At 39.6% G+C, this 57671-nt stretch carries 46 protein-coding genes (1 of these 46 running past the window's edge); 22 read left to right on the top strand and 24 right to left on the bottom strand.

Annotated elements, in window-relative coordinates; genetic code table 11:
* On the bottom strand, positions 1–103 hold the start of the coding sequence (locus tag K2X50_06500) for a peptidyl-prolyl cis-trans isomerase (GenBank protein MBX9586892.1). 398 nt of this gene lie to the left of the window's left edge; 103 of the gene's 501 nt are visible here — the first part of the coding sequence; its start codon is at positions 101–103; its stop codon lies off the left edge, out of view.
* A 132-nt stretch (positions 104–235) separates the two neighbouring features.
* Positions 236–982 carry a hypothetical protein gene (locus K2X50_06495; GenBank protein MBX9586891.1) on the bottom strand — a complete coding sequence of 249 codons (747 nt, stop codon included), beginning with the start codon at positions 980–982 and terminating at the stop codon, positions 236–238.
* Between the two features lie 142 nt (positions 983–1124).
* Between K2X50_06495 and K2X50_06490 the strand changes: the two genes are divergently transcribed.
* From K2X50_06490 to K2X50_06475, 4 genes are all read left to right on the top strand, one after another.
* Positions 1125–3686: a PD-(D/E)XK nuclease family protein gene (locus K2X50_06490; protein MBX9586890.1), complete on the top strand. Its 2562-nt coding sequence runs from the start codon at positions 1125–1127 to the stop codon at positions 3684–3686.
* Positions 3687–3701: 15 nt separating this feature from the next.
* Positions 3702–7100 carry a UvrD-helicase domain-containing protein gene (locus K2X50_06485; GenBank protein MBX9586889.1) on the top strand — a complete coding sequence of 1133 codons (3399 nt, stop codon included), beginning with the start codon at positions 3702–3704 and terminating at the stop codon, positions 7098–7100.
* 78 nt (positions 7101–7178) lie between these two features.
* Positions 7179–9011 carry a hypothetical protein gene (locus K2X50_06480; protein MBX9586888.1) on the top strand — a complete coding sequence of 611 codons (1833 nt, stop codon included), beginning with the start codon at positions 7179–7181 and terminating at the stop codon, positions 9009–9011.
* A 97-nt stretch (positions 9012–9108) separates the two neighbouring features.
* Positions 9109–9999: a 5'-nucleotidase gene (locus K2X50_06475; GenBank protein MBX9586887.1), complete on the top strand. Its 891-nt coding sequence runs from the start codon at positions 9109–9111 to the stop codon at positions 9997–9999.
* A gap of 169 nt (positions 10000–10168) precedes the next feature.
* Here the strand turns inward: K2X50_06475 and K2X50_06470 are convergent, their stop codons facing one another.
* On the bottom strand, positions 10169–10861 hold the full coding sequence (locus tag K2X50_06470; protein ID MBX9586886.1) for a class I SAM-dependent methyltransferase: 693 nt from the start codon (positions 10859–10861) through the stop codon (positions 10169–10171).
* A gap of 116 nt (positions 10862–10977) precedes the next feature.
* Here K2X50_06470 and K2X50_06465 point away from each other — a divergent pair, with 116 nt between their 5' ends.
* Genes K2X50_06465 through K2X50_06450 form a run of 4 tightly spaced genes read left to right on the top strand, consistent with a single transcriptional unit; the run spans position 10978 to position 15760 of the window.
* The gene (locus K2X50_06465; protein ID MBX9586885.1) at positions 10978–12138 is read left to right on the top strand and encodes an isovaleryl-CoA dehydrogenase; all 1161 of its coding nucleotides are present in this window, start codon (positions 10978–10980) and stop codon (positions 12136–12138) included.
* Between the two features lie 14 nt (positions 12139–12152).
* Positions 12153–13322 (top strand): acetyl-CoA C-acyltransferase, encoded by a 1170-nt coding sequence (locus tag K2X50_06460; GenBank protein MBX9586884.1) that lies wholly within the window; start codon positions 12153–12155, stop codon positions 13320–13322.
* A gap of 16 nt (positions 13323–13338) precedes the next feature.
* Positions 13339–14946: a methylcrotonoyl-CoA carboxylase gene (locus K2X50_06455; protein MBX9586883.1), complete on the top strand. Its 1608-nt coding sequence runs from the start codon at positions 13339–13341 to the stop codon at positions 14944–14946.
* Positions 14947–14977: 31 nt separating this feature from the next.
* Positions 14978–15760 (top strand): enoyl-CoA hydratase/isomerase family protein, encoded by a 783-nt coding sequence (locus K2X50_06450; GenBank protein ID MBX9586882.1) that lies wholly within the window; start codon positions 14978–14980, stop codon positions 15758–15760.
* Here K2X50_06450 and K2X50_06445 read toward each other — a convergent pair.
* Genes K2X50_06445 through accD form a run of 5 tightly spaced genes read right to left on the bottom strand, consistent with a single transcriptional unit; the run spans position 15757 to position 19990 of the window.
* A complete protein-coding gene (locus K2X50_06445; protein MBX9586881.1) occupies positions 15757–16362 on the bottom strand; it encodes a tRNA-(ms[2]io[6]A)-hydroxylase in 606 nt (201 codons plus the stop codon). The genes K2X50_06450 and K2X50_06445 overlap by 4 nt on opposite strands.
* 20 nt (positions 16363–16382) lie before the next feature.
* A complete protein-coding gene (locus tag K2X50_06440) occupies positions 16383–16931 on the bottom strand; it encodes a CvpA family protein (protein MBX9586880.1) in 549 nt (182 codons plus the stop codon).
* Positions 16928–17803 (bottom strand): SPOR domain-containing protein, encoded by an 876-nt coding sequence (locus tag K2X50_06435; protein ID MBX9586879.1) that lies wholly within the window; start codon positions 17801–17803, stop codon positions 16928–16930. Before K2X50_06435 ends, K2X50_06440 begins: the two co-directional genes overlap by 4 nt.
* Positions 17804–17814: 11 nt before the next feature.
* On the bottom strand, positions 17815–19083 hold the full coding sequence (gene folC, locus K2X50_06430) for a bifunctional tetrahydrofolate synthase/dihydrofolate synthase (GenBank protein ID MBX9586878.1): 1269 nt from the start codon (positions 19081–19083) through the stop codon (positions 17815–17817).
* A 13-nt stretch (positions 19084–19096) separates the two neighbouring features.
* Positions 19097–19990 (bottom strand): acetyl-CoA carboxylase, carboxyltransferase subunit beta, encoded by an 894-nt coding sequence (gene accD, locus K2X50_06425; protein ID MBX9586877.1) that lies wholly within the window; start codon positions 19988–19990, stop codon positions 19097–19099.
* A 299-nt stretch (positions 19991–20289) separates the two neighbouring features.
* Between accD and K2X50_06420 the strand changes: the two genes are divergently transcribed.
* Positions 20290–22188, top strand: a complete 1899-nt coding sequence (locus tag K2X50_06420; protein MBX9586876.1) for a hypothetical protein — start codon at positions 20290–20292, stop codon at positions 22186–22188.
* A 13-nt stretch (positions 22189–22201) separates the two neighbouring features.
* Here the strand turns inward: K2X50_06420 and truA are convergent, their stop codons facing one another.
* The 3 genes from truA to K2X50_06405 all read right to left on the bottom strand — a co-directional run bounded on the left by truA (position 22202) and on the right by K2X50_06405 (position 24919).
* Positions 22202–22999, bottom strand: coding sequence for a tRNA pseudouridine(38-40) synthase TruA (gene truA, locus K2X50_06415; protein ID MBX9586875.1), 798 nt, complete (start codon positions 22997–22999; stop codon positions 22202–22204).
* Positions 22999–24375 carry a hypothetical protein gene (locus K2X50_06410; GenBank protein ID MBX9586874.1) on the bottom strand — a complete coding sequence of 459 codons (1377 nt, stop codon included), beginning with the start codon at positions 24373–24375 and terminating at the stop codon, positions 22999–23001. The genes truA and K2X50_06410 overlap by 1 nt, the downstream gene beginning before the upstream one ends.
* Before the next feature lie 151 nt (positions 24376–24526).
* Positions 24527–24919 (bottom strand): hypothetical protein, encoded by a 393-nt coding sequence (locus K2X50_06405; protein MBX9586873.1) that lies wholly within the window; start codon positions 24917–24919, stop codon positions 24527–24529.
* A 910-nt stretch (positions 24920–25829) separates the two neighbouring features.
* Here K2X50_06405 and K2X50_06400 point away from each other — a divergent pair.
* From K2X50_06400 to K2X50_06385, 4 genes are all read left to right on the top strand, one after another.
* Entirely contained in the window at positions 25830–26750 is a 921-nt protein-coding gene (locus K2X50_06400) for a lytic murein transglycosylase (GenBank protein ID MBX9586872.1), read from the top strand.
* A 132-nt stretch (positions 26751–26882) separates the two neighbouring features.
* Positions 26883–28457, top strand: a complete 1575-nt coding sequence (locus tag K2X50_06395) for a hypothetical protein (GenBank protein ID MBX9586871.1) — start codon at positions 26883–26885, stop codon at positions 28455–28457.
* Between the two features lie 128 nt (positions 28458–28585).
* Positions 28586–29440: a DUF5630 domain-containing protein gene (locus K2X50_06390; protein MBX9586870.1), complete on the top strand. Its 855-nt coding sequence runs from the start codon at positions 28586–28588 to the stop codon at positions 29438–29440.
* 148 nt (positions 29441–29588) lie between these two features.
* The gene (locus tag K2X50_06385; GenBank protein MBX9586869.1) at positions 29589–31436 is read left to right on the top strand and encodes a hypothetical protein; all 1848 of its coding nucleotides are present in this window, start codon (positions 29589–29591) and stop codon (positions 31434–31436) included.
* Positions 31437–31457: 21 nt separating this feature from the next.
* Here K2X50_06385 and K2X50_06380 read toward each other — a convergent pair whose 3' ends face one another.
* The 3 genes from K2X50_06380 to prmB form a co-directional block, all read right to left on the bottom strand.
* Positions 31458–32774 carry a hypothetical protein gene (locus K2X50_06380; GenBank protein ID MBX9586868.1) on the bottom strand — a complete coding sequence of 439 codons (1317 nt, stop codon included), beginning with the start codon at positions 32772–32774 and terminating at the stop codon, positions 31458–31460.
* 283 nt (positions 32775–33057) lie between these two features.
* Entirely contained in the window at positions 33058–34071 is a 1014-nt protein-coding gene (locus K2X50_06375) for an aspartate-semialdehyde dehydrogenase (protein MBX9586867.1), read from the bottom strand.
* A gap of 30 nt (positions 34072–34101) precedes the next feature.
* A complete protein-coding gene (gene prmB / locus K2X50_06370) occupies positions 34102–35010 on the bottom strand; it encodes a 50S ribosomal protein L3 N(5)-glutamine methyltransferase (protein MBX9586866.1) in 909 nt (302 codons plus the stop codon).
* 105 nt (positions 35011–35115) lie between these two features.
* Here prmB and K2X50_06365 point away from each other — a divergent pair, with 105 nt between their 5' ends.
* From K2X50_06365 to K2X50_06350, 4 genes are all read left to right on the top strand, one after another.
* Positions 35116–35700 carry a Smr/MutS family protein gene (locus K2X50_06365; GenBank protein MBX9586865.1) on the top strand — a complete coding sequence of 195 codons (585 nt, stop codon included), beginning with the start codon at positions 35116–35118 and terminating at the stop codon, positions 35698–35700.
* A gap of 102 nt (positions 35701–35802) precedes the next feature.
* On the top strand, positions 35803–36444 hold the full coding sequence (gene udk / locus K2X50_06360) for a uridine kinase (GenBank protein MBX9586864.1): 642 nt from the start codon (positions 35803–35805) through the stop codon (positions 36442–36444).
* Positions 36445–36524: 80 nt separating this feature from the next.
* Positions 36525–37733, top strand: coding sequence for a trans-2-enoyl-CoA reductase family protein (locus tag K2X50_06355; protein ID MBX9586863.1), 1209 nt, complete (start codon positions 36525–36527; stop codon positions 37731–37733).
* A gap of 142 nt (positions 37734–37875) precedes the next feature.
* On the top strand, positions 37876–38280 hold the full coding sequence (locus K2X50_06350) for a hypothetical protein (GenBank protein MBX9586862.1): 405 nt from the start codon (positions 37876–37878) through the stop codon (positions 38278–38280).
* 124 nt (positions 38281–38404) lie between these two features.
* On the opposite strand, the gene K2X50_06345 is transcribed toward K2X50_06350, so the two are convergent.
* From K2X50_06345 to K2X50_06325, 5 genes are all read right to left on the bottom strand, one after another.
* Complete coding sequence (locus tag K2X50_06345) at positions 38405–40408, bottom strand: ankyrin repeat domain-containing protein (GenBank protein MBX9586861.1); 2004 nt, start codon at positions 40406–40408, stop codon at positions 38405–38407.
* Between the two features lie 213 nt (positions 40409–40621).
* A complete protein-coding gene (locus K2X50_06340; protein ID MBX9586860.1) occupies positions 40622–41611 on the bottom strand; it encodes a threonylcarbamoyl-AMP synthase in 990 nt (329 codons plus the stop codon).
* 180 nt (positions 41612–41791) lie between these two features.
* Positions 41792–42652, bottom strand: coding sequence for a bifunctional DNA-formamidopyrimidine glycosylase/DNA-(apurinic or apyrimidinic site) lyase (mutM, locus tag K2X50_06335; GenBank protein MBX9586859.1), 861 nt, complete (start codon positions 42650–42652; stop codon positions 41792–41794).
* A gap of 135 nt (positions 42653–42787) precedes the next feature.
* Positions 42788–43222 carry a hypothetical protein gene (locus tag K2X50_06330; GenBank protein MBX9586858.1) on the bottom strand — a complete coding sequence of 145 codons (435 nt, stop codon included), beginning with the start codon at positions 43220–43222 and terminating at the stop codon, positions 42788–42790.
* Between the two features lie 378 nt (positions 43223–43600).
* Positions 43601–44014, bottom strand: a complete 414-nt coding sequence (locus tag K2X50_06325; protein ID MBX9586857.1) for a hypothetical protein — start codon at positions 44012–44014, stop codon at positions 43601–43603.
* Between the two features lie 170 nt (positions 44015–44184).
* On the opposite strand from K2X50_06325, the gene K2X50_06320 reads away from it, so the two are divergent.
* Entirely contained in the window at positions 44185–44589 is a 405-nt protein-coding gene (locus K2X50_06320) for a helix-turn-helix transcriptional regulator (GenBank protein ID MBX9586856.1), read from the top strand.
* A gap of 142 nt (positions 44590–44731) precedes the next feature.
* Here the strand turns inward: K2X50_06320 and K2X50_06315 are convergent, their stop codons facing one another.
* On the bottom strand, positions 44732–45775 hold the full coding sequence (locus tag K2X50_06315) for a hypothetical protein (protein MBX9586855.1): 1044 nt from the start codon (positions 45773–45775) through the stop codon (positions 44732–44734).
* A 180-nt stretch (positions 45776–45955) separates the two neighbouring features.
* Here K2X50_06315 and K2X50_06310 point away from each other — a divergent pair, with 180 nt between their 5' ends.
* The 4 genes from K2X50_06310 to K2X50_06295 all read left to right on the top strand — a co-directional run bounded on the left by K2X50_06310 (position 45956) and on the right by K2X50_06295 (position 49966).
* Positions 45956–46648 carry a phosphatase PAP2 family protein gene (locus tag K2X50_06310; GenBank protein ID MBX9586854.1) on the top strand — a complete coding sequence of 231 codons (693 nt, stop codon included), beginning with the start codon at positions 45956–45958 and terminating at the stop codon, positions 46646–46648.
* Between the two features lie 166 nt (positions 46649–46814).
* Positions 46815–47051, top strand: coding sequence for a type II toxin-antitoxin system prevent-host-death family antitoxin (locus K2X50_06305; protein MBX9586853.1), 237 nt, complete (start codon positions 46815–46817; stop codon positions 47049–47051).
* A complete protein-coding gene (locus K2X50_06300; protein ID MBX9586852.1) occupies positions 47048–47428 on the top strand; it encodes a type II toxin-antitoxin system VapC family toxin in 381 nt (126 codons plus the stop codon). Before K2X50_06305 ends, K2X50_06300 begins: the two co-directional genes overlap by 4 nt.
* Positions 47429–47788: 360 nt before the next feature.
* Positions 47789–49966 (top strand): hypothetical protein, encoded by a 2178-nt coding sequence (locus K2X50_06295; GenBank protein ID MBX9586851.1) that lies wholly within the window; start codon positions 47789–47791, stop codon positions 49964–49966.
* 81 nt (positions 49967–50047) lie between these two features.
* On the opposite strand, the gene ligA is transcribed toward K2X50_06295, so the two are convergent.
* The 4 genes from ligA to K2X50_06275 form a co-directional block, all read right to left on the bottom strand.
* On the bottom strand, positions 50048–52063 hold the full coding sequence (ligA, locus tag K2X50_06290; GenBank protein ID MBX9586850.1) for an NAD-dependent DNA ligase LigA: 2016 nt from the start codon (positions 52061–52063) through the stop codon (positions 50048–50050).
* Entirely contained in the window at positions 52053–53150 is a 1098-nt protein-coding gene (locus K2X50_06285) for a hypothetical protein (GenBank protein MBX9586849.1), read from the bottom strand. Before K2X50_06285 ends, ligA begins: the two co-directional genes overlap by 11 nt.
* Positions 53151–53171: 21 nt before the next feature.
* On the bottom strand, positions 53172–56693 hold the full coding sequence (gene smc / locus K2X50_06280; protein ID MBX9586848.1) for a chromosome segregation protein SMC: 3522 nt from the start codon (positions 56691–56693) through the stop codon (positions 53172–53174).
* 183 nt (positions 56694–56876) lie between these two features.
* Positions 56877–57566 carry an isoprenylcysteine carboxylmethyltransferase family protein gene (locus K2X50_06275; protein ID MBX9586847.1) on the bottom strand — a complete coding sequence of 230 codons (690 nt, stop codon included), beginning with the start codon at positions 57564–57566 and terminating at the stop codon, positions 56877–56879.
* Between the last annotated feature and the right edge of the window lie 105 nt (positions 57567–57671).

The following is a 57671-nucleotide window of genomic DNA, read 5'->3' as shown; positions in this document are numbered from 1 at the left end:
AGCCACTTTTGACGTAGTTTATGAAGTTTTCAGCAGTTTTAGGTGTGTTTTCCGTGTCCAGTTTGATGGCGATATCGCCATAATTGGTGTGTATAAGAATCATGTCGTATCCTTTTCAAGTCCTAATGTTACATGGTAACGCCATCGCTGCGATTGGTCAATATCCCCAGCGCCTCAGCATCTTTCGATTATGGATTTTTGGATATTTTGGTTACTCAATACAGTGTTGCTGATTTCAAAGAGTAAACTCACATTCCAGTATATCTGAGGTTTGGGCGTTATAATTTTTCAGGCTACGAATTAATGTTTCACGTAGTTTAGTTCTTAAACCAGAATCTTGGTTAAAACTGTCTTCTGGTATGGCTTTAATATTCAAAACTTTCAGTAGATTTGTATCGCGCAAAATAGCCCTAAGAACGGCACATTGAAAATTATTAGAGTCTAAAGAAGTTGGATAAACATTACCAAAAAAACTTTTTTGAGTTCGTGATAGTTCGTCAATGAAATATTTTACACCAGCTGTACGATTTTTTGAAAAAGTATTAAGTATATTCTCTAACAATTTATATCCTTGCTGATAACCCTCTAAAGTAGTATCGATGAGTGCTGAATGGATTGCGTAGCAAAGACATAACACGGGATCATTAAAATCAAACACCTCAGGATAATCGCGTTGGAGTTGAGCTCTTTGAGAAATAAGGTAAGCCTCCGCTTCAGTATAGGGGGCTTTAGGGTCAGTGGTACCTTTAAAAATCCACAATAACTCTGCGATAATTTTGTATTTATTTTGATTGGTTTTATCTTTGCACGTTTTAAAGGTATCTAAAACCGCCTGAAGTAAGATTTTTGGCTGATCAGATCTGTCGGGCGTTGTGGGTTGGTTGGGGTTTTCACGTCCAAGGAGTAGTTTTTGAACGTCAGGAATACTCAGCTCTCCAATAGCTTCAAGTAGCGTTTTTTTTTGTATAAGCGACTTTTTCATTGATCACTCTGTCTGTGTTGTTCCTTTAAACTACATTCTGCTCAACGGAGACCGTTGTTGACTCATAACGAGTGTGGTTATAGTGTAACACAATTAAAGCACTGTAGAACAGCCCACCGTTCACTTTATTAGGACTTAATGGATGACACTGGATCATCGTTTTTTAATGGAGATAACCCCTCAAGACCTGGTTATTACAGCGAATCGACGCCTAGCGACCCATTTGCTGCATCAGTTCGAACAGGCTCATTGTGGACAAAATAAGGCCTGGTTGACACCCGCGATTCTACCCCTATCAAACTGGTTAAGTAATCTTTGGGCCCATTTACGGAGGCCACAGCTATTGCTGGATTCGGTGACAAGGCTATGGATTTGGCAAGGTATTCTAAAAGAATTCACTAACGATGCTCCTTTATTGGACTACCAACGAGCAGCTGAGTTGGCACAGGAAGCCTGGCAATACACTCATCAATGGAGAATCCCCTATGCCATCTTAGAAAGTAGTGAATATGAAGAAGTGAAGGTTTTTTTACAGTGGGCACGTGAATTTCAAAAACGCTGTGAAGAGAATAATTGGTGTGATGAAACGCTGTTACCTGAGCTGCTATTAAATGCTCTACCCTCTTTACGCGATCAATGTCCTCAACGACTTTATTTGGTTGGATTTGATACTGTGCCTCCTTCAGTTCAAATTTTATTGGATGCACTATCTTCTACAACAAAAATTATTATTCCTCAGCAACCCATCTCACAAGCGACTACGAAGAAGATAGTTTTGAATGATCGTAAGACAGAATTTCATTTGTTAGCGCAGTGGGCAAAAAAAAATTGGCTTGAAAATCCGCAACTACAGTGTGGATGTATTGTTCCTGAATTGCTTTCCGATAGAATCAATGTGGAACGTGCTTTTTTCGAAGAGTTTAAGCATGATTTTAATAAGGCCGTTAATATATCCGGCGGTGATTCACTGTTGAGCTTTTCAATGGTACAGACACTGATAACATTGCTCGAGCTCGTGAGTGGTCAATCTTTACAATTGTCAAAACTAACGCCTCTGCTTTTATCGCCCTATTTACATGGTGCCATTGAAGAAAGAGATCAGCGTGCGATTTTAGATAGAGAATTACGAAGTTTTCATCATGAAGGATTCAAGCTGACAGAATTGGTAGGACTACTACAAAAAACAACTAGTTGTCCAAAATTATTTTCTTTATTTAATGTTGAATATTTGCGCGATAATTCCAGGCATCGATTTCCTAGTGAGTGGGCAAAGGTGATTAAAAATACCCTTACCCATTTTGGATGGCCAGGCGAACGCAATTTAAGCAGTATTGAATATCAGTGTGTGAACAGTTTTCAGCAAAAACTACAGTATTATGCAGGATTGGATGGGATTTTGAACACCCATTCTTTCCAACAAGCGATCGATGTTCTGCGCGATTTATTATCTAAAACACTCTTTCAGGGCCAATCAGATCATCATGCACCCATCCAAGTGCTAGGGTTATTAGAAGCCAGTGGATTATTTTTTGATAAGGTGTGGATTACTAGCATGAATGATGATACATGGCCACGGCCATCATCACCAAATCCATTTCTTCCTGTACAATTGCAACGTAAAGTAGGTGTGCCTCGTTCGAGCAGCACACATGAACTGGAATATGCACAACGGATAATGCAGCGATTATCTCATTCAACCTCTCATCTTATTGCCAGTTATTCTCTTCAAAAGACCGAGGAACAACGTGAATTATCACCTAGTCCACTGATTTTGAATTTTACTGAAACTTCTTTGACTCAACTTCAACTCGAACTCCCTACACTGCCTACCGTGAAGGCACTTTTAGAAAATTGGGTGGATGATATCGCACCACCTTTACAAGATTCAGAAAAAATAAGAGGGGGTGCGACCATTCTACAACGACAAGCGGAATGTCCCTTTAGAGCCTTTGCAGAAATTCGCTTAAAGGCACAGCCCTTTGAGGAAGTTGAACTAGGGTTATCACCTGCTGAACGAGGAAGTTTAGTCCATGAAGTCATGGCAGAAATATGGCGTGAATTAGGTAATAGCACAGAATTGCAACACATTAGCCAAGAAAATCTTAATGGTTTGATACAAAAAATTGTATCGAATATCGTGAATGAATTAAGCACACCACTACGCGATTTAGAAATGACCCGATTAACTAAACTGGTGCAACAATGGTTAACATTAGAAAAATCACGATCAGATTTCATCGTAACTGCGATTGAGGAACCTTTTAGCTTTTCCATAGGAAAATTAAATTTGCGACTACAGGTGGACCGCATTGATACTTTAAAAGATGGGTCTCATATCATCATTGATTACAAAACAGGAAGTCCTTCCCCACAAAGTTGGTTTGGTGAGCGTCCGGACGAACCTCAATTGCCTCTTTATGCTCTTCACGATTCTGAACGAATCAGAGGACTTGCGTTTGCACAAATTCGTGTCCAGAGTGTGAAATTTAATGGCATTACAGCAGAAGCGGGACAATTACCGAATATCAAAGCCTCCCCTATTCCCTGGGAAAAGCTTTTAAATGAATGGGAAATTAACTTAACAGCTTTAGCCAATGATTTTGCTATGGGTAAAGCAGTTGTTGATCCAAAAAAATATCCTACAACCTGCTTGTACTGTCATCTTGCATCAGTCTGCAGAATTAACGAAAAAGTGAGTGAATAATGGAGTTTTTAGACGATGGATTATAATATTATTGATGCCGATGAGCGCTCACAAGCCCTGGATGTAAAGCGTTCTTTTATTGTACAAGCGCCTGCGGGATCAGGAAAAACAGAATTATTGATACAACGAATATTATCATTATTAGCGTATGCCTGCGAAGAACCTGAGCATATTGTTTCTATCACTTTTACTCGTAAAGCCGCTGCCGAAATGCGTAAGCGTTTGTTATCGGCCTTAATGATTGCTCAAACTCAACCAGAGCCTGAGCAACCACATGCTTTAGTAACCTGGACATTAGCGCGTAAAGTTCTTGAAGTGGATGCTCAAAAAAAATGGCAACTATTACAAAATCCTAATCGTTTACGACTTCAAACAATTGATTCATTGTGCGCAAATATTGCACGAAGTGCGCCGTATTTATCCCAATTTGGTTCAGAACCTTCGGTATTTAGCGATCCTACTCCGTATTATCAACAAGCCGCTCGTGAGTTGATGAAACAATTATCGCAAGACTCAAGTTGGCAACCTGCGTTGGCCCGTTTATTACTGCATCTTGATAATGATTGGAATACCGTCCAAAAAATGTTGACCTCAATGTTAGGACGTCGAGATCAATGGTTAGCCCATTTATTGGAGCATAATGATTTAGAAAGTAAACGACATGCACTTGAGTTAAGCTTAGAGCATGTGATTACTGATACTCTAGAATTGAGTGTTGATTTGTTTCCTCAACATTGCCAATCTGAATTACTATTTTTATTACGATCTGCTGCAACAGTGCTTTCACAGATCGAAACTGAAAATCCATTTGAAACTTTCTTGGATCAAGCAGACTTCCCCGCTGCAAATGTAGATGATTTGTCTGCCTGGCAAACGATCGCCAATTTTTTATTGACTCAAACGGGAGACTGGCGGAAATCATTTACAACGGCTCAAGGGTTTTTAGCTCCTTCAGCAACAAAAATAGCGTCTGAAAAAGAGCAGCGTATCAGAGCCAAACAACGTTTAGAGGATTTGATCAGTGAACTAAAAAATCACGAGGAACTGCATCAACTATTGTTAGAAATACAGCAGCTACCTCCACCTAAGTATTCCGATGAACAATGGCAAATTTTATCCGATTTGGTCATCTTGCTGCCGATTTTAGCTGCACAATTGCAGTTGGTTTTTAGAGAACATCATGGTGTCGATTTTATTGAGGTGGCCACAAGAGCACGTCTGGCGTTAGGTTCTGCCGATAATCCTACAGAAATGGCGCTCAATTGGGATTATCGAATTCGACATTTATTAGTGGATGAATTTCAAGATACCTCTACACCCCAATTTCATTTAATCGAATTACTGACTGCTGGCTGGCAACCCAATGATGGTCGAACACTATTTTTAGTGGGTGATCCCATGCAATCAATTTATCGATTTAGGGAAGCTGAGGTAGGTTTATTTTTACGCGCTCAATTACAGGGAATTAATGATATAGCGTTGACACCTTTGCAACTCACGGTGAATTTTCGATCAAAACCTCAAATTATTGAGTGGATTAATTCTTCTTTTCAAACACTGTTTCCTGCTCAAGATGAAATGAGTGTTGGAGCCGTGACTTACGCTCCTTCTCATTCTCCAGAACAATCGGAAGAAGGTAATGTTGCTGTTCATCCATTAATTAATTCAAATACTGATGAAGAAGCTCAAAAAGTGGTTTCAATTATTGATAAAACACGTGAAGAAAACCCTGAATCCCGAGTCGCTATTTTAGTTCGAGCAAGACATCACGCTGCGGCAATTTTTGTTGCACTACAAAGAAAGGGTCTCCGATATCAGGCGCAAGATATGGAGAAAATGAGTCATCGTGCAGTCATTCAAGATTGTTTCGCGTTGACTAGAGCTCTACTCCATCCTGCCGATAGAATTGCGTGGTTGGCAGTTTTGCGTGCTCCGTGGTGTGGATTATCATTGGCCGATTTATTGGTGATCACACAAGCGGCTGGCTCAGGCGTTTTATGGTCTGTGATCGAACAGTTCGAAACGATTGAAAATTTTACTGAAGACGCCAAAACTCGTTTAACCCGTGTTGTACCCATTTTGCAACAAGCACTCTCACAACGAGGACGACTGACATTACGTAATTGGATTCATTCAACATGGAAAGCTCTTGGCGGACTTTCATGTATTAAACAATCCGCTGATTTTCAAAATGCTGATCGTTATTTTGCATTACTCGATCAACTTTCTCCTCTTGAAATGTATGATTTTTCTTTAATTGAAAATCAACTCAATAATTTATTTGCAACCGTCGATCCAGAATCTGATGATCGTTTACAAATTATGACCATGCATAAAGCAAAAGGACTCGAATTTGATGTGGTGATTTTACCGGGTTTAGAACGTACTGCAAAAGCGGATAGTGCACAATTATTACTCTGGTGGGAACGTCCTCGTCCGGATGCTCAAGCCGACTTAATACTAGGTCCGATTAAACCAACTGCCAGCTTGGGAGATTCAATCTATAATTATCTACGCTTTCAAGATGCGTGCAAATCCCAATATGAAATTACTCGAGTGCTTTATGTTGCAGCTACTCGTGCGAAAAAAGCCCTTCATTTATTGGGAAATGTTGAAATTTCTGATGAAGAGGTATTATCGCTTCCTCCTCAAGATAGTTTTTTGCGAATGTTATGGCCACATATAGAACATGAATTTCATCAAGCAAAAGATATTCATTCAGTACCTGATATTATTCAAAAGTCGGTGAAAAACATGGCTAGGTTGCCTGCCGATTTTCAAAATCCTGATAAAACACAAATAGTTGGTGTCATTGTACATCAAGACTCACCAATTAATGAGGAGTTATCAACTTTACCTGATTGGTCTCTTGATCAAACAGCGGAACATATTGGTACAGTTATTCATCGCATGTTAGAGCGCATTGCCAATGAAGGTTTGCAACGTTGGCAAAATTTTAATTCAATTGATCATTATCCACTCTGGGAAACTCAGCTACAACAATTAGGAGTCGCTCATTCCGAGATTCAATCTTCGTTAGAAATTATTTCTGACGCACTCGTTAAAACGTTGGCTGACGAAAAAGGTCGTTGGATTCTGAGTCAACATGCTGAAAGCCATTCTGAATACCCTATTACTCTGGTACAAAATAATGAGGTCGTTCACTGTATCATTGATAGGACCTTTGTTGATAATGAAGGCCAGCGTTGGATTATAGATTATAAGAGTGCTATTCCAAAGGCAGAACAAATGCCCGATGCCTTCCTGCTAGAGGCCTTCCATTACCATGCCTCTCAGCTCCATCTCTATGCCAAAGCCTTCTCCTGCCTGGAACAGCGGCCTATCCAGCTGGCCCTCTACTTCCCTCGTTCTAGCCTTTTCTACGCCTGGAACTATGAGGCTATTGAGGCCTGATCACAGGCAAACAACTACCCTATAAGCTATAATTGTAAGTGTAGATCGGCACTGGTTATAGTTGTAGAAGGTAAGGCTATGAAGATTAAAGAGAGCACTGTTCAGGAGTTAATAAGGGGATTTCATACAAAATATCCAGATCGTAATGCTATACTTTCGGCGGGCATTAATCATGTGCAAAATGAGTATCGTGATATTAAAAAAACCGTAGATCAGTACGAAGGTGAGAATAAAGCAGAGTTTTCTCAACAAGTACATGGAATCAGCAACCTCATTAATGCAGCAGCTGAACGGCTAAAAATAGTAATACAAACACGAGTTCAAAGTAGTGAAATATACGAAGCACTTGATGATATTATTGGTCAACTTAATATTGAGACTTCAATTGGGCCTGATATTATCCAACGCATTAGTTCTTTAAAAAATAAATTTGCAGCTTTGAAAAATAATGGAGATTTCAATAGTCTTCCTATGGAAGAGAGAGAGAATCAAGAAACGATTATTCGAGGTAACTTTCAGATAGTAGAAAGCATTCTATTACTACATGATGTTGACGTTGAAAAAGAAGTCCGTGAGCTTGAAGATCAGAGTACATCAGAGTTGATAGATATACTCGATGAACCAGCTCCTGTTGTTGAGCCCGATCATAATGCCACAAGACAATTGTACACGAAAGGTTCAAAAATAGAACAAGATTTAGTAGACCGCATTAAGGGTATAGATGAATCTACAGGGATAGATAAAAAAAAATTCAGGGCAAAAATTGAAGATGGATATTCTGACTATAGGACAACTAAATCTATACCAGAATCAATTGACTCTGAAATGGAATGGTCTGGTTTAAAAGATATTCTTAGCACAATATCAACTAAAAACAATACGGCTATAAGATCAAAAAACAGCAATAAAGTAGAAGCTCAATTGTCAGAAGTTATAAAGTTCAAGGGTGAATTGAAGAGTGCTTTGACTGCGCTACCTCGTAAAATGAGTGATGCGCAGTCAGCCTATTACTATGTCATTAAGGTCGCTATCTCAGAACTCAATAAAATGGAAAGTGCTCTTTATAAAGAACTTAAACCACTCCAAGCGATTGAGTATAAAGAAGCTAGAGATGCAATTAGAGAAATGTTGGAGAAAGGCCATAATTTGGATCCATTGATCAGCAGACGAGATCCAAATAGTCCGCATAAAAAATTTATGGAAGAATTTAATTCAATCGAAGCAAAAATTAATGCTGGTAACAACCCAGGCCAATTTCTTGACAGACTGCATGAGATGAAGGCCCAGCTTGAAGAAGCAAAACCAAAAGTTATTATGGGATCAAGAAGAAGTGCTGCTGAGCCTGCAGCCTCTGTGAGTGCAAAAGCACCACCTATACCACCACGTCCAAGTAATAGGGCTTCAACTTCAGAAATAAATATAACCGTTAATGTCGATAACATATCAAAGAGTATAGATAAACTAGTTAATTCGCCGGGTCCCTCATCAATATCAGTGCAACCATTAAAAGCTGTATCTGATTATAATCGACTTAGAACTGAAATTGCATCCTCTAATACGACGAATCCAGAAAAGCTAAAAGGTTTAGAAGAAAATAGAAGAATATTAACTCAAGCGATGGGATTTGGTGAGCAAATTGAACGCTTAGAGAAGCTCGCCAATGATTCAAAAGTGCTCTCTTCTCCTGATAATTTGCAGAAAATGTTAGCTGCAGTGACTAAACTAAGCAAAAAATTAAACGAAGAAGTTGTAAAGTTAGAAAAAGATCAAAAAATAAATCCTCGAGCAAATGCAGCAGCAGATGTCATTGACGTTGCCCTGATTAAACTCGATCAGGTCAAAGCTAAAGTAGTGCAAAGTATGCCATCTCAGCAAAGAGCAAAAGAAGAAACGCGCCATTTTAAACAGTAGGGGTCGGATCTACCCCACCTATACCTTAATTAATCTAATTGTGAGAAAATGACTTCAAGATTTGAAATAAGTTAGATCAGTCTATAAGGAACACAATATGCCTAAGCATTTAGACGATAAATTAGTGATCGCGGTCTCATCCCGGGCTTTATTTGACTTGACTGAGAGCAATACAGTCTATGAAGAAAAAGGCGTGGAAGCCTTTGCGCGCTATCAGGTCGAGCATGAAAACAATATTTTAGAGCCTGGTGGGGCATTTGGGTTGGTTCAGAAACTGCTTAATCTAAACAAGTACGGACCATATGTCGAAATCATACTGCTCTCTCGCAACAGTGCCGATACGGGCTTACGCGTTTTTAACTCGATTGCACATTATCAACTGGATATTACTCGCGCAGCATTTTGCAGCGGGGAAAGTCCTTATCGTTATATTTCAGCGTTTGGCTCACATTTGTTTTTATCGATGGATCCTGCCGATGTCCGAAATGCACTCGCTGATAATTGTGCTGCGGCAACAATTTTGAACGAAGAACCCTCTAGCCAAAGCCATCATCAACTTCGTATTGCATTTGATGGAGACGCCGTGATTTTTGGCGATGATGCTGAACGGGTTTATCAAGAACAGGGGCTTGAGGCTTTTGTGGAGAGTGAAAAGGCCTCTGCCTTTAATCCCCTACCTGGAGGCCCTTTTAAAGGATTTTTAAGTGCATTGCATCAATTACAACAGCTATTACCCACTGAAAATTCACCACTGCGTACAGCTTTGGTGACGGCTCGTTCTGCACCCGCTCATGAGCGCGTTATTCGTACGTTACGATCATGGAATATTCGTTTAGATGAAGCGTTATTTTTAGGTGGCTTAGAGAAAGGTCATTTTTTGAAAGCGTTTGGGGCTGATATATTTTTCGATGATCAACGGGTTCATTGTGATTCGGCGAGTCAGCATGTGGCTACGGGGCATGTGCCACATGGTGTTGTGAATGTGTAACTAAACGTCCATATTTAGACTATCTTGGGCGTAAAAATTGATTTTAAAATCCTCATTTATCAAGAGTAAACTCGGTTTTAAAAACAATTTTCACCCAACCTGGACAAAATCTGAACGTTTTAGCCATTCTAACCAAGGCGCAAAATGTCAAAAGCCTACTGACCTATCTCTAGACTTGACATGCAGTTGGCCAAATTCTCAACATAGCATTACTGCCCCGCTGAAATTCGTATCCTACTTGTTTGAGCTCTACTCCGTAATGCTGCATTTGTAGTTGAAGCATGACTGGCCCTAATAAATCAGATATTTCACCGTATGCATTGGATAGCGGAAAAATTCTTGCTTCTTTTGCAACTCTACACAATTCTTTGATGAACGAAACGTGTTGTTCCAAACTCAATCCGATTTGTGCAAAAAGATAATGTGAACAAAGAGCCAAATCAAAAGAACTGTCTGGAAAATTTAATTTTGGTAATACTTCTGCTTGATAGCGTTTTTCACTTTGTCCTTTAGGATAATCAACAAGAAAACGCTCGGCTGCAAGTAATAGATTATTTTTGACATCACTCCAGGTGGCACTAGTATCCAATAAATATTGCTCTTGATGTTCGTCAAAATGATCTTTCATGCGTGCAATATTTTTTTCGACTAATGCTCTCATTTCTTTTTCATTGAGGTCATAATTTCGTGCACATGAAACAATAGATTTTCCTTGGGCAGACATTTCGAGATTAAAGGTATCAAACCCGCTGGCACACGTTATGATTTTTTTATTTAAATCCGACTCACTTAAATCAAACATATGTTGATAGTCTAAGAGGTTGTGTCCGCTTAAAAGTAGGTCTTTAACGACAGTATCCATTGTTTTCTCCTCGTCAGTGACGGTAGAATAAGACGAAATAGGTAGGGAGTCTACCATAATGGAATCGCTCATGCGACGAGTCAGATAAACGGACATTACATACGAAAGGGAGCCTTATGTCTCAAGGTCTTAATTTTCAACTAGGGGAAAGCATTGAGCTTTTAAGAGAATCAGTAAAGCAGTTTGCTGATAGAGAAATCGCTCCTATTGCCGCAGAGATCGATGCTTCTAATACTTTCCCTGTTGAGCTATGGCCCAAGTTGGGTCAGCTTGGACTCCATGGGATCACAGTCGCTGAGGAATATGGCGGTGCTAACATGGGTTATTTGGCTCATGCGGTTGCTATGGAAGAAATCAGCCGGGCTTCTGCCTCTGTAGGGCTTAGCTATGGAGCTCATTCTAATCTTTGTATTAATCAAATTCACCGTAATGGTTCACCTGAGCAAAAGAAAAAATATTTGCCTAAACTGGTGTCGGGTGAGCATGTGGGTGCATTGGCTATGAGCGAGCCAGGAGCGGGTTCTGATGTTGTGAGCATGCGATTACTCGCTGAAAAATTGGATGATAAATATGTTCTGAATGGTACGAAGATGTGGGTGACCAACGGCCCCGATGCTAACGTACTGGTTGTATACGGAAAAACAGATAAAGATGCAGGATCACATGGAATTACCGCATTTTTGATTGAAAAAGGATTTCGTGGTTTTAAGACCGCTCAAAAATTGGATAAATTAGGGATGCGTGGTTCAAGCACCTGTGAATTGGTTTTTGATAATTGTGAAGTCCCTTTAGCGAATGTGTTGGGAAAAGAAAATCACGGTGTGGAAGTGTTGATGAGTGGTTTAGATTATGAACGACTTATTTTAGCGGCTGGACCTGTTGGTATCATTCAATCTTGTTTAGATTTAGTACTCCCCTACGTTCATCAACGTAAACAATTTGGTCATGCAATTGGTGAATTTCAGCTTATTCAAGCGAAATTAGCCAATATGTACACTATACTTAATGCCTCCAGAGCATATTTGTATTCTGTTGCGCGTGCGTGTGATTCAGGTCAAGTAGATCGTAAAGATACTGCGAGTGTTATTTTATACACAGCAGAAAATGCCACTCACTGTGCGTTGGATGCCATTCAGTGTTTAGGTGGAAATGGTTATATTAATGAGTATGCTGCGGGACGATTATTGCGGGATGCAAAATTATATGAAATTGGTGCGGGTACTTCAGAAATTCGGCGTTTATTAATTGGTCGTGAATTATTTAAGGAAACGTTATAACGAAGGATTTTTTTATGTCGAGTGACACTGTTGTTATTGTTTCAGCTAAACGCACACCCATTGGTAATTTCCAAGGTTGTTTGCAAACGCTTTCTGCTACTGATTTAGGGGCAAAAGCAATTCAATCTGCTGTTGCAACAAGCACTATTTCGAGTGATGAGATTGATGCAGTGATTATGGGATGTGTTTTACCGGCCGGACTTCGTCAAGCACCTGCTCGTCAGGCTGCTCTAGGAGCTGGTTTACCCACTCATGTTGGCTGCACTACGGTGAATAAAGTCTGCGGATCAGGAATGCAATCCATTATTTTTGCGCACGATTCTTTACGCTCAGGCAATGCTCGCATTGCCGTCGCAGGCGGAATGGAAAGCATGAGTAATGCACCCTACTTACTTCCGAAAGCGAGATCGGGATATCGATTGGGTCATCAATCCGTTTTAGATCATCTTTTTATTGATGGATTAGAAGATGCGTATGAACATAAATTAATGGGATATTACGCAGAAAAGTGTGTCAAACATTTTAATTTTACACGTGAGGATCAAGATAATTTTGCACTAAAATCAGTTCAGAAAGCCCATGACGCAACTGCTAAAGGGTTTTTTAATGATGAAATTATTTCTGTCCACGTGAAGGATCAAATGATTTCTTTAGATGAAGGACCTCAAACTGCTCGTCCGGAAAAAATTCCTCAACTAAAACCTGCATTTGCCGCAGATGGCACTATCACTGCTGCGAATGCGAGCTCAATTTCAGATGGCGCTGCAGCTCTGGTATTAATGACTGAAAGCCAAGCTAAAGAATTAAATCTTTCGCCTCTTGCTCGACTTGTTGCTCACAGTTCGTATTCACAGGATCCTACATTCTTTACAACCGCGCCTATAGGTGCGATTAAGTTATTATTGGAAAAAACGGGTTGGAATATTGAGGATGTTGATTTATTTGAAATCAATGAGGCATTTGCCGCAGTGGCATTAGCAGCGATAACCGCTTTAGAATTAGATCCTAACAAGGTGAATATTCATGGCGGTGCCTGTGTGTTAGGTCACCCCTTGGGAGCATCAGGAGCCCGTATAGTTGTTACATTAATTCATGCTTTACGTACGCATGGTTTAAAAAAGGGAATCGCTGCATTGTGTATCGGAGGCGGTGAGGCAACTGCGGTTGCCGTTGAAATTATTTGATTTAATGGAGAAAGGAATGAACACATTAGCTTCTACGGTAAAGACCAGTAGTGAAACATTTAAAAAAAATACAGATGCGATGAAAGGACTCGTTGAGGATTTTCGCGCCAAATTATCATCGATTACTGCTGGTGGTAATGTAAAAGGTCGAGATCGACATGTTAAACATGGGAAATTATTACCTCGCGATCGAATTACAAAATTAGTGGATCCTGGTTCACCTTTTTTGGAATTATCACAATTTGCGGGTTATGAATTGTACGATGAGCCAGTACCATGTGGTGGTTTAATTACTGGAGTTGGCAAGATCGAAGGCCAGGAATGCATGATCGTGGTGAATGATGCAACAGTGAAAGGCGGTACCTATTTTCCGATTACAGTTAAAAAACATTTACGCGCACAAGAAATTGCGGCTCAAAATCATTTACCCTGTGTTTATTTGGTGGATTCAGGTGGTGCGTTTTTACCTGCACAAGATGAAGTATTTCCTGATAGAGATCATTTTGGTCGAATATTTTATAATCAAGCCCAACTCTCGCGTCAGAATATTCCCCAAATTGCTGTAGTAATGGGATCCTGTACCGCAGGTGGCGCTTATGTTCCTGCTATGGCAGATGTATCGATTATGGTGAAAAATCAAGCGACGATTTTTTTGGGTGGACCACCATTAGTAAAAGCAGCAACGGGTGAACAAGTCACTGCTGAAGAATTAGGGGGTGCTGATGTGCATTGTAAAATTTCCGGTGTCGCAGATTATTATGCTAACGATGATCAACACGCTCTACAATTAGCGCGCCGAGCTGTTTCAAATCTTAATCGCAGAAAAACAATATCGTTGAATACTTTAGATGCGCGTTCTCCTGAACATGATATTGAAGAGTTATATGGAATTGTTAATGCTGATCCTCGTCGACCGTATGATGTTCGAGAAATTATTGGTCGAATTGTAGATGGTTCAGAATTGGATGAATTTAAAGCATTGTATGGTGGGACATTAGTGTGTGGATTCGCCCATATATACGGCTACCCAGTAGGCATTATTGCAAATAACGGCATTTTATTTTCTGAATCTGCTCAAAAAGGCACTCACTTTATTGAATTATGTAATCAAAGAAAAATACCATTAGTTTTTCTGCAAAATATAAATGGATTTATGGTGGGCCGAAAATACGAAAATGAAGGTATTGCAAAACATGGCGCGAAAATGGTTATGGCTGTTGCCTGTTCAAATGTGCCTAAATTTACTGTGATTATTGGCGGAAGTTTTGGCGCTGGAAATTATGCCATGTGTGGTCGAGCCTATGCCCCCCGATTTTTGTGGACATGGCCAAATGCGCGAATATCGGTAATGGGTGGCGAACAGGCTGCTCAAGTATTGGCTCAAGTGACTCGTGAAAAAAATGCGCGTGACGGAACTCAATGGCCTCCTGCCGAAGAGGAAGCTTTTATGAACAATATTCGGCGTCAATATGAAACTCAGGGTAATCCTTACTATGCTAGTGCACGGTTATGGGATGATGGTATCATTGACCCTAAGGATACTCGTAAAGTGCTAGGAATTGGAATTTCAGCAGCTTTAAATGCACCAATTCACTCAACTCAGTATGGTGTATTCAGAATGTAATTTATTATGAACTAACCAAAGGACGTTAATCATGGTAACAGAAAGTGAACATCTTCTTGTCGACTGCAATCATGGCATTGCAACTTTAACATTTAATCGATTGCAACAACATAATGCTTTTGATGTGAATCTGATTAAACAATTACAAAAAACGCTCGATGAATTTGCTCTAGATCCAAGCATACGTGTGATCAAAATTAATGCGAAAGGAAAATATTTTTGTGCCGGTGGTGATTTAAAATGGTTTAAAAATGCCACTACACTCACAGATGCAGAAAATCAAGAAGATGCTGCTCTACTCGCCCGATTATTGCAAACACTTAACACGTTTCCTAAACCCACAGTTGCTGTGATTCAAGGCTCAGCATTTGGAGGGGGTGTTGGTCTAATAGCGTGTTGCGATATTGCTATTGCTGCACATTCAGCCTCTTTTGCACTCTCAGAAGTAAAATTAGGTCTTGTACCTGCTACTATTGCGCCTCATGTTTTGCGTGCGATCGGTGCGAGACAACTCAGACATTTTGCTTTAACAGCCGAAGCGTTTACTTCAGAAGAAGCTTATCATATTGGTTTAGTTCATAGCGTTGTCAACGATTCACTACTCGTTGCAACTGCTGACACTATCATTGCACAACTTCTGAACAATGGTCCCATTGCAATGGCCACCACCAAAAAATTAATTCAGGATCTTTCAATCACACCCGCAGGCGAGCTTGAAAAAACGGCTCAACTCCTCGCCCAAATTCGCGTCTCTTCCGAAGCTCAAGAAGGTCTCAGTGCATTCTTCGAAAAACGGGCTCCTTCTTGGAGCTAGACGACACCACTATGGAATCGGAATTCAGTATCAGGAGAAGTAATTAATTCAGCTTCTATGATAGCCAATGCACTGATGCGAGAAGAGATATCCTCTTGAGCGTAATGCTCTGCCAATTTAATGTATTCTTGAAAATGGCGAGATTCGGAGGCTAATAACCCTCTATAAAATTGGCTGAGTTCGTCATCGAGATGCGGAGCTAATTTTTTGAAACGTTCGCATGAACGTGCTTCGATGAAAGCACCGATAATTAATGTGTCGACAAGATGCTCTAATAAAGAATTCCTAGCGTGTTTTTTTAAACCACCCGCATAACGTGAGGGGGCTAAATGAACGTATTGAAAACCTCGAACCACGATAAATTTTAATACGTGTTCAAAATGTCGTAACTCTTCTCGTGCGATTCGTGACATTTTCTGGAGAAGTTCAGTCCGATCAGGATATCGGTAAATCATACTTAAGGCAGTCGCGGCGGCTTTTTTTTCACATTGTGCATGATCTACCAAGAGTAATTCTTGATTGGCGATGGCGGACTGTATCCAGGCGTCAGGAGTGGGACAGAGTAAAAATGTGTCGATTTCAAGTAATTGTACTGTATTCAATGCTGCTTAACTCACGTATTCTATTTTTTGTGGGGTTCTTCTTTTTTATCTTTGCCTTCTACCGTAATTTCAGTTTTTTCGACGTCTTTTGGAATCAATTCTTCCATTGCCGAAGTGATAGGTTTGAATTCCGGAATTAATTGAGATGATTTCCACCAATCTCGATCAATGAAGGCTGATCCTTGAATCATTAACACAAGTAAAGCGACTAATAAAATTCCCCGTGCAGCACCAAAAAGGATTCCGAGAATCCGATCAATAAGGCCTAATCCTGAAATGGAGATCAATTTACTAAGAAAGAAACTAAGAATTGCACCAATAATGACAATCGATAAAAATATTGCTAGAAACGCGACGACCATTCGTATGGATGAACTGCTGATTACGCCTGATAATTTCTCACCTAATCCTGATGAGAGTGTAAAGGCTAGATAAGCTGCAATTAACCATGTTGTTAGTGATAATGCTTCGCGAATAAATCCTCGTGATATACTAATAATCACTGAGAGGATGATCAAACCTAAAATAATAAAGTCTGTGACATTAAGATTGATTAATAAATCGATCATCGTTTGTACCTCACAACAATACCTTGAATATTCAAGTTGCTTTTTAATTGTGCCATAGTCTTTTCAGCAGTATTTCGGTCGTGTGCAGGCCCTACCAACACGCGATGCACATTGTTTCTTAACTTATCTCGTTCAGTAAATGCATTAAATCCTTTAGATTTTAGCTGATTGGCTAATTTATTTGCATTGGCTATTTCAGAGAAACTACCTAGCTGAATTGCCCATGCGCCAGTTCCAGCAACAATATTCTCATTTTGCTTGAGTACTATAGAGTTCCCAATATTTTGTTTTTTTGGCTTATCGGAAGATAAACTAAACTCTCTATGTTGTTGTGGATTGACTTTGCTGTTTTGTTTATCAGCAATTTTTTTTGTCGCTATCATTTTTTCTGAATTTTCTTTTTGAATGGCTATTTTAAGCGCGGCTTCTTTCACTAAATCATCATTGGCTGATTTACTGTTGGTCGATGTTTCTTTCGCTTTAACAACAGTCTCTTTGGGTAAAATTGGATGATTTTGAGGCTCTTGGGGCACCGGTTTATCGAGCAAATCATCTTCAGGTGAAGGTGTTTGAGCGTCATCATCATTTGTCGCAAAACTTTCATGATCTTCACTATCATTTGTATCTGATGTAGCTAACTCTTTTGTGTTATGAAGCAGCGCTTTATCAGACGATTCTTGAATTTGTGCTGGTTTGATAGTTGGGGCCTGATAAGCAACTGTTTTTCCCTCATTTTTGATGGGTTGAGCGTTTGCAACAGGAAGATGATTAGGCGGTGGTAATGCAACTTCACTATCGAAAATTAATGGCACTAATAGAATAGCCAGTGCAACAAGCACTATAATTCCGATAATTCGTTGTTTCATTTCCATAGCAGTTTCCCTCAGCGATTCTCTTCAAGTGTTATGGCGCATTGTACTGCGGCCACGGTATAAAAAGACCCAAAAACGACTACCCTATCCTGTGATGTAAGTCGTCCCTTCAAGTGTTGCCACATTGTAGTCGCATCGGCGTGATGATGACAAGCTCCCTCTGAAGTGGCTTTTATATGCTGAATAATTTCCGTTGTGGGACTGGCTCTAGGTGTTTCCAGCGGGAAAACATGCCATTCATGAATAATTCTCTTCATAGGTTCGATCATTCCTTGACAGTCCTTATCCGCAAGTACACTAAATAACGCGATGGTTCTGCCAGAATGCTCTTCTTTCATGAGGTTTAGCGCGAGTAATTCTACCGCCGATGGATTATGCGCTACATCAAAAATAATCGGACATTGATCTTGTATGACTTCAAATCGCCCTGCTAATCTCGTATTCTGAGCAGCATCAAACATGCATTGATCTGTAACAGGCAAATAGCGTTGTAATAATTGTGCAGCCACCAAGGCACAAGCTACACTGGTTTGAGGAACGCGAGGTGTTGCGATATCACGTAGTTCTTTTCCGCGCATTTTCCAATTCCATAAAGTACTACTCTGCTGTTCGATATAAAAATCTTTGCCATGTGTATAAAAATCACAATTCAATAGTTTGGCTTGATTGATCACCGAGCTCGGAGGTGAAAGATCCCCACAAATAGCGATTTTATTTTCCCGAAAAATGCCCGCTTTTTCGAAGCCAATGGCCTCACGATTATCACCTAATCGATCACAATGATCGAAATCAATTTGTGTGAGGATGGCGATAGAATTTTCAACACAATTGACGGCATCTAAACGCCCGCCTAAGCCTACTTCCAGAACCAAAATATCTAAGTCATTTTTTTTGAAAATGATCAATGCAGCGAGCGTAATAAATTCAAAAAATGTCAGTGGTGCATCAGAAATCTCGGTAGATAAAGTCTGGAATGCATCACAAATTACAGGTTCATCTACCGGTTTATTATTAATCTGTATTCGCTCACTGAAATGATGTAAATGAGGAGAATAATAGGAGCCTATTTTATAGCCTGCGTTGGAATACAGTCTTTGTAGTGTGGCGACGGTGCTGCCTTTTCCATTAGTACCTGCAACGGTAATGACAGGACAGTCAAAATGAGTTAATTGTAGTCTTTCAGCGATCTGGTTAATTCTATCGAGACCTAAAATAATGTCGGGAGAATGCCGTTCTGCGATTGCCGATAACCAAGAATCTAAATCGTAGCCTAACTTCATTGTTTTAGAGTTCTCAAGAAGTTGTTGAAGTATTTATTTCATCGGCTAAGGGTTGTGGGCAGTGTGTTAATTTTGCCAATAATCTTGCGACTGTGTTGCGCATTTCACGGCGATCTACAATCATATCAATAGCGCCATGTTCAAGTAAAAATTCACTGCGTTGAAAACCTTCGGGTAATTTTTCACGCACAGTTTGTTCGATTACACGCGGTCCAGTAAATCCGATTAAAGCTTCGGGTTCTGCAATAATCACATCGCCTAAGGTTGCTAAACTAGCTGAAACACCACCAGTCGTAGGATCCAGTAAAATCGAAAAATAAGGCAGTTTTGCGGCTGAAAGTCTTGCAAGTGCGGCACTTGTTTTACTCATTTGCATGAGCGAAATAACACTTTCTTGCATTCGCGCTCCCCCACTACTCGAAAAGCAAATGAAAGGCACTTTTCTTTCGATAGCAGCATGCACGCCTTGCACAAAACGTTCACCTACAGCGGAACTCATTGAGCCGCCAATAAAATCAAAATCAAAAGCACAGGCTACGAGAGGGATTTGTTTTAATTTTCCAGCCATTACAATCAGTGCTTCTTTTTCACCCGTTTTTTTCTGTGCAGCAACTAAACGATCTTTATATTTTTTTGTATCACGAAATTTTAAATAATCAACCGGTCCAACATCTGCTGCAATTTCTTCATGAGATCCTTCATCAAGAAAAATGGCTAATCGCATTCTTCCAGAGAGTCTTTCGTGATAACCACATTTTGGACAGACATTGAGATTGCGTTCTAATTCGGCGCGATACAATGTTGCACTGCATTTACCGCACTTACTCCAGATTCCTTCAGGCACGCCTTTCTTTCCACCTGATGCGGACTCGATTTTCGAAGGCAATAGCTTTTTAAACCAACTCATTATTGGGAATCCTAGCCGTAAAACCATCATTTTATAGGGGTATAGCCCTAGAAGGCAAGCATTTCCTAGCCAAGATATCCAATAAACAACCTGCCGAAAAGCAAGAATAACACGAATAATCAATAAGTTATGCGATATCTGGGATGGGCGGACTAACGTGCGACAGATATCTAGAAAGGGCTAAGGACTTCTTACGGCCTAGAGAAGCCCGGTAAACACCCAGGTAATACACTATAATTGTAATAAGAGATGAGGTGAGCACTTCACCGCTTCATGATCTCATAGAGGGGGTTTAGTGGATGAATAATAAAGTAGACAATACATATACTTTAGCGCCATATGTCGCTGAGTATCAGAATATTCGCAAGAAATTCGTTAATGGTGACTTTAAGGGTGCGGCATCATTATTTGATAAACTGTATAACGGGCTTGTAAAGTTACACGGCCAAGAAAAGGCAAAAAAAGTGCTAGGTGAAATTATAAATAAAGTAGGTGTTGATCATATAGACTTCGTAATACAAGACGTTCTCTCAAGAAATTTCACAGCGATAATAAGTGATGAAAAACGATATCTCAATAATTTTAGAACGATTCTGGAGGGCGTAGATAAAGCTCCTCTTAGAATGCAGAACCCTAATTTAGATCAATTTTTGGTTAATGGTGCAAAATTAAATACAGAGGTGTTATCAGGGCTGTTGAGGCACTATGATAATCTTTATGGAAAAAATTCTACAGCGGCTCAAGTCAATCTATTAATGAATCTGCAAGATCATATACTCAAAAATAATCCCTCAGATTCTAAAAGTATCAAGCTAATCCAATATGAGTTATATAAATTATTTTTACACAAGAAACAAGCCGTGGTGGACGACATGATCGAAAATCCAACCCACGCCCTCTTCATCATGAAAAATCCCAATATTATGGATCTTCTTTTTAATGAAGCTAACCATGAGCAACTAAATCAATTAATCGATAAATGTAAGCCTGAACTTGGCCGTGCAATTGTAATATTCAACTTGTTAGGAGACTTGCCTGGAATTAATGTGATAATAAGAGAAAAATTGCCACAACAAGACAATGCTGAGCAGAGAAAGTTGATACTATCAATATTCTCTGCTAATGAAGGCCATTTGAATGAGTCTACATTAGCAGCGTATCTGAGATTATATGATAATCCAGCCGATAAAATCGCAATATTAAAAACAATGTTAAATGATATCAAGACTAATGCGAATGGAAAGTATCCTAAAACTGGACTCGATATCAGAAGGCTATTCACAGGATATTCTTCACGACAAAATGAGGATATTCAATTATTAGAGAAAGCTGAAAAATCTCTAGCACAGCATTCTCAGCGGCAAAGCATGAGTGATTTAACAATGCCAAGCTGGACATCAACGACAGAAAGTAAAATCAAAAAACCTGATTTAGACAAAGCATTAGATGTGCTTGGTCTACAAATGGCAAAATTTGAATATTATATAGAAGACGCACGTTCGCTGATGAAAACTGATCTTAGAAGCTTAGATATTAACGGATTGAAGGAAGTTATAGAGTCTATTACTACTAATCAGCAGCATCTCAAGGAAGAAAAAAGAATGCTCGAGACACAAATAAACCAAGTGGGAACGACTAACATACCAGCAGAGCTTAATAATCAGTATGCCGCATTAACTAAACGTATTGATGCAACTCAAGCAAATCTCACTAACTTGAGGAATATAGCTACGGCAAAATTAGCTTTGCCGGGCTATCAGGCTGCTCTTAGGAATATTAATGCAATGACACGTCCAGGTTTCCCAAAAGATAAGTCTACATTTGGAACGCTGCGCAATAATCTACTGGAAATTGAAAAATACCCGCCTTATCAAAGTTATATTGAGCGCAGAAGTCAAAAAGAAAGTTTAAATAAAAATGAACAAACTGACGCCACAAATAAAACTAAAGCTGTTCCTGAAGAACATCTACTAAGCCCAGAGCAAATGAAGGCTTATAATGACATTGCAGAATTGAGAGATCGATTACGTAAATTTGACAACTGTAAAATACCTTTAGTAAAAAGCTATTATGAATCCAGAGTGCATGAGCAATTAAACAGAATGAACATTCCCTACTGTCCATTTCAGAAATTGATCAAAGAAATAGGTGAATTTAAAACGCAAAGCACTGCTGCTCCCGCTGCCAGTAAAAAATAGCCAAATATCGAGGCTAGGGTATGCTATCGAGCATCAATGGCAGGCCTGTAAATTCTGGCATTTCATGAATCGCGGGATATTCCACGTGAACTAGATAAAGCCCAAAGGGGTGCGCGGTGATTCCGCCGGCAGTTCGATCTTTGGCAAGTAACACCTCAAGAGCCCAATGGGCATCTCTCTTCCCTTCTCCAATCACCATCAATACCCCTGCGATATTGCGTACCATATGATGTAAAAATGCATTGGCGGTAACATCGATTAGAATCAAATCACCCTGACGATGGACATTTAAGGATTTTATATCTCGAATGGAAGTTTTCGATTGGCACTCCGCATCTCGAAATGATTGAAAATCATGTTCACCCACGAGGTGCTGCCCTGCTTCATGCATTTTCATGGCATCTAAATGTCGGAAATGCCAACTCATTCGATGAGGATACAATGCACTTCGAATTGGTCTATTAAAAATAATATAGTGATAACGACGTGATAATGCGCTATGTCTAGCATGAAAGGATTCGTCTACTTCACGAATCCAGTGCAAAGAAATGTCCTTTGGTAAATTCGTGTTGCCGCCCAAAAGCCAGTTTTTGATGGGGCGCTCGACATCTGTAATAAAATGACCGACTTGACCTGCGGCATGTACACCCTTATCAGTGCGGCCTGCACAAATAACACTGATGGGAGCATCGGCGACTTTTGATAAAGCAAGCTCGATTTCTGATTGAATTGTCTTTACGCCAGGTTCTTGAGTTTGCCAACCATGATAGCGGGTGCCATCATATTCTATACCAATCGCAAATTTTGGCATTAATGTACAGTATCCTGGATTATATCAGCGAGAATTTTGCGCGCTTTATAACGTTGTTCTTCATTGCCATGCGTAATTACCTCATTAAGGACATGCGCAGCTTGCGAAGAGTCACCCATATCAATATACGCTCTAGCTAAATCGAGTTTTGCAGCAACCCCTTCTTGACTGCCAAGATAGTCATACTCATCTTCAATCACTTCAACGATTTCGACCTCTTCTTCAGGCAAGCTTTTTTTCTTTGTGATTGTAGCGGAGATTTTTTTGGTCACATCGTCATGGGAGCGACGCTTTCTGGAAACGGTAAAAATCAGCACGAGTAAACAGGCTAGCACGCTGCTTCCCATAATCCAAATGCCATAGTCACTGAATGCTGAGTGATGAAAAACTGGCGTAGAATATTGTAAGTAATTTTCTTTGAGTTGTTTTAATTGTTTATCAAGCGAAGCAATTTGATTTTTCATAGCAACATGTTCATCTTCTATGATATCAAGTCTTTCTCGAGTATATTTATCTAAGTCATTGAATCTAATTATAAAATTATCGACCTGCTGAGTTAAATTGCTAATATGTGTTGCAATACCATTTTTTATTAGAGTTTCTGCTGTGATTGCAGTAATGATTCCGTTAGGAGAAATTGCAGTTTTCGTTTCCTGACGTGCTTGCAATGCAGATGTAAGTGCCTGAATAATAGGGACATTAAACGAGATGATAGGCTTAAAAGGTGTGCTTAAATTATTAGATGGCAACGCCGCTTGAAGGATGTCTGTGAAAGGATCATTTAAACTGATTGATGGAACGAGTTCATTCAAAAGCCGTTGTTGTGGAGGTAGTGAAATTTCTTTTGAAACAATAGGTTGCGTGACTGTTACAGAATTTGATTCTAGTGTAGTTGTATTTTGAGCTTGGGCAGTTTCAGTTGTTGGGTTGGAAAAAGTTTGATGAATTTGAATACTTTCGGGGTCGCGTGCGTGTTTGATGGTGCCAAAAGGAGGGGCTTTGGATCCGTCTGCGCGTGTAGGCTGTTCGAAGTCTATTTTGTTCAGCCATTTCAGATTTTGGGCAGATATTTGGAGGAGCGCAGTAACGGGCGAAATTGCCTTTATTACTTCAAGTGTTGGAATTCTAAGATGTTGCCCTGCGCGTAAACCATTAACGTTGTTGTCTGCAAAAGCTTCTGGATTGGCTTTAAGTAAGGCAATCATCATCTGTTGTTTAGATATATCACGATTGGGGCGCGTTTTTTGAGCGATGTACCAGAGATGGTCGTCAGCTGTAGTTGGGCCGTATGTTTGGGTATCATTGGCCAAATTGCATATGGAAACAGCTAAGAGCACTGTTGTGACAGCCAGTATGGTTAGAAGTTTTCGCAACAATTAGTCCCTCTATTTCGTAAGAACTAATGTTAATGGATTCAATAGTTATTGGCTAGAGATTTTTGTCGTTGTAGCAGGTAAAAAAAAGTAGTTCTCAACGTGTTGAGTCACTACTTTTAGAAGGAATTGATCGTTGAATTACATTTTACATTTAACGAGGTTTTGGATTAAAGACTTTTTGATGTTCAAGTTCTTCAGTATCGGACTGCATAAACGCCGGACGTGGTTTGAACGATTTTTGGTTTTCTTGTTGAGATTTAGTCACGGGTGTTTGAGCAATTTCAGCTAACATTTCGGGTGAAATTTCGTTTTGGAGTTCAGTACGATTAGATTCTGGTGCAGGTGTGGCCGCAGTATCTGCCATAGGGTATCCCTGAGCAAGTTGGGTCATTGTAATATTTGTAGTCATTGTATGGCTCTCCCGCAATCGAGTTGCAATTTTTAGTAACGTTTCATGTAAAAAATGTTGTGTAGTATCAGCCACAGTTCGCAGTGTAACTTGAGCATCGCCAAGTGCTGTCAAAATTTGTCTGTAACTACTCAAGCTATTTATCCTTTTCACTTCTAAATTAAGGCGGATTCTAAATGAATTCCTGTCAAAAATCAATCAATACAGGACCTATTATACTCTTCTAAGATTAAGAAAGTCTTAAGTAAATACACCTACTTAAACTTCGCTTAAATTCAACGAGTTACCAAAGTCGGCGTTACAATCCGACGCATTTTCCGCAAAAAAGGAATTAAAGAAATTTTAAGGAGTTAGACTGGGCAAGACAACCTTTTCAAGGCCGCGTTCGTTTCGTAGAAATTCGTTGGGTTCTTAAAGTCGGCGCGAGAATCCGACTGTCTTTCCGGGAATGGCTCGCTCGGGTCCCCCTCGCTGCGCTTTATTTCCCTCCAAGAAAGTTGGATTCTTCGCCTACGCGACTTAGGATAATTTTTTTTCCGTGTTTTAAATTGGCGTTTTCATTTTGCTGCTTCTACAGACTAAGTCAGGTATAGCCTTTCAAGACCGCCGTAAATACTTCCATGTAGTCTTCGTTCGTCAACGATCTTGAAAGGCTATACCTGACTTGTCTGTACGCAGCCGAGCCAATGGAGAATATTTCGTTGCCACTGTTGAACAATGAACTTTGTTTCGCGATTTTTTTAAAAAAGTCTCCAGAGCTAAAGAAATAAAAACTTAGCACGGAGTTGAGAAGACTGGGCAAGATCTACCTTTTCAAGATCGTGAGAAACAGGATGTTTCGACCGAAGCCTACAGGGATGTATTTACGGCGGTCTTGAAAAGGTAGATCTTGCCCAGTCCAACTCCTTAATACTCTTAATGTTTTCGTATTTGAAAAGTTTCTGTCGAGGTTTCGAAAATAGACTATAATGGTAAGTTCTATTTTGGAGATACGTTAATGAGTAAAGGTTTTTTCGTTGGTATTATTGTTGGGATATTCATCTCGATGGCGAGCTACGCACAACAAAATCAAGAGAATTCTGACTGGCAAAACTGGGTACAAAACCTTCGAAAAGAAGCCTTAGCGCAAGGCATCCGCCCGCAAGTATTCGACTCAGCGTTTGAAGGCGTTCAACCTAGCCAACGTGTCCAACACTTTGATAAAACCCAACCGGAAAAACGCCTCACCTACGCCGAGTATCGTAAATCTCGCATCGATACATTTAGAATTATTTTGGGTCGTCGCGAATACAGCAAATACCAAGATTTACTTCAGAAAATTGCTGCCGACTACCACGTAAACCCTTGCATAATTACAGCCCTCTGGGGACTTGAATCGAGTTACGGCCACTTTAAAGGCAACTTCCCTGTCATCACCTCACTCGCAACGTTGGCCTACCAAGGGCACCGCAAAACGTTCTTTCGGCATGAACTTCTGTTGGCACTCAAAATTCTTAATGATCATCATGTCAGTTTCTCAAACTTTAAAGGTGAATGGGCAGGCGCATCGGGACAGACTCAATTTTTGCCTTCAAGTTGGTACAAATACGCAGTTGATTACGACGGCGATGGCAAAAAAGACATCTGGAATAGCACTGATGATGTATTGGCCTCTATTGCTAACTACCTTAAAAAAAATGGATGGCACAGTAATGAGCCTTGGGCACTAGAAACAACCTTACCTGATGATTTTGACGAATCTCTTTACGGTTTTGAAAACGCACGCCCTTTGTCTGAATGGGAAGAGCTCGGCGTCGAAGTTCCAAAACACCTTTCACCAGAGCTTGAAGCTGCAATTATCATGCCATTAGGTGGCCCTGCTCTACTCGCCTTCCACAATTTTAACATCATAAAAACTTACAATAATTCAACCTTTTATGCAGGATCTGTAGGCTATTTAGCCGATAAAATTTGTTCAAAAAATTAAAATTTTTTAACGCCGACATTACACAGCATCTCCCGGTTAAGGATTTTGGGAGAGGCTGGCCCTTGCTTTAAACGAATTATCTGATAATCTTCACCATGTAAAATTATTAAAAAATTAATACGGAGATAAATAATGAAGAGTAAAAATGCAGACTACGATAAACTCACTGGGTTTCGCCAAGAACTACAAAATATTGTTCTGAGGCATTTGCAAACTGAAATGCCCACTGTCCAAAATCAATGGCAGAAAAATGAAGTCAGTTATTTTATTACTCAAATTACAAAAGATAAAAATCATCCTCTTCATCCACAGCTTGAAATTATTCAGTTCTTCAATGCAATACTTGGTGAAATCGAAAAGTACATCAAGGAATTAGAATTTAGCCGTGATCCGAGCACAAGACAATCCGGCATTCAATTTTTAACAATGGTTCTGAATGCGATAAAAATAATAGGTGCTCTTCATGCTGAAGAACTAACCGTCAGAATTAATAGAAAAGACTATACAATTAAAGGATTAACAGGATATAGATCTGTGGTGACATTCTGGTTAGTAGAATATCCCACACAATTTGCAAAATATTTTGATGAATTTCATACTAAATGGAAAAATTTTGGCGTTGAAAATATCATTCCAAAGTTAGACCCTATATTTTCACCGCGCGCAATAAAAGTGAAAAACAAAAATGAGATGGGGTCTCAGGAAAATGATGTCTCTTCAAATTCAGATGCTGTGTTGAGTGAAAGTCTAAGTAATACATCTTCAAGAGGAGTACTGCAAAGTAAATCTGAAGTAAAAATAGATGGCACTGATACTCACATATCAGGAACGAGTACTGATATTGGTGATCTTAAGGAGAACATGGAAACGCGACCTGCTAGACAGACTATAGAAGGAGAACTCGAGTGTGCTACTGAAGAAGAAAGTGATGAAGCTCGGAGCGATGAAAAGGTCGGTTCAAGATCTACTCACGTACCTACAGCACATCAAGTCAGAGAAAGTGACGAAGAAGCCAACGATGACGATGAATATACTTATGAAGACTATTACGTAGACGAAGATGAAGAAGAGTCAGGTGATGATACAGAAGAATTCAGAAGTAACGAGAAAGTAGCTGTACCTAAATTAGAGAGAAATGATCAACAAAGATCTCAACTAACTCAAGAAAAGGTTGATTCAGATGCAGAAGAGAGCGTTGAGAAAAAAACGAGCCAAGGCAAAAAGAGATCAAAAATAATAAGGACACCAATCAAGAGATGGTTTATAGATACAGATGGACGGTCATGTGAGGAAGAAATCTATGAAGAAATTTTAATTGAAGATGGGGAGTCAGTCACCCCACCACGTACGCCAGGCAACGCAGACTCTCCTGTAAAAGGTTTATCTCTGATTAAAAGATCCAATCCCGCGTTATTCGGACGTTTGCAAAGGCTCTCAATGGATAGAAAAAATTTTTCGGTATCCACGGCAACACCTACTGAGGCAGATGAAGCTGTAGCTCACCAGAAAATGAAATCAACAGAACTAAGTCCTATGAGCGCCCTTCTTGCAGATTGTGATAGCTTTGTGAAAGAACGATCACTAGGTGAATTGGATGGCGTAACTAATCTGGATGGTCCTGATGTAGAGTATGAAGGTGATGAAGAACATGAGACGACTGCCAGTAGGGCTCTCAATTTTGGCTCATCGGGAAGTGATACTGAATAACTAACAGTAAAATTTAATATTGAAGCAAATTCTTAAATCGATTACTATGGCGACATAAAATCTAGATTTCATGCATTAGCACCTTGTCAGGTTTCAACTGCAGAATCTAAGTTAAATTAGGAGTACTCATGGAAGAGTCCCAAGAAATACAGCAAATTGGATTGCGCAAATATACTGCCCTGATGGAATCAGTCAATAATGATTTTGCAGAACTCTTGTTACTTTCAGAATCCAAGAAAAAAATAGTTGATCGTTGCCTAGATCCTGATCTTGAGTCTATTTGGGAAATGATTTGGGAGAAAATGAATGCAGAACCCACTTATCAGGAAGCACAAAAAAATTCTTCATTACGATATCGTCCACTAAAACACCAAGCATTTTTAGCTCCCTTTTATCGTGTGGCGGGTTTGCATTATTTTCATCGAGGATCCAGACCAGGGCATCGAGAATTATTATTGAAAGCGGCTGCTCCACCCTACTCTAGTTTTCACGCATTGCGCGCATTATCAGAAGAACTTGTAAAACTGGAAAAAGGTGATGGATATCATTTTGCTTTAGCACTAAATCGTGCTAATACTGCGGCTGCAGTTCATCATGCGCCTGGGTATATACTATTGGCCGAAACGCATTTTGATATTGCGTGTTATTATAATAAAACTAATTCATCTCGTTCTCGAGATTATTTCGAATTCTCACTGAAAAACATTGTTATCGCAGATCAATTACAACCGCATTGTGCAAACAGTATGCACAATGCGTATTATGGTTTAGGTCCTAAAATCAGTAATGGATTCGGACTTGAAACAACACAAGAAATGCTTACTCATTTGATTGCGTTGATTGAAAAAGCAGATCCCACTATTGATATTCCATCGCTCATTGCCTCGGCAAAAAAAGAAGCACTAGAGATTATTAGAGAATTTTATGAACCTAAAGAAGGTCATTCTTTACTCTTTAAGAAGCAAAGAGTTGGAGGCTTCTAGCCAATAGCCTATTGTATACTTCACCCTAGCACCCTCAAAGCCTCTATCTACGCCAGTTTCACGCTGGATGTTAATAAATTATCCTGAAATCAATGAGTTATAGAAAGTGTACTATAATTAAAGTAGAGATAATTTAAGGGGGTATGGCATGAATAAAGATAATCCAAGCAGAGAACCAGTGAGAGGCCCGTGGTGGGTTCGTGTTGCCAATTTTTTTAGTAATTTGTTCAAAACTGAAGATGAATTAAAAAGAGAACAAGAAGTTAAAGAAATTAATGCCATTGGCCAAGATTTTCTACTTATGCAGGAGTTTGTCAAAGGAATAAATAATCCAGATTATCGAAATGAATTAAATAAAAGACTGGCGAGTGGATCAGTTGAGATTAGAAGTTCTCTTGCAAATTATTTAGTACAGGTAAAGGATCTATTAAAAGAAAATAAAATACCAAATAATGCAGAAGATATTTTGAATGGGTTACGCGAAGTAATAGATGAAGTAGATAAGATGCAAAAGGGTGCCGCTTGGAATTTAGGTGATAAAGATGTACCAGGCACTTGGGATAGATGGCGTGAAGGAATGATCAATGGAATCAATCAAGCAATGGATAGTATTAGAGCATTAAAGCAAGAGCGATCAGCTGAGAGGCTGAATGCAGATCAAGCTCTAGAATCTCCATCTGTTAATAGATACGTCGAAAAAGAAAAACTCTATGCATTCATAGAGAAAGGATTACCAGAGAATGATAACTATAGGGAGCTACTAAAAACACAACTTGCTAGTGGAAGAAATGATATTGTTTTGAATATACCAGCCTATCTACATGAAGAGATGAAAAATCTTCAAAACAAAACAGTATCGGAGGGTTTACCAGGGAAGTTGGAAAAGCTTATAGCCCTTTTAGGTGAAGTAAAAAAAATGGAGAAAGGATCTGCTTGGAAAACGTCTGAGGTCGATGCTAATACAAGTTCTGATAGTTGGTTTACTGCCATGAGTAATACAATAAATTTATTAAACGGGATGATTGATAAAATTCAACCGCAGAATCGGACTGTTGCTGGACCTGTACAACAAGCTCCAGTAAGTGAAGAAGAAACTCAAGAAAAAGGAACGCAACCTCAGCAAGAGGTAATTCAAGGACAAGTTACTGAGCAATCTACTAGGCCTCCATTGCCATCAACAGGTCCTTTACCTCAGACTCCACCTCCACCTCCGTCTGCTAGCGGACCTCAGGCAGCGCCTCGAACTTCTGGCAAGGAGGTTCCAGGTAGAGTCTCAACTCGACCAGCGGTACCTACTGCTCCATTACCACGACCTTCAGGACGAGGACCTTTACCTACTCCTGGTCAAGGATCTCAGCCAGCTTCAACTAAAGAAAGTCCAAGTAGAGTCTCAACTAAACAAGTGGGAATTACTCCACTAGCGCGACCATCAGGACGACCTTTACCTACTCCTGGTCAAGGATCTCAGCCAGCTTCAACTAAAGACAATCCAAGTAGAGTCTCAACTCGACCAGCGGTACCTACTGCTCCATTACCACGACCTTCAGGACGACCTTTGCCTACTCCTGCTCAAGGATCTCAAAGTTCAAGCAAAGAAAATCTAAGTAGAGTCTCAGCTAGGCTAGGGGTAGCACCTACTCCGGTTCGAAGAAAAACTCCGGCTGTAGCTGTAGATCAACCCAAACCTTTAAGAGTTTCACAAACGGGAAATCTACCAAGAGAATCTCAGGGTTCAACTGAAGGAATCAAACCTGTTTCAGAGCCTCCATTACCGCTTCCGAGAAAAACTCAAGGTCCATCGCCTCAACCAAGCAAGCCAAAAACAGATAAACCAGTCGCGCCTCCAAGAACATCTCAAGCACAACCACGAAGTGGGCAAGTTGAAAACCTTAAGCGCGAGCGAGATCAAAAAACGAGTGATGTCTCTCCCCCGTTGCCAGAACTTCCTAAGATTTCTTCAGGAGATAGCGGATCAACTCCAACGAATAAAAAGTAATTATAGCTATTTTTTTATTTTCTATTTTATCTGTAGAGAACTTATTTCATTTAGCGCATTTTCAATTTTTCTTCTGGGGGATCGCGTTACAAGTTCAGGATCCGGTTTTCTTTTTTCTTTTGTAGGAGAATTATGGATCGGAGATAAAATACTCGCCATTGATTCTGCAAGAGGTGCGGCAATTCGTTCTTTTTGATGGGCAGCATACGCTTCAGCAACAACATCAACACCGGCACTTAGCGTTAAAATTGTATTTGCGAGTTCGGCATTATCGACGTGAGACAAGAACAACCACATCAAGATATCATGATCAACTTTGAGCGTATAATCTGAGCGGGTTTCTTTTTCAAGACCATTAAAAGCTTCAAGAAAACAGGTCAAAGGAGATGGATAGGTTGAAAAGAAAAATTGAGCAATGCTCTCATTTTCAATAAGAAAATTGTTGTCAGTATCTATTAATAGCTCGGAATTTTTAATCTCATCTTGAAGATCTATTAAATGCTTAAAGCTCAATGTATGCCACAACATTCGAATATCCATAATCAGTGGCATATTGTAGACTACGGGTTCTATACTCTCTTCAAATTTTAGGGTTTCGCCTATACGTTTTTGTACTATTTCAATTATACTGACGCTCTTTGTTTGTGAGAAAAGATTTTGAAGTGTAATAGTGAACTTGGTAAGCGTCGTTTTCATTTCTGATTGCTTATTATGATCTAGCCATTTCATGAGAGCCATATCTCGAGACATGCAAGCCTTTATAAAACTGCGCCGCTTTTCTAGCCAAATCAAAGCGTCTAAAATTGGTTTTTTTTCGTCATGTGATGATAGATGATAAAGATCAAAAAGTTTAAGTAACCGCCAAGATGAGATACCTTCGTCTAATACGCTTAAAAATTTACACCCCTCTACTGTATTGCAAGGTTTTAATTTATTCAATAACTTGCCAATATCAATTCTCTTTCTACGTTTACCCGTTGACTTATTTTTTACTGTTTTTAGTATTTTTTCGCTGGAGTGTTTGTTAATGAGCGCGGTAAACGCCTGATATAATCTTGTATAGTATTCTTGACTTATCGGATTCTCAGCAAGATAATCCACAACCTTTTTCGGTGAAGATGAGATCAGTAGATCATCAAAAATTTCAGCGTGATCCCAAAGAAAAGATTCAGCTTGCGCAGAAATCGATGAGTTTGATGGAAGAGCAGCGGCGATATCAGCAAGATCATTTAACAGATCAATTGATGAGTCACCGTAATCAACTGATGGCTTTTTAGGACAAGATTCATCTGATGAATCTAATTCGTCTGGATTTCGTTCTCGTTTATGCTCACTCATAGTATTGGACTCTGTTTTAGTAAAAAACACGCGTCCGAGCGATGTAAACTTTCCTAAGCTTGAAATGCTAACAATTTGAATCGTTTAGGTCAATACCCTCAGCATCTCCCGGTTAAGGGTTTTGGATTTTTTGGTCACTCAATGCCATATTCAGGGGTGTTGATATTAAAAACCGGGAGATGCTTCCTTTAATATACTTAGGGAAGAGAATCACGATTCTCTCCCCTAAAACCCCTCATCGCGAAAGAAAGTTCTTCTAACACTATGATTGTAAATTTGGATATTAGATTTCATTTAGCAGCAATTCGGCAATTTGCACAGCATTTAAGGCGGCGCCTTTGCGGATATTATCGGAAACTACCCAAAGATTTAGGGCATTTGGATGGCTGATGTCTTCTCGTACTCGCCCTACGAAAACGCCGTCATGTTTAGCAGCCTCAGTGACTGGCGTTGGATAGTTTGAATCAGGTTCCATCAATATTACTCCGGGCGCCACTCTCAAGAGATCTTTGGCTTCTTCTGCAGAGATTTTTTTGATCGTTTCAATGTTGATGGCTTCAGAATGACCATAAAAAACAGGAACCCTTACGGCAGTTGCATTCACTAAAATATCGAGATCTCCGAAAATTTTCTGAGTTTCCCAAAACATTTTCATTTCTTCACGTGTATAGCCATTGTCTTGAAAGGCATCAATGTGGGGAAGTACATTAAAAGCAATTTGTTTTGGAAATTTTTTGCATCCTACATCTTGTCCATTCATAACGTTCGCAACTTGACCCGCTAATTCTGCTAGAGCTGATTTTCCAGCACCCGAAACAGATTGATAGGTCGCCACATTAATGCGACGAATTCCGACAGCGTCGTAAATCGGTTTTAATGCAACAAGCATTTGAATCGTTGAGCAATTTGGATTTGCAATAATATTGCGTTGACGAAAGTCTTTGAGTGCTTCAGGATTAACTTCAGGTATCACGAGTGGAACATCGACGTCTTGTCGAAAATGTGAAGTATTATCGATGACCACAGTTCCTGCATCGGCCGCTATCGGTGCGTAATGTGCAGAAACACTTCCGCCTGCAGAAAATAATGCAATCTCTGCATCAGCCCAATCGAATTTAGCCGCATCGGTAACTCGAATATTTTTACCCATAAAACTCACTGATTTTCCTGCTGAGCGTTCGCTACCCAAGGGAAATAATTTTTTTACTGGGAATTGCCTTTCAGCAAGAATTTCAATAATAGTTTCTCCGACAGCACCTGTTGCGCCAAGAACTGCAACGTTAAATTCACGACTCATAACATTAATCCTCTAATAATAATCTACAGCTTACCACATTTCACGACATGCATTTAATTGATCGGCAGTTAAAACAAAAACGCCCTGCCCGCCCTGTTGAAATTCAACCCATGTAAAAGGAGCCATTGGATATCGTTCAATTAATTTAGTTTCACTAAAGCCCACCTCACAGACTAAAACCCCTTCAGGTGTAAGATATTTCGCGGCTTCTTTTAAGATTTTTTGCACAATATCTAATCCATCAGCCCCATATCCGTACAATCCTATTTTGGGTTCATGTTGAAATTCTTTGGGTAATGCAGAAATTTCTTCATTGCTCACATAAGGTGGATTAGTGACAATAAGATCATATTGTTTATTACTTAATTCATTGAATAAATCACTGTGAATTAAATTAACGTGATCTTGTAATCCATATTGTGCGACATTAATTTTCGCAACGTCTAAAGCATTTTTTTCATAATCAACGGCGTCCACTAATGCATTCGGAAATGCAAGGGCACATGCTGTTGCAATGCATCCACTGCCTGTACATAAATCAAGAATTCGATCAGGGCTATTAGAAACCCAGGGTTTAAACTCTTGTTGAATTAATTCAGCAATCGGTGATCGTGGTATCAGAACTCGTTCGTCCACATAAAAATCTAAACCTGAGAACCAAGCACGATGAGTGATATACGGAACAGGTTTTCGTGTCTCTACACGTTCGTCAATAAGTAGAACAATTTGCTGGCGTTCTTCTACTGTGAGTCGGGCATCTAAAATATCGTAGGACTCAATGGGTATTGATAATGCGTAACTCAGTAATTGAAAAGCATCGTCCCAGGCGTTATCTGTACCATGTCCGAATACTAATTCAGCTTTGTTAAATCGACTGGTAGCCCAACGTAAATAGTCTCTTATTGTCTTGAGGTCGTTGACGACTGAAACATCACTCATAGCTTTCTGCCCACTTTCTATTAATTAATATATAGTCTAACAGAGTATTTTACTAAACTAAAGCTGAGAAGTGCGAGAACCACTAACAACTCAAGACGCGACGCCGTGACCATAACGTTCTATACTTCCATTATGCCAAACAAAGATGACATTACACCCGAAGAGCGGGCTTTATTTCGCGAAAGCGTCAAAGGGACGATTCCGCTCGGTGAAGAACGTCCGCTGTTGGAGAAAAGAGAGGCGCCGACGCCTGTTGATATAAAAGTTGATAGGAAACAGAAGGTTAGGCAACCAAATAACATCGATTTGAGTAGCTTGCCATTATCTGATCACAGCCCTCAATCGGTGACAGGTGAAGAGTCTATTGAATATCGAGGTAGTGGAATTTCACACAAAGATTTAAAGCGCTTAAAAGCTGGAGAATTTGCGATTCAAAGCCATTTAGATCTCCACGGTGCGACAATTGATCAAGCACGTGACGAACTAATCCGTTTCTTAACTAAAGCCCAAAATCAACACTGGCGGTGCGTCCGAATCGTCCATGGAAAAGGAAAACACCATGGCGATACTCCCATTCTGAAAAATTTAGTCAATGCGTGGCTACGGCAAATTCCTATTGTACTGGCTTTTACTAGCGCTCCTGGTCGAGATGGCGGTGCTGGGGCCGTTTATGTTTTATTAGCACATTGATTAGCCTAACTTTTTTGATCTCTTTCTCGCTTTTACCGAACAATTGATGACAATCCCATTAATTTTGTGTATTATTGTGCCAGTTTGTATTGGGAGGGGTGAATGCGTAATAATACGATGATTATAGGTATCGCCGGGCCGTCAGCTAGCGGTAAAAGTTTATTGGCTAATACTATAGTTCGAGAGCTTGGGTCTGACCAAGTTGTTGTTATTACTGAAGATTCTTACTATAGAGATCGCAAAGACATTTCATTTGAAGAGCGCACTAAAATCAACTACGACCATCCCGACTCCTTTGATCATGAATTATTCTCCCAACACTTAATAGCCCTCCAAAATGGTGAAACTGTTCAGGTTCCTCAATACGATTTTACCCAGCACGTCCGATCTTCAAACGTTCGAGAAATAGGACAGCATACGATTATCGTTCTTGAAGGCATTTTGCTATTTTTTGAGCCCAAACTTCGTGACATCATGGATGTTCGCATTTTTATGGATACTCCACTCGATATCTGCCTTCTTCGTCGCCTCAAACGCGATATCGTTGAACGCGAGCGTTCGTTTGATTCTGTTTTACAACAATATATTGATACCGTTCGTCCGATGTATTTTCAATTTATTGAGCCCAGTAAGCGCTACGCAGACATCATAGTTCCGCGTGGTGGTCAAAATCGAATTGCCATTGATATGATCAAGGCAAAATTACGTGAGCTATTGGTCACCAATAACTCCACTAGCAGTTAATTGATGGACTTGTCAGTTCTTACTGATTAAGCGTAAACTTCTGAGCGATCACAAAAATTTCATGGAGAAAAATCATGGCAATGTTGATTGAACCCAAAATTCGAGGCTTTATTTGTACTACCGCTCATCCAACAGGCTGTGCTGAAAATGTACGCCAGCAAATTGACTTTGTTAAGCAACACGTGGATGTGAGTGGTCCTAAAAAAGTCTTAGTGATTGGCGCATCGACGGGTTATGGATTGGCGAGTCGGATCGCAGCAGCGTTTGGCGCACACGCAGCAACCATTGGTGTTTTTTACGAAAAAGCGGCGTCTGCCAAACGAACGGCTTCCGCAGGATGGTACAATACTGCTGCTTTTGAAGAAGCTGCACAGAAAGCTAATCTCTATGCCAAAAGCATTAACGGCGATGCTTTCTCCCAAGAAATCAAACAGCAAACGATTGATATGATCAAAAACGATTGGCAAGGTGGTGTCGATTTAGTTATCTATAGTTTAGCTTCACCAAGACGCACTGAGAGCAAAACCGGAACGGTGTATAATTCGACGTTGAAACCGATTGGTCAAGCGTACACCAACCACACTGTTAATGTGATGACAGGCGAAGTTTTTGATATCACTCTCGATCCCGCTTCGACTGAAGACATTGAACAAACTGAAAAAGTGATGGGCGGAGAAGATTGGTTTGATTGGATGCAATGCCTTTCAGAAAACGGATTATTGGCTCACGGTGTTAAAACGCTCGCTTATTCTTATATCGGACCTGAATTAACATTTCCTATTTATCGTGATGGAACCATTGGAGCCGCTAAAAAACATCTATACAAAACAGTGAATCAAATTGATGCTCTTCTTCAATCCATTAACGGTAAGGCACTTATTTCTGTCAATAAAGCGTTAGTGACCCAAGCCAGCAGCGCAATTCCTGTTGTTCCGCTCTATATTTCAATATTATATAAAATTATGAAAAATAAAAATCTTCACGAAGGCTGTATTGAACAAATCTCTCGTTTATTCACGGAGAAAATGTACAGTCCTGCAGGTGTGCAAATTGATGATCAAGGTTTTATTCGGTTGGACGATTGGGAAATGCAAGACGATATTCAAACCGAAGTATCAAAACTGTGGGCTGCAGTCAATACGCAGAATTTAGAAGCACTCACTGATATTCAAGGCTACCGTCACGAATTTCAAAAACTGTTTGGATTTGATCTTGCAGATGTAAACTATGCTCAAGAAGTGGACCCTGTAGTTCAAATTCCTTCAATTCCAGAAGAAGTTTTTAGCTAAACTCGGATTTACTTGTTTTCAATGAATATTGGGGCTTGCTCCCGAGAATAAAGAGTGGCAAAGCCCCACTCCTCTACTATGCTTAATAGACCCCTGTCAGATTACAGGCGGTATCATTATTAACAAAGAATGGAGCGATATCATGGGGCAGCAAGTCAGTTTGGAAAAAGAATTTTATCTTGAAACCAATGCACAGCCAGGTATTACAAACCAGCTAACATCACTGTTATCTGAAACAGGTCATTGCAACATTAAAGCAATGTGGGGTAATAATTACTCTGGAAAAGGTCATTTTGCCTTTATTACCGACAATTACTCTAAAGCCCGTGAAGTTTTAAAATCTTCACCCTTCAGTAATTTCCGTGAAGAAGATGTATTGGTTATCTATACAAAAGACGAACCAGGTTCAATCACACAAATCACTACCGAACTCTCGAAGGCCAAGGTTAACATTAATTGGTTGTATACAACTTATTATAATGGAAAGCCTGCAATTGTTGTTTCTTGTGATGATAACAAACGCGCTTTTGAAACTATTCAGCATTAAGACAGAGAACGGGGTCAGGTCTAACATTGAAACTTTAGTCACCCCTCCCCACCCTTGGCTCTCTCAATACCAGAATTTGTGACTCTGTTTTTTAAGTTTAATATCATGAAATACCACCACATTATCAAGCAGCTGACAATGAATTTTTTCGTAGTAAATGGTGTTTAATAGAGTATTGGTAAAGCTTATGCAGCTCATTATCAATCTTAAATGCAAGAGAATGGTAAGAGAGAATTTCTGGAGACTCCTCGCCATTTAGTACCTTCAGCAATGTCGCTGCTGCAACAGCTATCGTTACTTGCTGAATGATTTTCCCGCGAGACGTTTTGAAAAACTTCAGGTGATCGTGATTTTTATGCGCTGATGCAGATTTATTAGTATTTTCAATTAGTTTATTGTTTTCATCGATGTATTTATTCAGTGCTTCGGTGATCAAAATTTTGACGATGCTATCATAATTATTATTACTAGCTATTTGAAGTAGAGTTGCGCACTCGTCGATAGATAAACTCACAACAGCGCCAGCATTTAATAATAAGCATACAGCACCAATATGGCCTCTATAATAAGCTATATTGAGTGCCGTTTCACCAGTGTTGTGCCGCAAATCCATCAGGGCCCCATGGTTAATTAGTAATTCCACGGCTGCAGTATGACCATTAAAACAGGCTACATAAAGTGCGGTTGCACCAGAGTTGGATCGAGAATTTATTCTAGCACGAGCTACTAGCAATAATTTCGCGATTTCAGTGTGGCCGTTCTGACAGGCTAAAAACAACGCAGTTTTACCGTCGCAGCATTTTGAACTCTTCTTGGCGCCAGCTGCCAGTAATAATTTCACAACTGCAGTATGACCATTCTCACACGCGATCGATAGTGCCGTTGCGCCAGTGTTGGAGCGCGAATTAACATCAGCATTAGCATTTAGCAATAATTCCACAGCTTCAGCATCGCCATTTTGACAGGCGATAAATAACGCAGTTTTTCCCATATTATTTGGCAAATTCGCATTAGCTTTGTGATCGAGTAATAATTTCACCGCTTCAATATGGCGATTTTGCATGGCGATAGAGAGCGCGGTTGCCCCGGTACTGTCTTGTATATTCATATCGGGATCATGGTCTAGCAATATTTTTATGACTGTAGTGTGTCCGTGCCGAGAGGCGATAGCAAGGGCGGTTACCCCAGTTTGACACTGCAAATTCACATCGGCACCGCGATCTAATAATAATTTTACAGCGGCAGTATGTCCGTGCTGACAGGCGATAGATAAGTCAGTGTGGCCGTTGAAGTACCGCGAATTCATCTTGGCACCGCGATCAAGTAATAATTTCACAATGGCAGTGTGGCCAAGCTGACAGCTAATAAAGAGCCCATTTGCCCCTGTAGTACACTCTAAATTCACATCGGCAGTAGCATTAAGTAATAATTCTGCCGCTTCAATATAGCCATTTTGGCAGGCGATAAACAGCGCTGTTGCACCTAAGCAATCATGAGAATTGACTGCTGCACTATTAGTTAAAGCAAGTAGCTCGGCGATATGGTCATTATCTTGCCGAAGCTCAACTGCCCACTGTAATAGAGTCCGCCGATTACTATCAACACTATTCGGGTTAAGGCTACCATTTACTGTGTATCTTGGCAGAATCTTAGTTTGATAAATTGTATTTAACCAAGAATAATACCTATGCCGCTGTGCCCAATAAGCAATACTAAAACCGTTACTGTCACATGCAATCAAAGTGTTGCGTTCTATTTGTTGGGCAAGCATGTCTAAATTTTTTAAATTACAGTCTTTGATCTTGCGGAGTAATTTGCGGTTGGATTTACTAAGATGAGAATACTCTTCATCTTCTTGTTTCTTAAATTGAAATTGCCAGTCACGAATATCTTTTTTTGTCGATCGCAGGATATGATATTGTTGCTCAAAATGGCGTAGAAAATTGATTTCCCAGCGATCGGGTCGCCGTCCGCGCGATCCGGCTTTCGACCAAGCTTTACAAACACGCGCAAAACTAGCTTGATCAGAAATGGGCAGCATATGCTGAATCAATTCCAATACATCTGTTGGCAAATTTGGTAATTCTGATAGTTTGCTTTTACCGCGTTCCTTAAATTTCCTTAGCATCTCATATACCTAAATTTTCCAAAAAGCGTAACCAGGCTATTCAGGCATAGCGACAATGGTGTGCAAGGTTTTATTATTTCGGTGAGTATATTGTTGCATGAGTTTTTCCGATTTTGTCTTAGTAATAAGATTATTGTGTCAACAGGACAGTTTCGCTTGCTAGTAAGAGGCTGAATCGCTGATAAACTTCGTAAATTTGTCATTTGCAGCTCCTCAAGTTATTGCTGAAGCTTTAGATAGTCTATCTAAAATATCGCTCCATGTATCATTGTTTGGTGGCATTTCAATGAGAATTTGGTTGGCATGAATATTGTCGAGCTCATGTAAAGCCTGATAGATTAATCTGCTATACTCGATTTTATTTTTTGATAATTTTATTGTTTTAATGTTATTGTGTGCACATTTCCAGTCTGAGTAGTGAATAACAGCTAATAGTTTTTCTTGATTGTTGGTTTGAGAGAGTTGCCTTTCTATTTCATCTAGAGTAATTAGAGAGGTTTTTGTGTAAGGTTGATAATGAGATTGCCTATTTCCAGGTACATTTTCTGGATATATTGACGGTGAGTCTATTGATACCTCCACAATGTCTTCAATCATTTTTTTTGTTATCGGCCCAGGCCTTAGAATGCGTATTCTGCTTTTCGTTAAATCTAAAATTGTTGATTCAACGCCGATTCGGCATGGTCCGTCATCCAATACTGCAGCTATTTTTCCTGATAAACCTGACATAACATGTTCTGCGGCCGTCGGGCTAATTCTTTTGTAAGGATTTGCCGAAGGCGCTGCTAGTCCTGTGTTTAATAGCCGTAGCATTTTTAACAGTGTTTTATTTTGAGGGATGCGTATAGCGATTGTTGTTAATCCACCCGTTACCACATCGTTGACTAAATCTTTCTTCTTAAGTAGTAAAGTAATTGGGCCTGGCCAAAAGTGTTTGGCTATAATAGCTGCAACAGGTGGAATATCTATTGCCCACTGAGATAACTGTTCAAATGCAGCAATATGGACAATTAGTGGATGATCAGTTGGGCGATTTTTTACTCTAAAAATATTCTTAACAGCGTCAATATTTCTTGCGTCAGCGGCGAGACCATAGACAGTTTCAGTAGGTACAGCAACTAACTGCCCTCCTTGAATCATAGCAATGGCTTCTAATATATCTTTCTCATTGCCGGCATTTAGAACTTTAGTTTTTTGATGCATTTTTTGTCTCTAAAGGTTATGGGGCTATCAGGCTAAAATGCTACTTTCGGCTAATAAATATAAGGCCGCAAGTATTCGAATATATTCTACGGAGAGTCACGGGAAAGACTACTATGTCTTCCATAAACCCTCAAACGCAACACTTTATATGGGCTAACTTAGGCCAATTCGACTATAAAGTCAAATTACGTCTTTTTGATTTAGGCTCGGTTTGCCCCTATCTTTCTCTTTCTGACAGAATGGACAATATACCGTACTGCGCTGGTTTATTTTGATTAATATTAATTTCGTATCGCACACTAAACATGACTTCCCTGCTCTGCCATAAATTTGTAAATGCTGGCGAAAGTAACCCGGCTTGCCATCGGATTTTAAGAAATCACGTAATGTGGTGCCACCTTGCTTTATAGCATCACGCAAAACTTCTTTAATTGTCTTCACCAACTTTTGTGACTGCTCTAGGGAGAGATCATTTGCGGGTAATAGCGGATGAATACGCGCTCGAAATAAGCTCTCGGTGGCATATATATTGCCAACACCAACGACAACTTGACTATTCATGATGAATGATTTAATTGGCACATAACGTCTTTTAACCTGCTGGAATAAATATTTATCATTGAAAGCACTACTCAAAGGCTCTGGTCCAAGATGAGAGAGTAATTTATGTTGGAGAGGATCAGCAGTGGTCCAAAGTATCGAACCAAATCGTCTTGGATCGGTATAACGTAAACAGTGACCATTGTTAAAAACAATATCTACGTGGTCGTGCTTTTGGACGGGCTCATCTTTGTCAACAATTCTCAAGCAACCCGACATACCTAAATGCACGATCATGGTACCGATATCTGCGTTAAACAACAAATATTTGCCACGACGTATCAGGCTAGTAAACTGCTTGTTAGGTAAAATTTCAATTAATTGTTGCGGCACGGACCAACGCAATTGCTCCTGCCGGACTATTATTTTAGCTATTGTTTGGCCAACAACATGAGAGGTGATACCTCTACGTGTTGTCTCGACTTCAGCAAGTTCAGGCATGATTTAAACCTATAGTGCATTCTCATAATGAGCTTATGATAACGCATGGTATCATGTAATGAACCGAGGTGCCTGCGTTTGAATATTTTCAATCTCATTCTGAAAGTGCATATTCTTCAGTTGCTACAGCTTATTTTACACACGTCTTGCAAAACCATGGAGAACGACAATAGACTCGCTGGTCAACTCAACCTCATGGGCAGCAACACTTGCATAAGTTTTGCCCTCATTTTGAGGCAATGTTTTACCTGGTTTTAGCTGAACCTGAAAAAATGCCGGTGTTTGAGTACTGAACGTGACTGAATCCCTTTCTTTAATGATTTCAGCTTGACGACGAGTTTTGGTATTTAAGAGTTGCGATTCTTTAACTACAACTAAATTTTCCTCTTCAGCGATTTGCTCAAGCTGGGTTTGGAAAAATGTGAGTGGCACATTTTCTATTGGGACGATCTTTGGCACATAACAACGCAGAGTTTCTTCCACCGTAGCTGTCTTTCGCGCTACTCCGGGCACAAACGCAAATAAGCGCTCTTTTTGATATTCAGCATCGACTATCTCATTATCTTGCATGTTAATCTCCAAAAAAGAATTATTGTTAACGCGATAATTCTCGCTAATTTGCGAGTGGAATAATATTAACATATACACATAGACAACACTACATCCGGAAAAAATTAGCAAACTGAGTTATCAGTGATTAATAGTGATATCATCACCTATTAACATTATCTGTATCTAGAAGAAGGGGGAGAGGTGAAGCCAGAATTAAGGCTGTCCACTCCTTGTGTTGGTGTTGCGATGCTCTTATGCGTTCTCATCAGCTTTGTTAAAAGTAATAGCTGCACTTTTGATGCTAGCCACATCAGCATTTGGACTATTTACTGCATCAACAAAGATTTTAAGGGCATTCTTTCTCGATATCATTTAGTCTCCAACACTATTAGACCGCTAAAAATTGAGACGACCGGAACCGATGAACAATGATCGATTTCCATGACCTCTGTAGCATTGTACATTACCCGCATTATCACCGTTGTAAGTAATAATAATGTAGGCGCTTTCTTTTGATTCGATATAATAGTCCGCGCCAAAATAAATTTCATTAAGCTGATTGATCTGCGTTGCTCCTGAAAATGCTATAGTTCCTGGAAATAGTATCTTATCTGTTGAAACATTCCTCATTTGTAAATCAGTGACTGTTTGTGACTTAATTTCATAATAGAATGCATTATAGGGTGAATTGCTTGCTGCAAATGAAATTTGCGTACTATAATTCAAATTATCTGATTTTGCTTGCACACCACTCATCATGCACATCAACAAACCTGATATGAGTGATGCGTTTTTTTTATATCTAATCATTTTAAAATCTCCGCTACTATTATTTACGAAATTTAATCCTACTTGCATCAGCGCAATAATTCAATTAGTTACCAAAAAGTAACTAGCTAAAAACTAAAATATCCCAAATTAACTTGAGAAAACAGAGTATCTGATGTATACTGAACATGTGTTATGTATTAGGTATAAAAATGGCTGATAATGAAAAGAAAGTCCTGAAACCGAGTTATTCTGTTTATAGTGAGCGTTGCCCATCACGTAATGTTCTAGAATGCATAAGTGATAAATGGTCAATTTTGATCATCAATTTGTTGATTCACAAAGTTTATCGGTTTGGTGAATTAAAACGTGAAATAGGCGGCATATCCCCGAAAATGTTATCACAATCTTTAAACAAATTAGAACGTTATGGCTTTGTCGCACGACAGTCTTTCCCTGTACTACCCATGAAAGTTGAATATACCTTAACACCGTTAGGAAAAAATTTGGGCGTAGTTATGAGCTCGTTGACATCCTGGACAGTAGAAAACATGGAAAAAATAAATCAAGCTGAAATCGACTATATAAATAAGACAAATGAAAATAAGACTTCTTGACACTTATTGAGATAGTTGACATCTTCTACATTAATCTTATTGGATTGATCCTTATAGATTCTATTTTTAGTGGTTTAGTCATAGTGCTGAAAAAGCAACAAATTGACTATGCATCAAGCAAAGATCAGACCCCTGCCCTTCTTTAGAGTGGAGGTAGAAAAGGTGATCCATCAGTTGCCGGAGCTTCTTCTTCATGAGCGTCTCCAAATGTTTCAACTACTGTTGCGTATAATCGACTTGTAAAGCCAAATGCAGTATTGAGTACACTATAGGGAATCTGAACTAGGGACCTAATTGGATCCAGAATACTTCTTGGTCTCGCAATTTCAGGAATTAATTCAGGCAATATGATTTTTCCATTATCTTCTTCAACAATCACTTGAATTAGATCGATAAGTAATGGTCTGAGTTCTTGAGTGCAGCGTAAGGCTATAATTTCATCAAGCAGATCTCTAAAAGTGCCAATATTTTGCTGGTAAACAAGGTCGTATTTTGCGCGATTTGAAAAGTCTTGTAATAGTGTCATCAGCAATTTGGTCAGAACTACGCGAGGTGATGTATGAAGTTTTTGATATAATGGTTGTGGTGTCTTATCTGGATTATTGAGATCTGAGAAGAAGCCCAACAAACTTCTCATTGAGTCGAATGATCGATCTTGTATATTAGCTTGAAGAATAAAATATTCAACTAATTGACGCATCGTATTCGCGATTTCAATATTATCTCGTGTGGTTGGAGGTGGTATTGATAGCCATTCCGGGAGAAGTGATCTCAAGCTTTTTATAGGATCAGAGCAAATAATCCAACGCTCAAAAAAAGAAAGGCAAGATTTTGCGTTACCAGTATCAATAATTGTGCGCAACATAACAACTTTTCGCCGATGTGCGTTAATCATTCTTTCAAGATAACGATCAAAATTAACTTGGTTGTATTGAAGAAGAATGTCGTGTGATTTTTGGTAACATTCTTGCCACAGAGCTTTCAGTTGAGACAGTTTATTTTTGTAATCCGGATTGTTGAAAGCTTCGATGGCCAAATTAAGTTGTTTTTGGACAAGGCATAAATCATACATCGCGTTAACGATTTCCACAGATATCAAGCATGATTCAGGTAAGACATATTGGAAGTGTGATTTGATGTGTTCTCGTTTTTGGTCGACTGATAATGTCTCAGTATTGTTTTTCATTCTGATTATACCCCACTATGAAATTGCAACTATCATACTTCATGGTGAAATCTTATTCAAGTTATTAAGATTGACTATGCATCAAGCAAAGAACTGCCCCCTCCTGTTCAGAGGCGCCACAAGATTTTAATCTGAAATTATGCTATAATGTCACTAAGAGTGGTGATTTTGGAGGTTCTTATGAAATTCCGTAAATCAGTCTTCTTAAGAAATATATTTCTAGTTTCATTCGCGACAGTATCGACTACGCTGTTATCCTATTATTTTTTTGACAAACCTATTGCCTATTGGTTTCATAAGCATGAACCAATACCACATCATATCTTGCAGCTATTTTTTCATATTCCAAAAATCTTTGATGTTGCTGCTGCTCTAGGCGTTTTCACTGTGCATATATTCAGTTGGATAATTGGCCGAGTCTCTCCTTTTTTGAGTAATTTAACGCTGACCAGCATCACACTTGTTATTACCGATTTTTGGACGGAATGGTCAAAATTTCTTTTTGGACGTTATTGGCCAACAACGTGGACTATTGATCATAATCCTTCTTTAATTGACACAAACGATTATGGTTTTCATTTTCTCGCGAGCAAAACAGAAGCCTTCCAAGCTTTTCCATCAAGCCATGCTTCTCTCACGATTGCTTCGGTAACATTTCTTGCGTTGCGTTACCCAATCTTAAAGGTTCCTGCGATCATTATTAGCCTTTTAGTTGTGCTAAGTCTTGTTGCGCTAAATCATAATTTTTTAGCGGATACGATAGCTGGCGCAGGATTAGGATGGATTATTGCCTACAGTGTTGATGCGTTCAATCAAGGGTCAATAGTTTATATCCACCATCAAAATACCCAAAATACCGCGCGCAACAATTAGAGGATAGGGTCAGGTCTGACATTGAAACATTAGTCTCACACTCTGCAGAAGTCCACGAGATAAAACTAGTTTCAATGTTAGACCTGCCACCACTCGCCGTTTATCCATTGACAATCGAGTCAAAATTGTGTACACTTATAATTGTACACAATATATCGGGGTGATTATGGATGTTTCAATTAGAGAGCTAAGGGCTAATACTAAAGAGATTATCGACACTGTCAATCGAGGTGTCTCCGTGACAGTTAAATCACATGGTCATGCTTGTGCGCAGATAGTTCCTATTAAATCCACACGAAAAGAAGTTAGCATTGATCCCGCCTTTGGAATGTGGGAAAGCCATAAGGACATGGTGGATGTTCACAAATTTATCCGCAAGCTACGCGAAGGTCGGTCACTATGATTGTAGATACCGATGTGCTGATTTGGTATTTTCGAGGGTACGAGAAAGCCAAGAAAACACTCGACAAGATTGGGCGTTTCTCTATAAGCGCAGTTGTTTACATGGAGCTACTCCAAGGAGTGAAAAATAAAGAAGAGTTACGTTATTTAAAGCATTTCATCAGCGCACGTGAGATTGATATTATTAGCTTAGACCATGAAATTACTTCAAGGGCAATTTACTTCTTGGAAAGATTTAGACTCAGCGATGGGTTGCAAATGGCAGATGCATTAATTGCGGCATCAGCTGATATTCGCGGCGAAACTTTGTTGAGCGGGAATCATGCACACTACAAGATGATTACTGGACTTGATATCAAAAAATTCATCATTAATTGAGTAGACATTTTCAATCTTTCGCAATATCAATCAGCCTTCAACATTATTAGAGACCGGAACCGGTGAACAATGATCGATTTCCATTACTTCTATGGGGTCAGGGTAGTAGCCTGAATTAAGGCTGTCCACTCCTTGTGTTGGTCTTGCGATGCTCTTCTTCATGTTGTACTGCATTCTCATAAGCTTTGTAAAAATCATAAACCCTTTCACTCATAGTAGATATAATTGGATCACTGCCATATCCCTTTCCAAAAATAACCATTGCATTACTGAATTAACAATATAAACTGATTAGGGCTTTTGTACGCTCGTAATGAAATCGAGTTAATTAAGCCTGGACAAAATACTAAGGATGAGGTTATGCGTTCAAAAGGCTACCTAGCAACATTTTTCGGCACTTCACCAAATACTTTTAGAACAACATCTGGTTCTAGTGCGCTCAGATCAATGGCGAGCTCTATTCTTAGTAGAAATTTTGCTAGCAGTGCCCTGCCAAGTCATGTCTTGGATATAACAACTGTTTTTCACGATAGTGCAGGTCAACCGTTTAGGGCAATACCAGATCATTTAAAACCAGGAGAGCCTCCTGGTCCAAATGCATGCAAGAGCAATAATGAAGCATTTCAGGCTGCTTTTGATAGTACACAATATAGTGAAATATATATTCCTCCAGGAAGATATGTTTTTAGTAAATCTATTACTTTATCGATGAGTAAAATTATTAAAGGTAGTACAAATTTGCAGCCCGTGATGCTACCTAGTATAGGAGAGCCCGTGGATTGTTCGGATACAATTCTCGAATTTTGTAATTCTAATAAGAATTCTGTATTTTTCGATATTCATGGCAGTGCAAATATTAATACCCCTATATCTATTTCTCAAACACTTAATGATAGGGTGACGAATAAAGTGACTTTTAGATTTGCACATGGACTAAAACTTACTGACCGATTAATTTTGACTAATCCCAATGACTATAGTTATGGCACAAGAAAGTATTATTACCAGGGTGAATTTCTTACACTATCGAATATCCCAGATCAAAAATCGATCGAGTTTACACCGCGAGGTAAATACGAGTATTTTAGCATTCCCTCATTTAAATCATTTGAGATTTTCAAGGTAAACCCTATCGAAGTAACCTTAGAAAATTTCACTATTGTAGATGCTAAAACCCAAACTGAAGTTAATTTAAAGTCTTTGACTGCAATTCGACTGAGTTATTGTGTCAATAGTAAAGTCAATAATATATTTGTAATTGATGCATCATATAATAGTGGCCTATTTGTATCAAATTGCTTTAATGTAAATATTAATAAAGGCAAATATATTATTGCAATACCTGACTCTACACGCATAAAAAAACCTACCAAATTTCCCGGCTATTCCACGATTTTCCCAAACCAAGATGCCTATTCAATTGGCATTGGATATTCACAGTTAATTAATGTAAACGATGTTGTTGAAGCCAGGTCATTTGGGCACGCGATTGCTACGGGCTCTGGCGCGATAGGTTCCATTGGAATAGTTAATCGGGATATCAAAATCACTGGTTGTACGTTCATAGCAAAAAGCGCACCTCTCCAATCTTATGATAATAAAGGTGTTTTAATAGAGACAGTTATAGATAAAATCGGCCTGGCAAATTTTCATGGTAATACAGAAGATTCGGGTTTTCATGATAACATTCTAAAAGGCAGTGGATTTAACATTGGCGGGTATAATAACAATTTTGTACATAACATCATTACCACCAATAACTATAAAGAGACCAGGTCATTTCCTTCAGATTACCGCCATTGTGATTCTGCTTTTTATTTTAATGAAGCGCGCGGCGGTAAGTTTACTGTAAAAGACAATCATGTAACTATTAGCAAGTTCTATCAAGTTGCTGGTAATCCTCCCATCTCTGTTGAAAATTATCGTCACGGCGAGTTTGTTGACTTTGGTAGCGATGCTTTTAACATAGATAATTCTACTTTGTCTTGGCCTGGGGTTGTTTACGACAATGGCAAATTGATTATTCAAAATAATATAGTGAATATCGAGTGCGTGGGTGAAAACCAAGACCATGTTAATGAATATTTTACTGGACTTATTACCATAGCTGGGCTGCAAATTAATAGTAAGCTCAGCTTTGATTCATGTCTACAATACCCTTCCCGGTTGCCAACGAATATTGATGTCGAAATCTCAGATAATCACTTCAACATCTTAGGTAATCCAAAAAACTCAAAGTGTCTTATTACAGTGAGCCCCAAAAAAGCAGGTCACAATCCATCTGCCGATCCACCAAAATATGATTTTTGGCCAAGAATTCGTAATATTAGCATTAAAGGTAATGCTTTCTACGGATTATTTAGAGTGCATGTAAATAAATCTGAGCTGTTTGAAAATACAAAAACAGAGACATTAACTATCGAAGGAAATACCTTTAAATCAAAATCACCTAACAATCCCGAAAATAGCATAATTGAGGTTGATAGCTCGAAGGTGGTAAACGTCAGTATGAGTAAAAACAATTTTACAGACTATTAAATCGAGTGGATGGGGTCAGCTCTAGATTGAAACGTTAGTCTCGCACTTTGAAGAAGTCCACGAGGTAAGCTAGTTTCAATGTTAGACATGCCCCCATCTTCTTAAAAATTCTTCTTCGTCTAGAATAGTTATTCCTAGTTCCTCGGCTTTAGTTAATTTAGAGCCTGCTTTTTCACCAGCAACAACATAATCGGTATTTTTTGAAACACTGCCTGCAACGTTTGCGCCTAGGGCTTCTAATTTCGCTTTAGCTTCGTCACGAGAGAGTGAAATCAGAGTGCCTGTTAATACGAATGTTTTTCCGGTCAGTGGCAAGTCTTTAGCAGCAGGACGTTCAATTTTAGGCCAGTGAACACCGGATTTGCGACAATTCTCAATTAATTCTCGATTATGTTTTTGTCTAAAAAAGCCTGCAATATTCACGGCAACAACAGGACCTATGTCCGACACTTCTTGAAGCGTTTCTTCAGTGGCATTTTCGATTAATTCTAAGTCACCAAAATGCTGAGCTAATGCACGTGCAGTTGCCTCCCCTACTTCTCGAATACCTAGTGCAAATAAAAAGCGTTGTAAAGTCGTATTTTTACTGTGATTAATCGCATCAATTAAATTATCAGCGGATTTTTCACCCATGCGTTCTAAATTAATAAGTGCATTACGATCTAATGAATAAATTCCCGCAATATCATGAAGCAATCCTTCATCAACAAGTTGTTCTGCGACTTTATCTCCGAGGCCTTCAATATCCATGGCTTTTCTGGAAGCATAATGTTTGATGGATTCTTTTACCTGCGCTGGACAATATAATCCGCCGGTGCAGCGTGCAGCCACTTCACCCTCGGGTTTAATGACTTCTGCTTTGCAGACTGGACAGTGTTTGGGTAATTTCACTGCATGAGTGTTCGCAGGTCTATTCGCTAAAATTACAGCAACAACTTCTGGGATGACATCACCCGCACGACGCACCATCACAGTATCACCTAGGCGTACATCTTTACGATGAGCTTCTTCGATGTTGTGTAGTGTGGCATTGCTCACAGTCACTCCACCAACAAAAACAGGCTTGAGTCGTGCAACTGGTGTTAACACACCCGTGCGACCTACTTGAAAATCGATGCCTTCAACAATTGTTTGTTCTTCTACAGCAGGAAATTTATGCGCAATGGCCCAGCGTGGTGAACGCGAAACAAAACCTAACTCTTCTTGAGTAGCAATGCTGTTCACTTTATACACAACACCATCGATATCATACGGTAATTTAGCTCTTATTTTATTCATCGCTTGATAATAATCTAAACATTGTGCAATTCCCTCAACGTGTTTTATCAGTGGATTAATCCGTAATCCCCACGACGACAATTGCTGTAATTGTTCGTAATGTGTTTTTGGTAAATGGCCTCCTTGCAATTTGCCCAGAGCGTAACAAAAAAATTCGAGTGGGCGTTGTGCAGTAATACGTGAATCGAGTTGTCTTAAACTGCCTGCTGCTGCGTTACGAGGATTCACAAATACTTTTTGACCTTCAGCTGCGGCTTTTTTGTTGAATGCTTCAAAACCTTTTAAAGGCATAACAATCTCACCACGAATTTCTAATAATGTGGGTGGGTTTTTCGTATGTAATTTAAGAGGAATTGTCGCAATGGTCCGTACATTTTGGGTGATATCTTCACCGGTTGTACCATCTCCACGAGTAGCACTACGAACAAGAATTCCGTGTTCATAAATTAAACTTACTGCCACACCATCTAATTTGGGTTCGCACACAAACTCTAATTGTTCTGACTGTTTTAACCGTTGTTGAACGCGGCGATCAAATTGCTCAACTTCTTCATCTGTGAATGCGTTATCCAACGATAACATCGGAATTAAATGTTTAGCTTCAGCAAGTTCAGTTTGAGGAGTGGGTCCAACGCGTTGGGTCGGAGAATCAGTGGTAATGAATTCTGGGTGTTGTGTTTCTAGATCGTGTAATTCCCGAAATAATTTATCGTATTCAGCATCGGAAACAATCGGTGAGTCTTCAATGTAATAATGAAAATTATGCTCGTAAATTTGTTGTTTTAATTGCTCAATTTTTTTTTGAACACTACTGGTCATCGATAATATCTGCCACCGGAGTAACTTCGCGTAGTTGTTCGCGCAGGGCTTGTATGCGTTCGGTTGTCAGAGCATCACGTTTTTCATCGAGTAAATTTCCATCGAGTTCATCGTTCAGCTGACGTGCTGTTTGAAGTAATAGTTCGAATGAATTTAATAGCTCAGGAGTTCGATCAATTTCAAAAATAAAAATAAGACCTGGGGTGCTAAAAACTCCCATATCTTCCAACAAAAATGTGCCTGGTTTCGCTATTGAAGCTAAACTGAAAAGAATTTTAGTGGGATCATTAACAGCATAGCGATGAAATATTTGATGCTCACCGTGTCGTAATCCAACGCCTAAAATGGCCTGAAGTAAATCATAACCACCAAAAGGTTTATCTTTTTCAGCCATGATTGAGAACGTTATATAGGGTGGAAGTGTTTGTGCTGTCTGAGAATTATTTTGACTCTCATCTTCAGTCGATGTTGTTTCATTGGAATCATAGGTTAGATCACTCACCTGCTCTGTGTAGCTGGATGGTGTATCTTGAATAGATTGTTGATTCTGTTCACTTGTTTCCAACGTGTTTGTATTTATGGTTTCTGGTTCATTAGTAATACTGACCGAACTAGGAGGAACAAACTTTGGATTTAATGGTTTTTGTTTGATCGCTTGAAGTCTTGCTGCCGATTGTGCAGCACGATAGCCTGGAGTTTGAGTTTGAGGGGGAGTAGGAAACGGTGTTATTCGTGGCGTACGAGTTGTTGCAGCGGTTGCAGAAGAAACTTGTACCGTTCGAGCTGTTGGGGGAGTTGGGGTTTTGTAGGCGGTTGTTGGGTTTATCGTAGCATTTTGGGTTTGTTCCGTGGGTTGACTCACAATCCGAGGTGCAGACAAAATACCATCATCATACGCACTACTTCCTGCAACTTCAGCTATCAGAGGATCAACGTCAGATCGAGAACGATCTCGATTTTCTCGATTTTGTCGTGCGATAGTTCGTAAGCGTTTTTGTTGTCGACGTTGATCAATCCATATAAATAGAATGATAACGCCGAAAAGCATTGCTAAAATGCTTAGAATAATTACTGCCTTGATGCCCATTTTTTATATTCCTTTGTACTGTTAAGCCTCAGCCATCGCGATGGCTTCATCAATATCCACAGCGACCATACGGGATACTCCCGGTTCATGCATAGTCACACCACAGAGTTGTTTTGCCATTTCAATCGCAATTTTATTGTGGCTGATAAATAGAAATTGTACTTTTTCTGACATTTCTTTCACGAGGTTGCAATAACGCCCCACGTTTGCGTCATCTAAAGGTGCGTCAACCTCATCCAAAATACAGAAAGGTGCTGGATTTAACTGAAATAGTGAAAAGACTAGGGCTATAGCAGTTAATGCTTTTTCACCACCCGACAGTACGTGAATCGAAGTATTTCGTTTTCCTGGAGGTTGCGCTTTTACAGTCACCCCTGCGTCTAACAATTCATCACCCGTTAGTTCAAGACACGCTTGGCCGCCACCGAAAATTTTAGGGAAATAAGCTTCGAAAGTTTGATTCACTTGATCGAAGGTTTCTTTAAATTTCGCACGAGTTTCGCGATCAATTTTCCGAATAGCAGATTCTAATGTTTCTAGAGCTTCTGTTAAGTCTGCATTTTGTTGATCAAGATATTCTTTGCGTTCCGCAGATTGTTGAAATTCTTCAATGGCCGCTAAATTAATGGGTCCCAATCGTTGAATGCGAAGCTCATTCGCTTCAATTTTTTCATGCCAAACTGAAACTTCAGCATCTTCAGGTAAATCTTGTAATATTTCTTCGTTCGTTAATCCACTTTTTGCAATGTGCTCTTGGTGGGCTTCAGCTTTCACTTTCGCTGTTTGTTCTTGAAGACGTAGTTGTTCATGTTGATGTCGAATTTCCTGACAGTCTTCTTCAATATGCGCTCGTCGTTTTTCGGCGTCACGCAATTGTTGATCAAATTCACTTAATTGTTGTTTTGCAGCAGTAAGTGCTTTTTCAACGTCCAATCTTTGTTCTAATAATGTACTCAACTGGTCACGCATTTCGGGCAAAGGTTCCAACAATGATGAAATAGAATCCAGCGCAGTTTCTCGTCGTTCTGTGAGTTGTTGGACTTGTTGGCTTGCTCGTGCAATACCCTGCTCCAAATAATGAATTTGATTTTGAGTTGAAGCGCAACGAATTTGCATTTCATCGGCTTTTTGCTTACTCAAATTAGCATTGTGTTGTAACTGACGATAGTGTTCTTGTGCATTCGTGCGCTGAGCTTGTAAATCTCGTTCATCTTGAGCGTGAATGGCAAGTTGCTGTTCAGCTTGTTCAAGTGTGTGTTTGCAAGTTTGAATATCAGATTGAATGTGAGCTGCATTTTCATTGATCTCGTTAATTTCTTTTTGGATATCTTTTTGACGTTCTTGAAGTTGCTCTAATTTTGAATGTTGAGCACTTAATTGAGATCGGGTATCCCCTAATTGAGTAGATTTTTCGCGATGATGTTGTTGCTGGAATTCCAGTTCGTGTTCAGCATTATGAAGTAATTCAGTAAGTGACTGCAGCAATTCTTGCTTACTATCCACCTGTTCTTGAGCATGTTCAATTTGAGTGGCGATATCGGCCAGTTCTTGTTGTCGAGCTAATACCCCCGTGTGTTCGTCAACGGCGTGATGGATACGTAGCCATAAATGACTAAGCCAAATACCGTCGAGTGTCACAATCGATTCGCTAGCATTTAATCGTGGCAGAAGTTCCAGTGCAGCATGAATATTGTCTACGCAATAAACGCCCGATAATAATTTTGAGATCGGTAAATGCGTCTGCACTTTATCTGAGAGTGGCGTTGCCGAATTTTGTGTTGCATGCTCTGCATTGACAGATGAGTTTAAGAAACTAATTTTTGCGGCGCCTAATTGATCGATGTGATCGATGATCTGAGAATAATTATCGACACAGATAGATTCCAAATGCTGATCCAGTACTGTTTCGACTGCTTTTTCCCATCCTGCGTCTACGGTTAATACCTCGGCTAATCGAGTATTCTCTGCAAGACCTTGCTCTGCCAACCACGCTTGATGCTGAGAATTTTTACGACCCATTGCAACTTCTTGTAATGCGTGTAAAGAACTTTGACGACCTTGCAGACGTTGTAATTGTCCTTGACTATCTTGTAAAGATTCTTGAGCGTTACGTTGTGATTCGCGATATTCGGAAATTTTAGTTTTTGATTCATCCAACAATTGTTGCAGTATACTTAACTCGCTTTGTAATTCTGCTAATTGTTGTTGATGAAGTTCTACATTTTCAGAGATATCATTCGTTGATAATTCTTCAAGTAATTGCAACAAACGAGCGCGTCGATTTTCAAGAGACTCCGCTCTGTGTTCATGATGTTGCAATTGAGTTCGTGTGACTTCGAGATGACGTTTCGTATCGCCGATTGTGGATTGAAAAGCATCCCAGGCTTGTTGTGAAGCTTGAAGTTGATTTTGCGCTTCTTCAAGTAATGTTGCAGATTCTGCGGCTTCTTGAGCATGTTGTCTTGAGTTTTCTTCTATTTGGAGTAAATCTTGTTGTGCATCGCGCAATTGATCTTGATCAGCGATTTGTTGTTCATCTAGTCGTCGTAAATTGCTTTCGATCTGAGTGAGATCATTTCTTAATTGTTGTTCTCGTTCGAGTGAATGAGAGATGGTATGCTCTAATTTCGCAATCTCAGTACCTAATTGATAATATTGAGATTGAATTTCATTGCACTGATCATTTTTTTCGGTGTGCTGAATACGTATTAATTCAATATTTTTATCGATATTTAACTGCTCGGCGATTTTCGACTCAATTAATGTTTCATTCACCTGAACACGTTGTGAAAGATCTGACATTGTTCCGTGCAAATCTCTCAATTGCATTAAGTGCGCTTGTGCACTCATTACCCTCAATTCTTGATTAAGCACTTTATAGCGCTCAGCTGCGCTAGATTGACGTTTGAGTTTATCGAGTTGTTTTTCTAATTCGTCGCGTAAATCTTTTAGTCGATCGAGATTTTCACGAGTATGACGAATGCGGGTTTCGGTTTCACGTCGACGCTCTTTGTATTTAGAAATTCCTGCCGTTTCTTCAAGGAATATACGTAAATCTTCCGGCTTCGCTTCGATAATACGAGATATCATGCCTTGCTCGATGATGGAGTAACTGCGTGGACCTAGCCCTGTACCTAAAAAGATGTCCAAAATGTCTTTACGACGACAACGAGTGTTGTTGAGAAAATACTGCGATTGACCATCACGTTGCAGTATACGGCGGACAGATATCTCATTGTAGTTTGCATATTCGCTACTTAATCGTCCGTCAGTGTTATCGAAGGTCAGTTCAATGGAAGCTTGTCCTACCGGTTTACGATTGGTTGTACCATTGAATATCACGTCGGCCATGGATTCAGCGCGAAGATTTTTGGCGGAACTTTCCCCGATTACCCAGCGAATTGCATCAACCACGTTTGATTTGCCACAACCGTTGGGACCCACAACAGCAGTGAGGTTTGAGGTCAGCGAGATCACTGTGGGGTCTACGAAGGACTTAAAGCCCGACAATTTAATCGATTTTAAAGGTGTATAATAATGCATGCTTCTTCCAAGTGTAACTTTCCATAGCCAAACTCATCATTTTAAGCATGCTTTGAAGCGATATCAAGCGTTAAGCCAACTATTACATAAACAATCTACTGTGAAGCAAAATAGCCTTCAAAATCAAGAAATTAAGTTGAAAATAAAGGTTTAGAAGATTTTCCTTCCCCGATGATCTTAAGCCTAGTAGATATAGGGGACCAATCGCTTGACTCTGGCTTCATACTCGATGTATTCCGGAAATGACTCGCGCATGACTTGCTCTTCAAAATGCATACGATAGAGTTGAAAACCTGATTGAAACAATACGATAGACAAAGCTGTTAAAGAAAAATATTCTATAGCAAGGCCAATGATTGCAATTTCTTCACCTAAATAAACGGGATGACGAACGAGTGCGTAAGGACCAGTGGTCACAAGCTTCCGAGCTTCGGGCATTACACTGAATGAACGCCCTAACCACATTAAAGAATACACTGCAAAGCTAATTCCAACGATCATTAACGTCAATGAAATGAGCTGAAAGATCCAGGGTATAGGCTGAAGAGGCAGCCTAAGCAGTGTAATACTCAGAAAAGCGCCTAAAAAAGCGACGATTCTTGGTAGAAAACCTTGCGTCCCTGCACTAGCGGGTGATCTCACGATTACCAAGATTATCAATATGGCTGCAAATAGGAGCCCTATAGATTTGGTAAAGAGATCTATGAGGATGAGAAAATCGAAATTGCTGAGGTCAAGGGTTTGAAATTCTGCTGCGATTTGAGGAAATTGTTCAATACACCGTAATCCGTACCAGATGATCAATGGTGACCCTGCAAGTAGATCATACAATTTGCTAGGAGCATTCGAAGTTTGACTGTGTAGTGTACTCATTTATTTATTGTAGCAAGATAAAGGGGTCGGGTCTCCCGTTGGCTATAGGCAATATAGCCAACGGGAGACCCGACCCCTTTACTCCATTAACACCCAGGTTATACT

This window comes from Gammaproteobacteria bacterium, assembly GCA_019748175.1.
Taxonomy (GTDB): Bacteria; Pseudomonadota; Gammaproteobacteria; order JAIEPX01; family JAIEPX01; genus JAIEPX01.
The sequence above is the reverse complement of the archived record's forward strand: the minus strand, read 5'-3'. Positions and strand labels throughout refer to the sequence as shown.

Excerpts from the sequence above, each read along its gene's own strand:
- K2X50_06495 (MBX9586891.1), bottom strand. The coding sequence starts at position 982 with ATGAAAAAGTCGCTTATACAAAAAAAAACGCTACTTGAAGCTATTGGA.
- K2X50_06490 (MBX9586890.1), top strand. The coding sequence starts at position 1,125 with ATGACACTGGATCATCGTTTTTTAATGGAGATAACCCCTCAAGACCTG.
- K2X50_06485 (MBX9586889.1), top strand. The coding sequence starts at position 3,702 with ATGGATTATAATATTATTGATGCCGATGAGCGCTCACAAGCCCTGGAT.
- K2X50_06480 (MBX9586888.1), top strand. The coding sequence starts at position 7,179 with ATGAAGATTAAAGAGAGCACTGTTCAGGAGTTAATAAGGGGATTTCAT.
- K2X50_06475 (MBX9586887.1), top strand. The coding sequence starts at position 9,109 with ATGCCTAAGCATTTAGACGATAAATTAGTGATCGCGGTCTCATCCCGG.
- K2X50_06470 (MBX9586886.1), bottom strand. The coding sequence starts at position 10,861 with ATGGATACTGTCGTTAAAGACCTACTTTTAAGCGGACACAACCTCTTA.
- K2X50_06465 (MBX9586885.1), top strand. The coding sequence starts at position 10,978 with ATGTCTCAAGGTCTTAATTTTCAACTAGGGGAAAGCATTGAGCTTTTA.
- K2X50_06460 (MBX9586884.1), top strand. The coding sequence starts at position 12,153 with ATGTCGAGTGACACTGTTGTTATTGTTTCAGCTAAACGCACACCCATT.
- K2X50_06455 (MBX9586883.1), top strand. The coding sequence starts at position 13,339 with ATGAACACATTAGCTTCTACGGTAAAGACCAGTAGTGAAACATTTAAA.
- K2X50_06450 (MBX9586882.1), top strand. The coding sequence starts at position 14,978 with ATGGTAACAGAAAGTGAACATCTTCTTGTCGACTGCAATCATGGCATT.
- K2X50_06440 (MBX9586880.1), bottom strand. The coding sequence starts at position 16,931 with ATGATCGATTTATTAATCAATCTTAATGTCACAGACTTTATTATTTTA.
- K2X50_06435 (MBX9586879.1), bottom strand. The coding sequence starts at position 17,803 with ATGGAAATGAAACAACGAATTATCGGAATTATAGTGCTTGTTGCACTG.
- folC (MBX9586878.1), bottom strand. The coding sequence starts at position 19,083 with ATGAAGTTAGGCTACGATTTAGATTCTTGGTTATCGGCAATCGCAGAA.
- accD (MBX9586877.1), bottom strand. The coding sequence starts at position 19,990 with ATGAGTTGGTTTAAAAAGCTATTGCCTTCGAAAATCGAGTCCGCATCA.
- K2X50_06420 (MBX9586876.1), top strand. The coding sequence starts at position 20,290 with ATGAATAATAAAGTAGACAATACATATACTTTAGCGCCATATGTCGCT.
- truA (MBX9586875.1), bottom strand. The coding sequence starts at position 22,999 with ATGCCAAAATTTGCGATTGGTATAGAATATGATGGCACCCGCTATCAT.
- K2X50_06400 (MBX9586872.1), top strand. The coding sequence starts at position 25,830 with ATGGCGAGCTACGCACAACAAAATCAAGAGAATTCTGACTGGCAAAAC.
- K2X50_06395 (MBX9586871.1), top strand. The coding sequence starts at position 26,883 with ATGAAGAGTAAAAATGCAGACTACGATAAACTCACTGGGTTTCGCCAA.
- K2X50_06390 (MBX9586870.1), top strand. The coding sequence starts at position 28,586 with ATGGAAGAGTCCCAAGAAATACAGCAAATTGGATTGCGCAAATATACT.
- K2X50_06385 (MBX9586869.1), top strand. The coding sequence starts at position 29,589 with ATGAATAAAGATAATCCAAGCAGAGAACCAGTGAGAGGCCCGTGGTGG.
- K2X50_06380 (MBX9586868.1), bottom strand. The coding sequence starts at position 32,774 with ATGAGTGAGCATAAACGAGAACGAAATCCAGACGAATTAGATTCATCA.
- K2X50_06375 (MBX9586867.1), bottom strand. The coding sequence starts at position 34,071 with ATGAGTCGTGAATTTAACGTTGCAGTTCTTGGCGCAACAGGTGCTGTC.
- prmB (MBX9586866.1), bottom strand. The coding sequence starts at position 35,010 with ATGAGTGATGTTTCAGTCGTCAACGACCTCAAGACAATAAGAGACTAT.
- udk (MBX9586864.1), top strand. The coding sequence starts at position 35,803 with ATGCGTAATAATACGATGATTATAGGTATCGCCGGGCCGTCAGCTAGC.
- K2X50_06355 (MBX9586863.1), top strand. The coding sequence starts at position 36,525 with ATGTTGATTGAACCCAAAATTCGAGGCTTTATTTGTACTACCGCTCAT.
- K2X50_06350 (MBX9586862.1), top strand. The coding sequence starts at position 37,876 with ATGGGGCAGCAAGTCAGTTTGGAAAAAGAATTTTATCTTGAAACCAAT.
- K2X50_06345 (MBX9586861.1), bottom strand. The coding sequence starts at position 40,408 with ATGCTAAGGAAATTTAAGGAACGCGGTAAAAGCAAACTATCAGAATTA.
- K2X50_06340 (MBX9586860.1), bottom strand. The coding sequence starts at position 41,611 with ATGCATCAAAAAACTAAAGTTCTAAATGCCGGCAATGAGAAAGATATA.
- mutM (MBX9586859.1), bottom strand. The coding sequence starts at position 42,652 with ATGCCTGAACTTGCTGAAGTCGAGACAACACGTAGAGGTATCACCTCT.
- K2X50_06330 (MBX9586858.1), bottom strand. The coding sequence starts at position 43,222 with ATGCAAGATAATGAGATAGTCGATGCTGAATATCAAAAAGAGCGCTTA.
- K2X50_06325 (MBX9586857.1), bottom strand. The coding sequence starts at position 44,014 with ATGATTAGATATAAAAAAAACGCATCACTCATATCAGGTTTGTTGATG.
- K2X50_06320 (MBX9586856.1), top strand. The coding sequence starts at position 44,185 with ATGGCTGATAATGAAAAGAAAGTCCTGAAACCGAGTTATTCTGTTTAT.
- K2X50_06315 (MBX9586855.1), bottom strand. The coding sequence starts at position 45,775 with ATGAAAAACAATACTGAGACATTATCAGTCGACCAAAAACGAGAACAC.
- K2X50_06310 (MBX9586854.1), top strand. The coding sequence starts at position 45,956 with ATGAAATTCCGTAAATCAGTCTTCTTAAGAAATATATTTCTAGTTTCA.
- K2X50_06305 (MBX9586853.1), top strand. The coding sequence starts at position 46,815 with ATGGATGTTTCAATTAGAGAGCTAAGGGCTAATACTAAAGAGATTATC.
- K2X50_06300 (MBX9586852.1), top strand. The coding sequence starts at position 47,048 with ATGATTGTAGATACCGATGTGCTGATTTGGTATTTTCGAGGGTACGAG.
- K2X50_06295 (MBX9586851.1), top strand. The coding sequence starts at position 47,789 with ATGCGTTCAAAAGGCTACCTAGCAACATTTTTCGGCACTTCACCAAAT.
- ligA (MBX9586850.1), bottom strand. The coding sequence starts at position 52,063 with ATGACCAGTAGTGTTCAAAAAAAAATTGAGCAATTAAAACAACAAATT.
- K2X50_06285 (MBX9586849.1), bottom strand. The coding sequence starts at position 53,150 with ATGGGCATCAAGGCAGTAATTATTCTAAGCATTTTAGCAATGCTTTTC.
- smc (MBX9586848.1), bottom strand. The coding sequence starts at position 56,693 with ATGCATTATTATACACCTTTAAAATCGATTAAATTGTCGGGCTTTAAG.
- K2X50_06275 (MBX9586847.1), bottom strand. The coding sequence starts at position 57,566 with ATGAGTACACTACACAGTCAAACTTCGAATGCTCCTAGCAAATTGTAT.